Source organism: Thioalkalivibrio sp. ALE20, from assembly GCF_000381405.1.
GTDB lineage: Bacteria > Pseudomonadota > Gammaproteobacteria > Ectothiorhodospirales > Ectothiorhodospiraceae > Thioalkalivibrio.
The window spans coordinates 171253-228923 of the sequence record NZ_KB906474.1; the positions used below are offsets into that span (position 1 = coordinate 171253).

Below are 57671 nucleotides of genomic sequence, written 5' to 3' on the forward strand. Positions count from 1 at the left end.
TTCGCCTGCGACAGCACCGAGGTCCCCGCCTGCTGCAGCACCTGCGCCCGGGTCAGCTCCGCCGTCTCCGCGGCAAAGTCCGCATCCCGGATCCGCGAACGCGCATCCGACAGATTCTCCGAGCCGATCTCCAGGTTCGAAATCGTGCTCTCGAAACGCGTCTGCACCGCACCCAGCTCCGCACGCAGCGAATTCACCTCGGTCAGCGCACCATCCAGCGCACCCATCGCCTGGGTCGCCGTTTCGCGCGTCGTGACGTCGATGTCGTTCAGGGTCACATCCGCCGAGGTGGTATCGTCGAACATCGTGACGTCGTCCACCCCATCGGCGTCGACATCAATCACCCCACCATCGACCTGCAGATTCTCCGTGCCCAGCTGCGAGGTCACGGCAACCGTGGTATTGCCTTCGTTGTCCACCCGCAGGGCCGCCTGCAGGTTGGCATCCGCGACCGCCGCAGCATTGTCGTCACCCGCCGCAGCCTCGTCCGCGATCTCGGCATTGATCATCCGCACCGCGTCTTCCAGCGTTTCGGCATCGCCCAGATCCACACTGATGTCATCAAAGGCATCCGCGGAAATAGTCACGTCGCTGATACTGTTGAAACCAGCCTCAATATTTTCCTGGCTGACACCGTCTTCACCGACCACTTCCGTGGTCCCCAGCTCGGAGGTCCGGGCATCCACACCGTCCACGGCAATGGTCTGCCCCTGGTTCGCCCCCACCTGGAAGAACAGGTCCTCCACCGTGCCATCCAGTACCGAGCCACCGTTGAACTCGGCCGAGTTGGCCACACGACTGACCTCCTCCATCAGCTGCTGGACCTCGTCGTTGATCGCCTGACGGTCCGACGCCGAATTGGTGTCGTTCGCCGCCTGCACCGACAGCTCGCGCGCACGCTGCAGCGCATCCCCGATGGTGTCCAGCGCACCCTCGGCGGTCTGCGCAAACGAGATACCGTCGTTCGAGTTGCGCACCGCCTGGTCCAGACCATTGATCTGACTGGTGAAACGCTCCGAGATCGCCAGACCCGCCGCGTCGTCCTTGGCGCTGTTGATGCGAAGACCCGACGACAGACGCTCCAGCGACTGCGACAGCGAACCCTGAGACTCGTTGAGATTACGCTGCGCGTTCAGCGACAGCACGTTGGTGTTGATGACCTGGGACATGATGCCCTCCTTGTTTTGCTCGCTCTGCTGACCGGCCAGCCATTGCCGTTCCGGCAGCAATGACAGGTTCGGAATTGCCTCTCACCCCCCGTAACGACCACCCACCGGCAACCTTTAACCCCGATCGGCAAAAAATTTCCGCTCTCTTGCCGCAGGGGCAAAAACGCCACGCCCGAACCAGGCCATACCCTGTGGGAGCGCGCTCGCGCGCGAAAACGCACCCGCCCGGACCACCGGCCTCGACATCGCCCCCCGAAAACGCAAAAAGGCCCGCCCCGATCACTCGGGGCGGGCCCAGGGATGGCCCGCAGCGCGGGCCCGGAGGAAACCGAAGCCTTACTGCAGCAGACCCAGCACGTTCTGCGGAACCGCATTCGCCTGCGACAACACCGTGGTCCCCGCCTGCTGGAGCACCTGCGCCCGCGAAAGTTCGGCGGTCTCTGCCGCGAAGTCCGCATCCCGGATCCGCGAGCGCGCATCCGACAGGTTCTCCGAACCGATCTCCAGATTCGCGATGGTGCTCTCGAAACGCGTCTGCACCGCACCCAGCTCCGCGCGCAGCGAGTTGACCTTGGTCAGGGCGCCATCGAAGGCGCCGATGGCCTGAGTAGCGGTCTCCCGGGTCACCACATCCACATCATTCAGGGTGACGTCCTCCGCATCGGATGCGGCGAACAGATCGACAGCGTCACCGTCGACCGACACAGCTCCTCCATCGACATCCAGCCCTTCGGTACCCAGCCGGGAGGTGATTGCAATGGTCGTGCTCCCATCGTTCGTCACCCGCAGCGAGGCCCGCAGATCAGCGTCCGCAACGTTCTTCGCGTTCTCGTCCCCGGCGGAAGCCGCATCGGTAATCGCCGAATTGATCATGCGGACTGCATCTTCGAGCGTCGCCGCTGCTTCAATCTCCTCTCCGGCATCACCCGAAAGCTGCACGTCAATTGCGTCAAAACTGTCGCCGTCAATGGTCAAATCGTCGAAAGGCCCGTCAAACGCGTCCGTCAGTTCATCGATCATTCCGATCTCTTCCTGAGTCAGGCCATCGGTGCCCACCACCTCCGTGGTGCCCAGCTGCGAGGTCCGCGCATCCACTCCGTCCACGGCAATGGTCTGCCCCTGGTTCGCCCCCACCTGGAAGAACAGGTCTTCCACAGTGCCATCGAGGATCCGGCCACCATTGAACTCGGCCGAGTTGGCCACACGACTGATTTCCTGCATCAGCTGCTGGACCTCGTCGTTGATCGCCTGACGATCCGAGGCCGAATTGGTGTCGTTGGCTGACTGCACGGCCAGCTCCCTGGCCCGCTGCAGCGCATCACCGATGGTGTCCAGCGCGCCCTCGGCGGTCTGCGCGAACGAGATGCCGTCGTTCGAATTTCGCACCGCCTGGTTCAGACCGTTGATCTGCGTGGTGAACCGCTCCGAGATCGCCAGACCGGCCGCGTCGTCCTTGGCGCTGTTGATGCGCAGGCCGGACGACAGGCGTTCCAGCGACTGGGCGAGATCGCCCTGGGTCTGGTTCAGATTGCGCTGGGCATTCAGCGAAAGAACGTTGGTGTTGATGACCTGAGACATGTTTGCTTCCTCCGGAACTTGAGTGCCGGCCGGGCCGGCTGAGGCAATCCCTGGGCGGCGCCATGCCGCCTTCGATTCCCTTAACGACCATCCCGGGAAGACCTTTAGGGCAGCTCGGGAGACCGACCATCCCGAGAGCTCCTCGGGACATCCCGTGTGTGCAACAATGTCCACGTCGCTCATCCCGGCCGACCAGGATCGCTCGTGACCGCTCTGCCCCAATGGCTGCTCCAGCCAACCGCAAAGCAACTGACGCTGGGCGGCGATGCCCGACTTCTCGTGAACCCGGAGTCCGGACTGAACCGCTACGGCTGCTCGCCGGTGCCACGCGAAGATGCCTTCAGCTTCGCTTCTTCCACCGCCACGTCGATCTCTCGACACGGCTACGAAGCGGCATCACTCCTGCACAATCGCCTCATCAACGACGGAGCCGAGCGCAGGTCCGAACAGCGGCTTGCGGAAACGACCCATCACCTCGCAGACCTGCTGGTACACACGCTGCAGATCCACGACCGACAACCGGGGGTGTTGCTGTCCAGCTCGGGAACGGATTCCCAGCTCCACGCGACGGCCGTGGCTGCCTGCCCGGAAAGAATCCCGCTGATCAGCATTGTCTGCGGTAGCGACGAAACCGGTAGCGGCACACCCTATTCTGTAACAGGGCACCACTTCGACGGCGTCACTGCACTCGGTCGCAACGTGCACAAGGGGTCGCACATCGAGGGGTTTCCCCAGATCGATTACCGAGGCATCCCGTTCCGGGACGATCGCGGGTACAGCAAATCCACGGAGGACCTGGACGAAGAAGTCCGCAGGACCGTAACGGGGGCCATCCAGCGCGGATACTTCGTCCTCCTTCACCTGATGGACCAGTCCAAACTCGGGTCCATGGCCCCATCAAGCGGTGTCGTTGACGAACTCCAGCAACGGTTCGGCGAGACCATGCAGATCATCGTCGATGCATGTCAGCTGCGTCTGGATGCGGAAGATCTCGCGGCACACCTGGACCGGGATCACATCGTGCTCGTCACCGGCTCCAAGTTTTTTACCGGCCCTCCATTCAGTGGTGCCTCGCTCTTTCCTCGTTCCGTCATCGAGCGCTGGTCACGTAAGGCTCGTCGCCTGCCTCCGGGCCTCGCGGATTATCTGGATCGATGCATGCTGCCGGACTGGCTGGCCGCCACCGCCCCGCCGCTTCCGGCGCCCGCGGATATCGGAATGCGGCTACGCTGGATCGCCGCACTTGAAGAAATGAGCCGCTACTTCGCCATCCCGCGTTCCGAGCGACTCCGCCTGCTCGACGATTTCGGGCAGCGCATGGACCGTATCCTGGGGCAACACCCTGAACTTCAGCCCATAACCACGCCCCACCAACGTTCGGCCGACCGCAACCACGGGCGGGGCCCGGAGCTCTCCAGCCGCACAACCCTCCTTCCGTTCCGCGTCCTCGGTCCCAACGGGGACCCTCTGTCGACCGACCAGTCGAACGTTCTGTACCGACTACTGAACCAGGACCTGACTCGTCATGTGGCCGGGAAGGACCTGCCGGCCGATCTCGCCCGCCGCGCCTGTCACGTCGGCCAGCCCGTGCCCCTGGGAGCCGGCCTCGGTGCGGCCTTGCGTGTCAGCATTGGCGCGCGCATACTCACTTCCTGCAACAGTTCAGGTATCATGGAAACGCGGTTCCTCGATATAGAAGAAAAAAAACTTGCCCATGTGTGCGAGAAAGCGGTGTCTTTGTCCCGGCAAATTTAAAGATACTGCTAGACGAAAACCCTCCCCTTCACCCCCCTTCCACCAAGAAACAGAACCGCTGTCATTTACCTAGAGTTCGGTCAGCACACGCAGCAGGTCTTCATGATCCGCCTCATCTAAAGCTCCAATGTGCCCCACACGCAACAGGTCGTTAGCGCGGTACCCCCCGCTCGGATTGACCAGAAAACCTCGGCTACGAAGTTTTTCGAACACCGACTGCGCATCCCCTTCTGGACACAACAGCGGAGTTTGCGCATTCGACAGTGGATACGTTGGCAATTCAAAGCGAGTCATCGTCCGAACCCCACTCCGGAATCCCTCTGCAAGCCGAGCGCAGCGTGCAACGTAGGCCAAAACCCCATGCGCCTCAATCCGCTCAAGCTTCTCCTCCACCTGCAACGCGACGGAGATCGCCGGCGTGAAAGGAGACTGCCCTCTCTCTTGGTCCAAGATGTGGTTCTCAAGGTCGAGGTAAAAAATCGGGCCAACCCTCCCCGCCACACGTTCCCGGTACGTTTTTTCCTCGATCACCACGAACGCCATTCCTGGCGCCGCGGCGAGACCCTTATGCGAGCTAAAAAGGGCCACATCCACACCCCATCCCTCCATATCAAAGGGATCCGCAACCAGCGAACTAATGGCATCAACTATTAGAAGCAAACCATGACGCTGACAATGACGCGATAGCATCTCGATTGGATAATACTGCCCCGTTCCAGTCTCGTGCACATTGACTAGAAGGGCTGTGTGTCGTGTATCGGCTGCATCTTCCAAATGGCGTTCCGTCAGCTCCTCGCCAAAAGACAGTCTGATGGCCGAATAAGCGATGCCATGATGTTGGCAAAGAGCCTCGAACCGCGCCCCGAACGTGCCACCATTAATAATCAGTACCCGATCCTGCTCCCCAAGTATCCCGCTTACAGCTGCCTCCATCGCAGCCGTTCCGGAGCCCGTGAGCATTGCAATCCGCGACCCCTTCGGATTCGCGCCACAAAGAATTCGAAGCCGCTCGCCTAGACGGTACATTCGCTCCGAAAATTCCATGGTGCGGAAATAAGGGAGCGGCTCGGCGCCGACCGCAAGAGTCTGTGGATCCATTTCCACGGGACCAAGCGTGAACAGCTTCACGAGGAAGCTCCTTCATCGTCCCAATAGACCCCTGCGTAATGCGATTTGCGTTGATTGACTGCTGGCAACTTTTGGTAGTTGCCATAGAGATCCCGGAGCACACGGTCATAGTCCTGCGGAGCCGGCAGACTCAGACTCTCGAACGGGAGGTGTACCGCAGGGAATATAGCTGATTCAGGGTGTTTTCCGCCGACCAAGCGGTCGTTGACCACACGCCGCTTTGCGCCGGGAAAACCCCGACTAAGCCATGCCCCCAATTCCGCCCCTTTACCAATCCCCCTTAACGACATACACAACGGACCCGAACATTTTCTGCCGGCCGACAAACGCCGAGACTGATTGCGAACCGCCTTCATCACACCGTACCACGCTCTGCCCCAGCTCCCGATACGCGGCATCTCGAGTAGATCAATGTACAGCCCCATTCGCTCCCTGCTATTCGTCCCCTCCAAACGGGTACGCTGATCCACCACCCGAATATCCACATCCCAAGGCACACCGCACCGTCGCTGATGCATGACTCGAAATTCAGCAGGCAGGCGCTCCTCGAGAACCGTCAACGCCAGAACCATGTCTTCGGCAGCAACATGCAGATCTACATCATCATCCCATGGAATGAACCCTCCATGCCGGACCGCCCCAAGCAGCGTGCCGTGGCTTATCACATAGCCCACCCCGCCATACTCAAGTGCCTCGGCCACCCTCTCGAGCATAATCAGAAGTCGTGCGTGCTGCCGGGAGCGATCCAGTTTCACCATTCGCGGCCTCCCAAATCTACCGCCTCGGGGATGGTACAAACCCTTTGCAAACGCTCGTAATCCTCCGGTTCGTCAATCTCCGACCAGAACCGATCACCAATCTCACCAACATAAACCTCACCACCTTCGTCGGTCAGGCTGTAGAGAACCTGCTCCCACCACGCATCATGGTTCTGCTTCTCCACAAGCAACTGCAAACGTTGCCGAAATTGAGGCAAGCTTCCGACTTCCAGTTTAGCAAGACCGATGTATTCCGCGGTCCGTTGTGCCACTGGAAGACCCTTCCCATAGACGCGCAGGAGACGGCGCTCATCAACTCCCAAAAAAAAATCCCCCTTCTCGACCCGTCGCGGATCAGCGAACATAACTGGAGTACGCTTGTCAGCGAGCGCCATATCGAGAATCGAAGAATCCATGTACACATCACCATTAATCAGTAGCAGCGGAGATTCGTGTAGCACATGCCTGGCGAACCACAACGAGACAATACTGTTAGTTATATTATAAAAAGGGTTGTATACCACTTCTACCGGCAAGCCCGAGAGAGCCTGAGCCACTATTTCCCGGCGATAACCGAGAACGACCGTGACGGCCAACTTCCGTTCGAGTAGCTGCTTCACTGTGCGCCGGATCAACGGTTCACCACCAACTTCCAGAGCGCTTTTCGGATATTCTCCGATATGGGCTTGGATACGCGTTCCACACCCGGCAGCCATCAACACCGCACGCCCCCAGCGTGACCGCCTACGCTTCAACGAAGGCATTTCTAATCTCCTGAGAACTCAATCTCATTGCTCCTACACGCGACTAACAACCGTCGTCATTACCCCAAACGCGTTCACTCTGAAAGCACGGGCGTAACTTCTAGCCTCGCTCCTGCCGCGAGCAGGGCATTTGCCAATTCCATGAGCTCCTCGCGATTATCGACAAATGAACGTATGTCCGGGCTCACACCCACATCCTCTATCTGCCAATTCTGCTGGCTCACAGGCCGATCCAGCGTCTCGAGGCCAATAAGGACTGACGCCCAGGGCGCTCCCAGTAACGCGTGCCGAGCCCGGGAAGCGGCTTCGACCAGGCCCTCCGGAAACTTCGATCCCGGCACGGCCTCAGAGCAACCCTCGAGGGCTCTGACGGCAATCATTCGGGGCCCGGCCACCAGGCAATGAAGACGTATGGGGTGAATTAGCGCCTCGATAACCACGTCCTTCACCGAATGCTGCTCCATTCTCTGAAGCATGACTGGCAACCGATCACCCAGCCGGGCCCGGGGTATTCGCGCCTCAACACGCCCGGTTTTGCTTCGCAAACGTACCGCCGCGCCCAGATTTCTACAATGATGGAGGATTTCTGAAACATCGGACACGGAAAACGCCGGTCGCGGCGGCACAGGTAGGCCAGCCTCGCTCAGTAGCCGGTCGCGCAGAACAATGTCACCCGAAGCCCTCCTCGCCTCCTCGGTCACCTCATCGCTCATCGCCGAGAGGAAGCCTTTCCACCCGTCGGGTGTATCAATCCTCCACAACATGGAGGTTAGTTCATCCACCGCGAAGCCCGCTTCTCGGGCGGCCTCAATCAATGGCGTATGCGAGGAAGGGGCCATTTCTTCGGGAGCCGAAGTACTCGATGCAGGCCTGCACGATGGAACCTCTCCCTCCACCGGACCGGGTCTACCAGTCCGCGCAAGAAACCGAAACCCGAACTCGAAGAAATGCCCGCCCGCATCGAAAGATGGCCCCGAATAGGGAAAATGATGCATGGCGATCGCCGGATTCGCGTTGGTTTCCGTAATGACCAGATTATCCGGTGTGGCATCGCCACCGGGGTCGCGGACAAGCAGGTCCACTCCGCAGAAACGCGTAGGCGGAATTTCGGCGGCCGCCCGCTCCGCCACGTTCAGGATCGCCGGTGACACTTCGCTGGTAAGAGCCAGGTATTGTGCCCCATTCCCGATATTGTTGAATTCTCCGAGAATTACCCACTCTCCGTCTTTCGGAACATCATCCGGCGACCTCCCGGTACGCTCCAGTGCGGGCCAGTCGCGGATCGGATGTTTTGCGGTCAACGGGTTGCGCTGGCGCAGCCGGTTTTTCTGTTCGACAAGCTTGCGGATGGAATCCTGCCCGTTACCGACAACCGATGCGGGCAGGCGCATGATGGTCGCAACCGCCTTGCCACCGATGATCAGGATACGAAGTTCGTGTCCATCAAAGAAATCTTCGACCAGTACATCGCTGCATACTTCAGCGGCCCGGGACCATGCGCTGGAGAATTCGGTTTCCGTGCGAACGTTGACGGTAACGCCCCGTGATACGTTCGCCGACACGGGCTTAACGACAACCGGGCCCGACCGGGTCGCGAAATCAGCCAAAGCGGAGCCCAGGTCATTGAAGACACCACCACGAGCGACCGGAAGGCCCGCGCGTTCGAGCACTTTGCGTACAACGCTCTTGTCCCAGTCGGCGGCTTTCTTGAATGCTGACAGCTGCGGTGTCTGTACATTAATTTCCAGCGTCTTCCCGTCATCGGAGAGAACCTGCATCACGCGTGGGAGCAACTGACGGGTTTCCAGACCGAGCTCCCGCGCCCGTGCCTCGATGATCTCTTCATCGATATATCGCTGCGCCTGAAACAGAGCAGAGCCGGTAAAGTCATTCGGCTCTGCTTCAAGGCGGCGAATGTACCAGGGCAAGTGGTGCAGTGACGAAGGCGCAGCGTTGGTGGGCTTTGGTTTTTTCTCGGCACGCTCGGCGATCAGCTCGACGGAACGTTCGGCGTTGCCCTCACCGTGTGTTCGCTGGAAATCCATCCCTTCCCGAACATGGGGCGCGATCTGCATCGCCGCATTGGCCTCGAAGATAACGATGTTGCCCTCCGAGTCCGGAGCGCAATCGACACCACAGATATCCAGTCCGGTCTTTTTCAGAGCCTGGTGAAGCGCGTCCCATCCGTCGTTCGACAATTCCCCCTCGGGATTTCCGAGGAACGCCCGGGCCCTCTCGTAAAGGTCCGGCCGCTGACGGAGCATGTCCGCCGCCGAGTCACCATGCACGCTCCACTCCGGCGTGAAATAGGCATGCGCTGGATGCAGTTCATCACCGATCAGGAAGGCCCGAAATTTCCGGAAGAGGCCCGTGGCCGGATCACGAGTATCCAGCCATTCGATCAAATAGAGCTCGCGCACACGGTCCGTCACCTGCATGCGGCGCAGTTCCCGACGGTTTTCGATCCGATACATCCAGCGCCCGGTCTGCAGGCCGGCCGAACGGACGATGATGGGATACCGGATACCACTGGATTCCATGGCCTGTTCGACGGCACCCACGGGGTCGGAAACGCCCTGAACCGGGACGGCCACGGTCTTCGGAAAGCGGATTCCCGGCATGTCGGCAAACCGGCGGGCGTTCGAATCCCGACGGGTATCCAGGATAGTGCGCGGATGGTTAACTACCGGAAGGTCCAGGCGTTCCAGCAGCCGACACGCGGTTTCCAGTTCTTCGGGTGACTTGTCAGCGTCGGTGATGGAACACAGCACGACATCAGCGGCGGGCACCTCATCCATCAACTCGGGCCGACGCTGCAAGGTTTCCATGAAGATTTCGGTCGTCGAGAACCCGGCCTGGCCCAGGTGAGAGTTCAAGTCATTGCCCGTCTCGAACACCATCTGGCCCGTGCTGGGCCGAATGCGTGGCGGAGTGCCACTCATGGCTCTCAGCAACAGTACGTGAGGCTTGTCCGGTTCACGCTGGACGGTGGAGTACCCCCTTGCTTCGAGGGCCTCGAGGGCGGTTTCCAGGGCACCCTCGCGGTCCCCTTTCATGCCCTGCAGCGCTGCCTTTTGCAGTTTCAGCGTCGCGTTGTCCGGGTTCCGCTCGAGATTTTCCGTCACAACAGAATGCGCCCCGTCGATGTCCCGACCAAGCACGCGCGCAAGCATCCGTGCATTGCGCCACGCTTCCGCCTCGGGCTCTCTTTCCGACAACGCATCCGCGGCCAGAACCATCGACCGTGCGTCCTTGCGCGCGCGGGCAATACGAAACAGGCGCTTCAGATCATCGGTGGTACCTCCTCGCTCCACGGCCTTGCGGGCCGTATCCAGCGCCGAGTCCATGCCCAGGCGCTCGCGGGCCATTGTCAGGGCTCGCCATACCTCCCCCTGCCGATCCTGTCCGGTCAGGCCTGCGAGCTCGCGTTCGGCCCGCTCCGTCTCCCCCGCGTCCAGATGCCGGCATGCAGCCTGGACCGTAACCGGCGCTTTCTTATTGCGTTTTTTCCGAGCCACGCATCCACCCCCCGTGCTAGTCTTGCCGGGATCATATCGCAGGGTGGCCTTCGCCGGACACACGAACCGGTAACGCTCGCGACTCACGCGTCCAACAACCAGTGATCAAGGAATCGTCATGTACCGAAGCATCATGCCGCTATCCCGGGGCGGAGAGACCCTGGGTATTGAATGGGAGCCGGGTTTCGCTTTTGCCCGTGGTCACGAACGGGTGGAAATCGGGATGTCCGAATGCCTGGAAGCGGCGGCGGCCATGCCGCTGGCCCTGGTGCGTGATGGCGAACAGGGAGCTTTCCGGGTCGTAGCGGTCATGGGCGTGGAGGAGAATGACAACCTGCTGGTCGATGAAGAGGGCCGCTGGCATGCGGGTTACACGCCTTCCGCGCTGCGACTGTATCCTTTTACGCTAACGGGTCTGGGCAACGGCGCCGAACCGGAACTGGCCTATGATGCTTCCTGCGGAATGGTGCACCCCGGAGGCTCCAGGCCGCTGGTGGAAAACGGAGAGGCGACTGAATTGACGACCCGCCTCCTCAAAGCCCTGCGCTGGCTGGAAGAAGAGCGCATGGCGGCCCGCATTGCGGCCCAGTCCCTGGAAGTCGCCGGCGTCCTCGGCCCGTGGGCGCCGGACATCACGCTCCACGGGGAAACACTGCAGCCGCAGGGGCTGTATGGCGTCGACCAGAAGGCACTCGCCGGGCTGCGCGGCCCCATGCTTGAAGCCCTGAATGACGCCGGCGGCCTGCTGCTGGCCCACGCCCAGCTCGTCTCAATGAACAATTTCCCGTTCCTCGGCCGTCGCCTGCACGAAGCGGAAAAGCAGGCGCGACCCATGCTGTTCGACGCCTGAACGGAACGGAGCGCAGGATCGGCCAGGGGGCTGGCCTCCTACGGTTGAACCCGTGCCCCCCGGCAGGAGGCCGGCCCTCCGGCCGATCGGGCCCGGGGGATGGCCGCTGTAATCGGCCAGAGGCTGGCCGCCTGCGAGGCCCTACGCGGTGAGGGTCAGGGCCATCACCACCAGGGCCACGGCCTCGACGGTCTCGAGGGTGGCGCCGGCGGGGTCGCCGGTGAAGCCGCCGAGCCAGCGGCGGAAGAACGCGGCCAGGGCGACCACGGTGGCGCCGGTGAGGATCAGGGCGATGATGGCGCCGGGCAGGCCGCCGGCCACGCCGAGGATGACCACGGCGATGGCGGTGGCCACCAGCACTCCGGCGGCAGCCCGTTCGGGCAGGTTCGCCGCCATGTCGGCGCCCAGGCCGGCGGGATTGAGGTAATCGGCGAGGCGGAACAGCAGCACCAGCGCGGCGCGGCCGAGGACCACGGCGATCACCAGTGCCAGCCACTGCGCGGCGGCCACCAGCGGCACCAGCGCGGCGAACTTGACCAGCAGCACCAGCATCACGGTGGCCACCGCGATGGGGCCGGAGGTCGGGTCCTTCATGATGGTGCGGGCGCGTTCGGGGTCGCCGTGACTGCCCACGCGGGCATCCACCGTGTCGGCCAGCCCGTCCAGATGCAGCGCGCCGGTGATCGCCACCCAGCCGGCCAGTACCAGCGCGGCGAGCAACAGCGGTTCGGCGCCCGGCAGCAGGCCCAGCAGCAGGCCGCCGGCGGCCAGCAGCAGGCCCAGCACCAGCCCCACCAGCGGGTAGAACAGCAGCGAGCGACCGGCGTCCTCCGGGCGCGGGGCCTCCGGCAGCAGGCGCGCCGGCAGCGGCACCCGGGTGAGGAACACCAGCGCCAGCCACAGCGGGACGAGCGTGGCCGGCCGGCTCATGCCTGCACCCGCGCGGGATCGACCCAGTGCAGCACCGCCAGCGGGGCCTCGATGCTCAGCAGTTCGGCCAGCGGGATGCCCTCGAAGTGCGCGCGCAGTACGCGGATGACGCCGCCGTGGGTCACCACCAGCGTGCGCGCGGTGCCGGGCGTGGCCACGCTCTCGCGCCAGCCGGCCAGCACGCGCCCGCGGAACGCGCCCAGCGCCTCGCCCCCGGGCGGCGGGCAGCCTTCCGGGTCCTGCCAGAAGCGGCCCAGCGCGTCGGCATCGGTCTCCATCAGCGCGGCGGCGCTGCGGCCCTCCCAGGTGCCGAAGTGCAGCTCTTTCAGGCGCGGTTCCACCACCAGCGGCACGTCCCAGCGCTGGGCCCAGGCCGAGGCCGGCCCCTGACAGCGCCGCAGCGGCGAGGTCACGATGCGGTCCCAGGCCGGTTCCCCGGAGTCCAGACCGGGTGGGCGCCGGCGTGCCAGTTCACCCTCCATCGCCGCCTGGCCGCGCGCGGTCAGCGGCACGTCGCTGCCGGCGCCGCAGAAACCCTCGCCGGTGGTCTCGCCGTGGCGCAGCAGCCCGACCCGCGCCCCGTCGCTGGCGGACGCCCCCGTACTCACGCGCCCGCTCCGGACTCGTCGTCCGCCACCCCGGCCTCGTCGAAGGTTGCCATGCCGGCGTGCAGCTCGCAGGCCATGCGCAGCAGCGGCACCGCGGTCGCCGCGCCACTGCCCTCACCCAGGCGCATGCCCAGATCCAGCAGCGGCTGCGCACCCAGCGCCTCCAGCACACGGTCGTGGCCGGGCTCGGCGGAACGATGGGCGTAGAAGAACCAGTCCCCCGCCCCCGGGCACAGCCGCGTCGCCACCAGTGCCGCGGTGCTGGCGATGAAGCCGTCCACCAGCACCGGCTGGCCGATCTGCGCGCTGGCCAGGAACGCGCCGGTCAGCCCGGCGATCTCGAAGCCCCCGACCCGCCGCAGCCACTCCAGCGCCGAATCCCCGGCCTCGGCGTGCAGGGCCAGCGCGCGCTCGATCACCTCGGCCTTGTGCCGCACCCCGGCCGGGTCCAGCCCGGTACCCGGGCCCGCCAGCGCGTCCGGCGAGGCCCCCAGCACACCGCAGGCCACGGCCGCCGCGGCAGTAGTGTTGCCGATGCCCATCTCGCCGCCGATGAACAGCCCCGCCCCGCCCTGGCACGCCCGTTCGGCCGCCTGGCGTCCGGTGTTCAGCGCGCGCTCCAGCTGCGCCGGGGTCATCGCCGGCTCGCGCGCGAAGTTGGCGGTGCCCGGGCCCAGCCCGGCGCGGATCACGCCCTCGGGCTCGGGACCGCCGGGCAGCGTGCCCAGGTCGATGATCTCCAGCCCCGCGTCCAGGCTGCGCGCGAGCACGGCGATGGCCGCCCCGCCGGCGGCGAAGTTGGCGACCATCTGCCCGGTCACCGCCTGCGGAAAGCGCGAGATGCCTTCGGCGACCACGCCATGGTCGCCGGCGAACACGGTGATCCACGGGTGCGGCGGGTTCGGGCACTCGCGGCCCTGCAGCGCGGCCAGGCGCTCGGCCAGGGTCTCCAGACGGCCCAGCGAACCCGGCGGCTTGGTCAGGCGTTCCTGCCGGGCGCGGGCACGCGCGGCCGCCCCGGCATCCAGGGGCGCGGCGGGGACGTTCAGCCAGTCACAGTCTTCGGTCACGCGGGTTCCTCGCGGGTCGATGCGGTCATCAGGCGTTCACCACCGGGCCCTTGAGCACGTGCGGCAGCCCGGCCACGGTCAGCACCACGCGGTCGAGATCGGCGGCCAGGCGCTGGTGCAGCGCGCCGGCCTCGTCGGCGAAGCGCCGCGACAACGCATCCAGCGGCACGATCCCCAGCCCGGTCTCGTTGCTCACCGCGATGATGCTACCCGGCAGGGTCGGCAGCGTGGCGACCAGCGCCTCGCGCTCGCGCTCGATGTGCGCCTCGTCTTCGGTGCACAGCAGCTGGGTCAGCCACAGGGTCAGGCAGTCGATCAGCAGGCAGCGATCCGGCGCTGCGGCCTCCTGCAGCCGCACGGCCAGATCGTCCCCGGCCTCGATCAGGTCCCAGCCGGCCGGACGGCGGCGGCGGTGCTGTTCCACCCGCCGCAGCATCTCGTCGTCGTCGGCGCGCGCGGTGGCCACGTAGGTCACCGGCTGGCCGGAACCCAGCGCCAGCTGTTCCGCCATGCGGCTCTTGCCCGAACGGACGCCGCCCAGGATCAGGGTTCTCATGACCGGGTGCCCCCTTGTGGCACGTGCAACAGGTCCAGCAGTCGGTCGATGTCCATGTGTTCCTCCAGTGCGTCGGCCAGACGCTCCAGGCTCGCCTCGCGCAGCGCGTCCAGATCCACGGCGGCGCCGTCCGCGTCCAGCCCGGCCCAGGCCAGCAATGCCCCGGCGGCGGCCGGCTCGTCGAACACCCCGTGCACGTAGGTGCCGGCCACTGCGTCGTCCGTCGAACGCGCGCCGTCCGGCCCCGCGGCCAGTTGCAGCACCGGGCGCTCGCAGTCCGCCCCGGCGGTGTGCCCGGCGTGGATCTCGTAGCCGCGCACCGGCGCCGCCCGCTCCATCACGCCCTTGCCGGTCACCTGCCGCAGCTGCTTGGCCGGGCGCAGCGTGGTCTCCACGTCCAGCAGGCCCAGCCCGATCGAGGAGCCCGGGGTGCCCTCGACGCCTTCCGGGTCGTGTACCGCGCGCCCCAGCATCTGGTAGCCGCCGCAGATCCCCAGCACCCGGCCACCGTAGCGCAGGTGGCGCATCAGTTCGCGCTCGAAGCCCTGTTCGCGCAGCCAGGCGAGGTCGTCGCGCACCGCCTTGGACCCCGGCAGGAGCACCAGATCCGCCGGCTGCAGCCGCTCCCCCGGCCCGGCGAAGCGCAGCGACACCCCGGGGTGCAGGCGCAGCGGGTCGAAATCCGTGTGGTTGGAGATACGCGGCAGCGCCGGCACCACCACCCGCAGGGGCTCGTCCCCGCCGCTCGCCCACGCGTCACTCGCCGGGGCCGCCTCGCGCAGCAGCGCGTCCTCGGCATCCAGCTGCAGCCCGGACAGATACGGCAGCACGCCCAGCACCGGCTTGCCGGTCTCGGCCTCCAGCCAGCCCAGCCCGGACTGCAGCAGCGCCGGATCGCCACGAAAGCGGTTGATCACGAAGCCGGCCACCCGCGCCCGTTCGCTTTCCGCCAGCAGCGCGAGCGTGCCCACCAGATGCGCGAACACCCCGCCGCGATCGATGTCCGCGACCAGGATCACCGGGCAGTCCACCGCCTCGGCGAACCCCATGTTGGCGATGTCACCCGCGCGCAGGTTGATCTCCGCGGGCGAGCCGGCCCCTTCCACCAGCACCGAGTCATATTGGGCCGTCAGACGCCCGTGGGCCGCCAGCACCGCCTCGCGCGCCACCGGCTTGTAGTCATGGTAGGCGCGCGCGTCCAGCTCCTCCACCGCGCGGCCGTTGACGATCACCTGCGCACCGCGATCGCTGGAGGGCTTGAGCAGCACCGGGTTGAAGTCGGTATGTGGCTCCAGCCCGCAGGCCGCGGCCTGCAGGGCCTGGGCCCGCCCGATCTCGCCGCCCTGTGCGGTCACCGCGCTGTTGAGCGCCATGTTCTGCGGCTTGAACGGCGCCACCGCGATGCCGCGCCGGCGCAGCACGCGCCCCAGCCCGGCCACCAGCACGCTCTTGCCGGCATCCGAGGTGGTGCCCTGGACCATCAGCGTGCCGCCGGTATCAGTCATCACTCAGCTCCGTAAGCGCGGCCTCCAGGCGCCGCCAGCCCGCCTCGTCACCGGGCAGCCCGAAGCGCAGGCTGGCCGGCTCGTCGAAGCGCCGCACCAGGATCGCCGCGCGCGCCAGCCGGTCCTGGATCTCTTCGGCGCGTGCGCTGCGCACCCACTGGAACAGCGCGGTACCGCCACCCGGGGCGAGTCCGTGCGCGCGCAGCAGGGCCGCCAGGCGTTGGCCCTCGCCCGCCAGCTGCATGCGCCGCGCCGACTGCCAGCCATGATCCGCCAGCGCCCCGGCCGCAACCTGCCGCGACGGCCCCGGCACGCTCCACGGCCCCAGGCGCGCGCTCAGCGCCCGGCGCAGCGCTTCCGGCGCGAACACGAACCCGACCCGGGCCCCGGCCAGGCCGAAGAACTTACCCAGCGAGCGCAGCACCACCAGCCCGTCACGCGGGCCCTCCGGCACCAGGCTCAGCTGCGGCTCGCTGTCGACGAACGCCTCGTCCACCACCAGCCAGCCGCCGCGCCGCGCCAGCCGCGCGTGCCACTCGCGCAGCTGCGCGGGCTCGAAGCGCGTGCCGGTGGGGTTGTTGGGATGGATCAGCACCAGCACGTCGAGCGCGTCCAGCACGGCCTCGATGGCGCCGGCCTCGGGCTCCACCGGCTGCACGGCGTGGCCGCAGGCGCTCCAGGCGCGGGCGTGTTCGTTGTAACCGGGGTGCAGCACGCCGACGCAGGCCTGCTCGCGGCCGGTGCCCTCGCCCCACAGCGCCGGCAGGGCCTGGATCGCGGCCTGGGACCCGGGCAGCGGCAGCAGGGCATTGCTGCCGTAATACGCGGCGGCCGCCGCCTCCAGCCCGTCATCCGCTTCCGGCAGCCGGGTCCAGGCCTGAGGCGGCAGCGGCGGCACCGGCCAGCCCCGCGGGTTGATGCCGGTGGAGAGGTCCAGCCAGTCCTCGACCGCATGCCCCCAGCGCCGGGCCGCCGCGCGCACGCCCCCGCCATGGCGCGACTCCGGGGTCGCGCCGTCCCGGGATCCGGACCGGACGTCAGGCGAGGACAACGAACGACACCCCGATCACGATTACCGCCATCCACAGCGCCAGCGCGCGGTCCACCAGTGCCATCGCGCGGCGGATGCGCGCGGCCCCGGCTACGGCGCCATCTTCCGATGCTGTCTCCGGGGCCATCTCCGGGGCCATGTCCGGTACCGGCTCGGGCCCCAGCGACGGCCGCCATTCGCGCCGGCCGTGATAATACGCATAGCCGCCCAGCCGCACGCCCAGCGCGCCCGCGCCGGCGGCCATCACCGGCCCGGCGTTGGGGCTCTTCCACGCGGCGGCCTGTTCGCGCCAGCAGCGCAGCGCACTGCCCATGCGCCCGGCGGCGGCATAGGCCAGCGCGGTCAGGCGCGCGGGGATATAGTTGAGCACGTCGTCCAGCCGCGCGGCGGCCCAGCCGAAATCGCGGTGGCGCGGCGTGCGATAGCCCCACATCGCATCCAGGGTGTTCACCAGCCGATAGGCGACCACCCCCGGCGCGCCGGCCACCAGGAACCAGAACACCGTGGCGAACAGGGCGTCGTTGCCGTTCTCCAGCACCGATTCCACGGTCGCGCGGCTGACCCCGTCGGCATCCATCTCGTCGGTCGCGCGCGACACCAGCATGCCGGTTCCGGCGCGCGCGCCTTCAAGGTCGTCCTGCTCCAGCGCCACCGCCACCCGCTCGGCGTGTTCGTCCAGCGAGCGCCAGCCCAGTGCCAGCACCAGTACCAGCAGGCTGACGATCCAGCCCCAGGCGAGGCTGGCGGCCCAGGCCGCCAGCACCACCCAGGGCAGCACCAGCACCATCAGCAACAGGGCCCCGCGCAGCCGGCTGTCCGCGTGGAAGCGCCGTTCCAGCCCCTGCGCGAGGCGGCCGAAGCCGGCCAGCGGATGGAAGCGCCGGGGGTCGCCGAACAGCCGGTCCAGGGTCAGCGCGCCCAGCAGGACGAGAAAGGCGGTCATGAGACACTCCTGTTTCGGGAAACGTCCCGGGATGCGTCCTGCGGGGGGTCGTCCTGCGAATGGGACACGGGCGTCGAAGCCGATTGCCCCCAGCGGTCCTCGAACACCAGTTCTTCCAGCGGACGCCGGGTGTCCCAGCCCTCGGTCTCCAGCATCGGCTCGTCGTAGAACGCCTCTACCTCGCCCAGGCACAGGATCGCGATCGGGTGGGCCCCCTCCGGCATCTCCAGGGTGCGCGCCAGCCATTCCGGCTCGAACAGCGACACCCAGCCCATGCCCAGGCCCTCGGCGCGCGCCGCCAGCCACAGGTTCTGGATCGCGCAGGCGGCCGAACACAGGTCCATCTCCGGCAGGGTGCGCCGGCCCAGCACGTAGCGTTCGCGCCCGTCGGTCAGGGCGACCACCAGGATCTCCCCGGCGTCGCGGATGCCCTCCAGCTTCAGCCGCTGGACCTCGGCACCGCGCTCGCCGCAGGCTTCGGCGGTGCGCTCGTGTTCGGCGGCCACATGGCCGTGGATGCGTTCGCGCAGCGCCGGATCGGCCACCCTTACGAAGCGCCAGGGCTGCATGTAGCCGACGCTGGGGGCACGATGCGCCGCCTCCAGCAGGCGCCCCAGCACCTCCGGGTCCACCACGGTGCCGGCACGGAAATGCCGCATGTCGCGGCGCTCGTTGATCGCGCGGTAGACCGCGGCGGCTTCTTCCGGCGGAAAACCCGACTCCGGGGCGGCCGGGAAAGGGCTGGAAGGTTCGGCGGATAACGGGGTGTTGCGGGACATGCGAAGACGTCTCCCGGCAGCGGGCGAGATGGGTGCAAGGGTGTCGCGAGGATCCGGCGCATGGCCGGACGGGAAGGCAGGATGATACGCGTTCGCACCCGCCCTCTCCAGTGCACCCGGTCACACACGGCCCTGCCGCGGGCGGGCTCTCCCGCGGGGGCCGTGACACTCCTGTTATGATGTTGCGTCCTTGCAGGCGCGGCATACCGCCGGTTGCGGCTTGCTGCCGCAGAAGCACCGTCCGCGCCAGCCCCCGGAATCGGAAATCCAGGAACCACTGCGCATGTCATATCGTTCGAACCTGTTGCCGGCCCTGCTCGCGGCGAGTGCCCTGCTGCTGAGCCCGTCCGGCCACGCCGCCGACAACGACCCCATTTCCGTGATCGACGACACGGATCGGGAAGTCCGGCTGGACGCCCCGGCCGAGCGGATCGTGAGCCTGGCCCCGCACATCACCGAGGTGCTGTTCGCGATCGGCGCCGGCGACCGCGTGATCGGCGCGACCGACCACAGCGACTACCCCGAACCGGCCGCGGACATCCCCCGGGTCGGGGGCTACACCAGTCTCGACCTGGAACGCATCCTCGCCAAGGAACCCGACCTCGTGGTGGCCTGGGACAGCGGCAACTCGCGCTCGCACATCGAACGCCTGCGCGAACTGGGCCTGACCGTCTACACCTCCGAACCGCGCGGGTTCGACGGCGTGGCTTCCAGCATGGAGCGCATGGCCGAACTGGCCGGCACCGCGGAACAGGGCCGCGCCGAGGCCCAGCGCTTCCTGCAGGAGATCGAGGCCCTGCGCGCCGAATACGCGGATCGCGACCCGGTCCCGCTGTTCTATCAGGTCTGGGACCAGCCACTGATGACGGTGAACAACGAACACCTGATCGCGGAGGCCATCGAGGTCTGCGGCGGCGAGAACGTGTTCGGCCACCTCGACCGCCTGGTACCCCGCATGGACCGCGAAGCGGTGATCCACGCCGACCCCGAGGTCATCATCGGTGGCGGCATGGGCGAGGACAACCCCGCCTGGGTCGAGGCCTGGCGCGAGTGGGGCAACATGCTCGCGGTGCGCCGCGACAACCTGTTCTTCCTGCCGCCGTCGCTGCTGCAGCGCCACACCCCGCGCATCGCCGAGGGCACCGCCCTCATGTGCGAGGAGCTGCAGATCGCCCGCGACCGGCGTCCCGAATCGCCGTAAGCCCCCGTGACCCGATCCTTCCTGCTGGCGGCGGGCGTGCTGCTGCCCGCCTCGCTGCTGTCGCTGGTGGTGGCCCTGGCCTGGGGCAGCGTGGCCATCCCGCTCGGCGAGCTCCCGCGGGTGCTCACCGGCGAGGCCTCGGCGCTGCACGCCACGCTGATCACCGAACTGCGCCTGCCACGCGCGCTGGCCGCGTTCGCCGCGGGCGGGCTGCTGGGCGTGGCCGGCGCGCTGATGCAGGTGCTGCTGCGCAACCCGCTGGCCGATCCTTACGTACTGGGCCTCTCCGGCGGCGCCTCGGTGGGCGCACTGCTGGCCATGCTCGCCGGGCTGTCGATGTTCTCGGTATCCGCCGCGGCCTTTGCCGGGGCCATGCTCTCCACGCTCATCGTGTTCGGCCTGGCACATGGCACCGGATCCTGGACCGCCACCCGCCTGCTCCTGACCGGGGTGGTGGTCGCCGCCGGCTGGGGCGCGCTGATCAGCTTCCTGCTGGCCGTCAGCCCCACCGCGGAGCTGCCGGGCATGCTCTACTGGCTGATGGGCGACGTCTCGCATGCCCGCCATCCGGGCCCGGCCTGGGGCGTGCTGGTGTTCGTGGTGCTGGCGGCCATGCCGCTGGGCCGCACCCTGAACGTCCTCGCGCGCGGCCCGATGCAGGCCGCCTCGCTGGGCGTGTCGGTGCGCCCGGTCGAATGGTCGATCTACATCGCCGCGTCGCTGATCACCGCGACCGCGGTCACCCAGGTGGGCGCAGTGGGCTTCGTCGGCCTGATCGTGCCGCACATGCTGCGTCTGGTGTTCGGCAACGACCAGCGGGTGATCCTGCCCGCCTCGGCGCTGGCCGGCGGCATCCTGCTGACCCTGGCGGATACCCTCGCGCGCACCATCATCGCCCCGGAGCAACTGCCGGTCGGCGTGATCACCGCGATGCTGGGCGTGCCGGTGTTCCTGTTCCTGCTGTACCGGAGCCGCTGAGATGAGCCGCGCCGACACCCGCAGCGACGCCCACGCCGATGTCTCCGCCGCGGCCCTCAGCGTGCACGAGGCCCCCACGGCGGACACCCTGCTGGCCACCCGCGATCTGGTGATCGACATCCCCGAACGGGCCGACTCCTCGCCGCTGCACCTGACCGTGAATCCCGGCCAGTGCTGGGGCATCCTCGGGCCCAATGGCGCCGGCAAGAGCACGCTGCTGCACACCCTTGCCCGCCTGCGCCCGGCACGCGCCGGCGGGATCGAACTGACCGGGCAGCCCCTGGGCAGCCTGTCGCGGCCGGATCTGGCGCGACGCCTGGGCCTGGTGTTCCAGAACCACCACGACGGCTTCCCTGCCACCGTCCTCGAAACCGCGCTGATCGGCCGCCACCCGTACCTGCGCCCCTGGGACATCGAGACCCGCGAGGACGTCGACGCCGCCCGCGCCGCGCTGGCCACCGTGGATCTCGACGGCATGGAGGGCCGGCAGGTGGATACCCTGTCCGGCGGCGAACGCCAGCGTCTGGCCCTCGCCACCGTACTGACCCAGGACCCGCAGGTCCTGCTGCTGGACGAACCCACCAGCCAGCTCGACCTGCACCACCAGGTCAGCGTCCTGCAGCGCGTGCGCGAAATCGCCGGCGGTGAACGCCGCGCTGCGGTGATGGCCCTGCACGACGTCAATCTGGCCGCCCGCTTCTGCGACCACCTCCTGCTGATGTTCCCCGACGGCGGCGCCTGCTGGGGCCCCACCCGCACCATGCTGGTGCCCGCCGCCCTGGAACGGCTGTACAACCAGGCCCTCAGCGTCGGCGAGGTGGACGGCCACCCGGTATTCCTGCCCCGCGTGGAGTAGCCCATGGAGTTTCACCGCATCCTGACCGGTACCACCGACCCCGCCACCCTCCAGCAACGCCTGACGGTGCCCGCCCTGCCAACAGCCTGCGAACTGATCGACAACCTGGTCGAGGACCAGGGGGCCGACCAGGGCGTCATCTATTGCCTGTGGGGCGAGTTCCGCGTGAACCGCGAGCTCGTCCACGGCGGCGTGCGCTTCAGCCTGCCGGAGTGCCCCAACGGCGTGGCCTGGACCCTGACCACCGGCCACCCGCCCGACGAATCGGCCATCGTGCTGCACCTGACCATGCATCGGCGCGAACACGAGCCCGACTTCATCGAGAGCCTGGAGGCCTTCGCCGACGCGTGGCAGCTCCCCTGACCGGCAATATCGCGCCGGATCGGACCATGCAATTTTCTTTTCGTTTTGCGGTCGGTATGGTGCAGACTCGACGCGAAGGAGAACGCCATGAACCCCACGCCACCGGACAGCATCCGCCACTCGCACCCGACGCAGGACGGCGCGGGCGTGAAGATCCGCCGCATCCATGACTTCGGCGGCGGCCTCGACCCGTTCCTGATGCTGGACGAGCTGAAGACCGCCCCCGGCGACGAAGACGTGGGCGGCTTTCCCGACCATCCGCATCGCGGCTTCGAGACCCTCACCTATCTGGTGCGCGGCGGCGTCAGCCATCGCGATTCCATGGGCAACGAAGGACAGGTGCAGGCCGGCGGCGCGCAATGGATGAGCGCCGGCCGCGGCGTGATCCATTCCGAGACCCTGCATCCCGAGCCGGAAGGGCTGCACGGCTTCCAGCTGTGGGTGAACCTGCCGGCCGCGCGCAAGATGGAACCCCCGCGCTATCGCGACGTCGGCACCGACGCCATGCGCCACCTGCCGGAGGAAGACGCCCCGCTGGACTTCAAGGCCGTGGCCGGCTCCTGGCAGACCAGCGCCGGCGACACCGAGGGCCCGCTCGGCCAGATCGGCGAAGGCGCGGGCATGGCGGATCTGAGCCTGCCGGCCGGCTATCGCCTGTCACTGGCCGTGCAGCTGGACGAGCGCGTGCTGGGCTACGTCTTCGAGGGCGCGCTCACCGGCCTGAACGCCGGCGAACTGGGCGTCTGGCACGGCCACACCATGATCCACCTGATCGCCCGCCAGGACAGCCGCGTCCTGCTGTTCAAGGGCCGTCCGCTGGAAGAACCCATCGCCCACTACGGCCCGTTCGTGATGAACAGCGACGCCGAGATCCAGCAGGCCATCTCCGACTACCAGTCCGGCCGCCTCGCCGCCCGCCCCGCCAGCATCGACTGACACCGGGGCGCGGCGCCCGACCGCCTTCCCGGCTCCGTCGGGGTCACGCGTACATCAACCGCCCGCGAGGCTCCGGCACCGGACGGTACTACACCGGAATACTCCGCAACGCGGGCCTACCCCCGCGCGTCGCGTTCCCAGTTCATGCAGCGGCGCACGGCTTCCTTCCAGCCGTGGTACTGGCGGTCGCGGGTGGCGGCGTCCATCTGCGGCTCGAACACGCGTTCGATGCGGCTGAATGCGCGCAGGTCATCGCGGCTCCACAGGCCGGTGGCCAGTCCGGCGAAGACGAAGCCCTCGCCCCCGTCATTGCGAGGAGCCGCAGGCAACGCGGCAATCGTCCGAAACTGGCTGCACGCAGGAACAGGTGGCTGCGGATGCAGGTCGCCACGTCGCTGCGCGACTCGCGATGACGGGAGCGTACTCGCACGCGAACCGGCAGGGTCCGGGGCGAACGCCCCGAAACCGCCGCATGACCCGCTCTGCGACCACATCCGCTTGAATCTCAGCCCATCTACAGCTTCCAGCCGATCACCTGATCGAGTAAGGGCAGCGCCCGGACCCGGTAGTCTCCCAGCGGTGCCAGGGGATCGCGCGTTTCGGGGTCAGTCTCGAGTGTCACCAGCCCGAAGAAGCAAGCGAAACGTTCGATGGAACGCAGCGACCAGGCCTTTTTTGCCTGGCGCTCCGCATACGTCGCGGGATCCTGATCCCAGTATGGGGGTTGCTCGTTCACCTCGTCTTCGGCCATGGGGAAGGCGTTGAGGAATTGCTCTTCGTACCAGCTCACCGGTCGGGGTTCGTGGCCGTGCACATGGAGCAGGTAAAGCGTGAAGAGGAAGCTCATCTGCACGATCGCGAGTTCGGGATAGCCGTCGCGGTAGGCCCAGTTGAATTCCTGGCAGTAAACCCGCAGCAGTCGCGTAAACAGCCCGGCCCAGTCACCGGTGTCGAACTGCTTCTCCACCGCACGCACCAGCTTCAGGCGCCCCCGGTACTTGCGGGTGAAACGGCCGATGTCGGCGACGATCCGCAGGGTATGCAGCTCGTCCAGATCCTCCTCGTTACGGATCTTGCCGGGATAGAAGGAGCGTCGATAGGCGAAACCGCTCTCGTCCAGGGCCTCCCGGGCCTCGCTCACGATGGCGCGGGGCAGATTGCCCTTGGGTGTGAGCTTGATCCCGTTGCCCCGGCACGCCTCGGCAATCACCTCCAGTAGCCGGAAGGCGGGAGAATCGGGCCGTTCCCGGAGCCCGTCGCCGAAGGTGACCAGCTCCGGCGAGTCGAAGGGGTGGTAGAGCAATCGATGCATCTGATCGCTGTTGAGGCCATGGAAGTCATCAACGGCTTCGGCCTCGAACGCCGCCATTTCCTCGGTGAGGATCTGCTCCACTGCTTCCCGGCTGGGAGCCTGGCCCGTGTTCATCATCTGCTCCACCGCCCGGCGGATATCATCGATGGGCGGGGTCCCGGAGCCGTTACCATTGTGACCTGACTTTCCCATATCGCCCCTTTGTATCGCGTGCATTTCATGCCTGATGGATGCCAGTGCCTCATTGCGTGAGCGCGGGGGCAGATCAATCATCCGGCCCCGGCTCTCGTACAGCGGATGGCGGGGCGGAGGCCTCCGATACATACTCCTCCGCGCTGCCAATCTGCTCCGGGGACAGCCGGACCGTCTGGCCATCGCGCCAGACGACCGCGTAGTGACCCAGCCGACGTTTGCGCTCCAGGGCGTTGGCTACCGCCCGGCGCAGCGCCGCTAGAGCCAACTCATCGTCTTTGGATAACTTGTTCATTTCCGCACCATTCCAAGCAGCCCCGAGAGAACATCCTGCCGATAGACGTCGCGGCGTTCCTCTTCCTGAACGAAGACCATCTCGGGCAGTTCGCCTTCGTTCGAAAAACACCGGGTTCAGGCGTTGCAGTTATTCTGTGAATTCAGGGGGGATTGAGACTGCGCAGAAGCGAATCGACCACCAGCGCACGCTCCTCAACCGGGAGTGCCTCGGCTTCGTCAATCAGGTCCTTGATCCTCATAGGTCACCAGGTCACCTCTCGCGTAAATGGCGACGCGGGCCTACCCCCGCGCGTCACGTTCCCAGTTCATGCAGCGGCGCACGGCTTCCTTCCAGCCGTGGTACTGGCGGTCGCGGGTGGCGGCGTCCAGCTGCGGCTCGAACACGCGTTCGATGCGGCTGAATGCGCGCAGGTCGTCACGGCTCCACAGGCCGGTGGCCAGACCGGCCAGGCCGGCGGCACCCAGTGCGGTGCTCTCGGTGATGGCCGGGCGTTCCACGCGTACCCCGAGCTGGTCGGCCTGGAACTGGACCATCAGCTCGTTGGCCACCGCACCGCCGTCCACGCGCAGGGTCTTGAGCGCCAGACCGGAATCGGCCTGCATCGCCTCGATCACGTCGCGGGTCTGGTAGGCCAGGGCATCCAGCGTCGCACGCGTCACGTGCTCCTTGCGCGTGCCCCGGGTCAGACCGAAGATCGCCCCGCGCGCATGCGGATCCCAGTACGGCGCCCCCAGCCCGGCGAAGGCCGGCACCACGTAGACCCCGCCGGCATCCGCCACCTTGCCCGCGTAGTATTCCGAATCCTCGGCCGTATCGATCAGGTGCATCTCGTCGCGCAGCCACTGCACGGCGGCCCCGGCGATGAAGATGGAGCCCTCCAGTGCATATTCCACCTGGCCATCCAGGCCCCAGGCGATGGTGGTCAGCAGGCCGTGTTCCGAGGTCACCGGGCGGGTGCCGGTGTTCATCAGCAGGAAACAGCCGGTGCCGTAGGTGTTCTTGGCCATGCCCGGCTCGAAACAGGCCTGGCCGAACAGGGCCGCGTGCTGGTCCCCGGCCATTCCGGCCACCGGCACCCGCGCGCCGCCGAACATCTCCGCGCCCGTGTGGCCCAGGACCTCGCTGGAGGACACCACCTCGGGCAGCATGGCGCGCGGGATGTCCAGCGCTTCCAGCAGGGTGTCGTCCCACTGCAGGCAATGGATGTCGAACAGCATAGTGCGCGAGGCGTTGGTCACGTCGGTGACATGGCGCTCGCCGCGCGTCAGGTTCCACACCAGCCAGCTGTCCATGGTGCCGAACAGAAGGTCGCCGTTGCGGGCCTTCTCGCGCGCGCCGTCCACGTGATCGAGGATCCAGCGGATCTTGGTACCGGAGAAATAGGCGTCCGGCAGCAGCCCGGTGGTCGCGCGGATATGGCCTTCCAGACCCTCGTCGCGCAGGCGGTCGCAGAGATCCGCGGTGCGCCGGTCCTGCCACACGATGGCCGGATGGATCGGGCGGCCGCTGTGACGATCCCACACCAGCGTGGTCTCGCGCTGGTTGGTGATGCCGATGGCCGCCAGTTGCGCGGGCTTGATGCCATTGCGCTCCAGCGCCTCGCGCGCCACGCCGATCTGGGTGCCCCAGATCTCCATCGCGTCGTGCTCCACCCAGCCGGAGTGCGGGTAGGACTGGGCGAACTCCTTCTGCGCGACCCCGGCGATGCCGCCCTCCAGATCGAACAGGATCGCCCGGCAGCTGGTGGTGCCCTGGTCCAGGGCGAGGATGTATCCGTTGGCCATGATCTCCTCCCGCTTAATCCCCCTCACCCCGAGTTTCAGGCGAGCGCGTCCGCATCCGCAAACTGCAAAGCCGCCAGCCGCGCATACAGCCCGCCCTGCGCCATCAGTTCGGCGTGCGTGCCCTCGCCCACCACGAGTCCGCCGTCGAGCACCACGATCCGGTCCGCCGACTGCACGGTGGCCAGCCGGTGGGCGATGGTCAGCACCGTACAGCGACCACGCACCCCGGCCAGCGCCGCCTGCACCTCGCGTTCGCTTTCGGCGTCCAGCGCGCTGGTGGCCTCGTCCAGCAGCAGCACGGCCGGCTCGCGCAGCAGGGCGCGGGCCAGCGCCAGACGCGCCCGCTGACCGCCCGACAGGCGCACGCCGCGCTCGCCCAGCGCGGTGTCCCAGCCCTCCGGCAGCGCCTCGATGAACCCCCGCGCATGCGCCGCCTCCGCGGCCGCCTGCAGCGACGCGTCGGATGCATCCGGCACGCCGTAGGCCACGTTTTCGCGCACGGTGCCGGAGAACAGCACCGGTTCCTGCGGCACCACCGCGATGTGCCGGCGCAGTTCATCCGGCCGCAGGCGACGCAGGTCGTGCCCGTCGAACAGGACGCGTCCGGCGTCCGGGTCATGAAAGCGCAGCAGCAGCCGGAACAGGGTCGACTTGCCGGAACCCGACGGTCCCACCAGCGCCACCGACGCGCCCGGGCGCACCCGCAGAGAGACACCGTCCAGTGCCGGCGGCTGCGGGCGCGTCGGATAGGCGAAAACCACGTCCTCCAGCGCGATCTCGCCGCGCACCGGTTCCGCCAGGTCTTCGGGGTGCCGTGGCCAGGGCGGGCCGGAACGGACCTGCGCGAGCTCCAGCAGGCGCTCCGCGGCCCCGGCCGCCCGCAGCAGTTCGTTGGTCACCTCGCTGAGCGCGGCGATCGACCCCGCCACCAGGGCCGCATAGAACAGGAACGCGGCCAGCTCGCCCGGGGTCATCACCCCGTCCAGCACGCGGTGGCCACCGATCCAGAGGACACCGGCGATCAGGCCGAACATCAAGAGCATCACCGCGGCGGCCAGCAGAGCGCCGGTGGCGGCCCGGCGCGTGGCCATGCCGAAGGCGGCTTCCACCGCCGAGGCATGCCGACCGCGTTCGGCGTCTTCCTGGCCGTGGGCCTGCACCGTCTCGATCGCGTACAGGGTCTCGTCGGTGCGCGCGCCCACGTCCGCGACCCGGTCCTGGGTCCGGCGCGACAGCCGCCGCACCCGCCGGCCGAGCAGCCACACCGGCACGGCCACCGCCGGCAGGCCGGCCACCAGCAGGGCCGCCAGCGCCGGGCTGGACAGGAACATCAGGACCAGCCCGCCGACGATCAGCAGCAGGTTGCGCGCGGCAATGGTCAGGGTCGTGCCGACCACGGTCTGGATCAGCGTCGCGTCGGCCGTCAGGCGCGAGATCACCTCGCCGGTACGGGTCTGCTCGAAAAACGCCGGATCCAGCCGGATCACATTGGCGAAAACCGCGCGGCGCAGGTCCGCTACCACCCGCTCGCCCAGCCAGGTCACCAGATAGATGCGCGCACCGACGCCGATGGCCATCACCGTCACCACCAGCAGCAGCAGCACCAGCGCGCGGTTGAGCCCGGCGGGGTCCTCGGGACCCAGGCCGGCATCCACCAGCAGGCGCAGCACCCCGCCGAAGGCCAGGATCGCCCCCGAGCCCACCACCAGCGCCACCAGCCCGAACACGATGCGCCGCCGGTACGGCCGCAGGAATGCGAGCAGCGGCATCAGGACCCGCAGGTTACGGGCCGCGGGGCGCGGGGTGTCGGCGTCGTCCCAGTTCATGCCCGCTACCGGCGGTTAGGGAATGCGGGTGCGGACAGGGTCATTCGCCGGCTGCGACGAATTCGACGGTGTTCCCGTCCGGATCGCGCACGAAGGCCGCGGGACGCCCGGAACGGCTGCGCTGCGCGGGGAAGCCCGCCGCCTCCAGGCGGCCCAGCAGGGTCTCCAGACCGTCCACCACCAGGGCCAGATGGCGGTCGCGGCCACCGGCGACCCCGCGCTCCACCGGGTCCGGGTTGGGCACCCCCAGCAGATGCAGGGCGCGCCCGTCACCCAGATCGAACCAGCGCCCGGGGAACCCGAGATCGGGACGCGGCAACGGCGCCAGTCCGAGCAGATCGCCGTAGAACGTGGCCGCACGCTCCGGATCCGACACCACCACGCTCACGTGGTGCACCCCGCGCACCACGCCGTCGCTCATGCGACCTCCCCGTCTCCCGGGGTCTGCAGCAGCACCACGGTCTGCGCGGCGAGGCCCTCCTCGCGGCCGGTATAGCCCAGCCGCTCGGTGGTGGTGGCCTTCACGTTGACCGCGTCCGCCGGCAACCCGGTATCCGCGGCGATGTTGGCGCGCATGGTGTCCACGTGCGGGCCCATGCGCGGACGCTGGGCGATGATGGTGGCGTCGATGTTCACCGGCACCCAGCCCGCCGCGCGCACCCGGCGCAGGGTCTCTTCCAGCAGGTCGCGGCTGTCGGCACCGGAGAACGCCGGATCGCTGTCGGGAAAGTGGCGGCCGATGTCGCCCAGACCGGCCGCCCCCAGCAGGGCATCGCACAGCGCGTGCAGCAGCACGTCACCGTCGGAGTGGGCGCGCACGCCGTAATCGAACGGGATCCGCACCCCGCCGACCACCACGTGATCCCCCGCCTCATAGGCGTGTACATCGAAACCCTGGCCCACACGCAACGCCGTCATCCTCGGTACCCTCCGTCGAGTCGTCCCTGTTCCAGCAAGTATAGACGGGCCAGTTCGAGGTCTTCGGCACGGGTGATCTTGATGTTCATCAGCGAGCCCTCCACCAGGCGCGGCCGCAGTCCCGCCCATTCGATCGCGCTGGCCTCGTCGGTCACCGGGTGTCCGGCGGCACGCGCGCGGGCGTTGACGTCGCGCAGCGTACCCAGGCGGAACATCTGCGGGGTCAGGGCCCGCCACACCCGCTCGCGATCGAGCGTGGATTCCACCCGACCGTCGGCGTCCGCCCACTTGATGGTATCGGTGGACGGGGCCGCCAGCACTCCCCCCACGGGATCGTCGCGCAGCTCGTCCAGCATGCGGTCGAGATCGTCCGGCGGCAGGCACGGGCGCGCGGCATCGTGCACCAGCACCCAGTCCTCGGGACCGGCGCGTTCCTCGAGGAAATCCAGGCCGTTCTGCACGGAGTCGGCCCGCTCGTCGCCGCCGGCCACGCGGAACAGCCGCCCGCCGGCCAGCGGCAGGTCGAGCGCGTCCGGATCCACGTCCGGGCCCAGCACCAGGATCACGCCGCGAATCCGCGGATGCTCCAGAAAGATCGACAGGGTATGGGCCAGCACGCTGCGCGGCCCCAGGGTGAGGAACTGTTTGGGACGATCCGTCCCCATGCGACGACCAATCCCGGCTGCGGGGATCAGCGCCCAGAAGACTCCCGAACCTTCGGGGGAGTCGGCATCACTCATCGAACGGATCCTCCACGATCGTCGTGTCCTCCTCGAAACGCTCCGGCGCGGCCCCGGTGGACGCGTCCTCGGGCATCAGCCCCGGGACTTCGCCCGGGGCTTCGTCTTCTTCATCCACGATGAAGAAAAAGGTCTCGTCCTCGCGAATCATGCCCAGGTCGCGCCGGGCGCGTTCTTCCACCGCCGCGGAGCCCTCGCGCAGATCGCGGACCTCGGCCTCCAGCGCCCGGTTGCGTTCGCGCAGGCGCTGATTTTCCGCTTCCTGCATGGCGGTCTCGCTGCGCAGTTCGCGGACATCCGGCCAGCCGCCCTCGCCGAACCACAACGGCCACTGCAGCGCCAGCACGAGCAGCAACAGACCGCCCGGCAGCAGCCAGCGCATCGCTCAGGCCTCCGGCCGGGACACCCCGGTTCCCCGGGGTCAGGGCCGGACCCGGAAGGCGTCCATGCCCGGGTAGCGGGCCTGCCCGCCAAGATGCTCCTCGATCCGCATGAGCTGGTTGTACTTGGCCACGCGATCGGAGCGCGACAGCGAGCCGGTCTTGATCTGCCCGGCGCCGGTGGCCACCGCCAGATCGGCGATGGTCACGTCCTCGGTCTCGCCCGAACGGTGCGAGATCACCGAGGTGTAACCCGCCTCGCGCGCCATCTCGATCGCCTGCAGGGTCTCGGTCACGGTGCCGATCTGGTTCAGCTTGATCAGGATGGAGTTGGCCACGCCGCGGTCGATGCCCTCGCGCAGGATCTGCGTGTTGGTCACGAACAGGTCGTCGCCCACCAGCTGCACGCGCTCGCCCAGACGCTCGGTCAGGATCTTCCAGCCCTCCCAGTCGTCCTCGGCCAGCGCATCCTCGATGCTGAGGATGGGGTACTGATCGACCCAGTGCGCGAGGTAGTCGCAGAATTCCTCGGCATTGAACGACTTGCCCTCGGAATCCAGGTGGTAGCGGCCATCGCGGTAGAACTCGGAGGCAGCGCAGTCGAGGCCCAGCCAGATGTCGCGCCCGGCCTTGAACCCGGCCTGATGGATCGCTTCGAGGATGGTCTCCACCGCGGCCGAGTTGGACTCCAGGTTGGGCGCGAACCCGCCCTCGTCGCCCACGCCGGTGCCCAGGCCGCGCTGGTTGAGCACCTTCTTCAGTGCGTGAAAGACCTCGGCGCCGTAGCGCACCGCTTCGCGCACGCTGGGGGCACCCACCGGCAGGATCATGAACTCCTGCATGTCGACGCTGTTGTCGGCATGCTCACCGCCGTTGACGATGTTCATCATCGGCACCGGCAGCAGATGCGCATCCGGCCCGCCGACCGTCTCGAACAGCGGGCGCTCGGCATCGGCCGCGCGGGCATGGGCCACGGCCATGGACACCGCCAGCAGGGCGTTGGCGCCCAGGCGCGACTTGTTCTCGGTACCGTCCAGCTCCAGCATGCGCTGGTCGACCGCGGTCTGGTCGGCCTCCATGCCGCGCAGGGTGTCACGGATCTCGCCGTTCACGTGACCCACCGCCTTCTCCACGCCCTTGCCGCCGTAACGGGCCGCGGCGTCGCGCAGTTCCAGGGCCTCGCGCGCCCCGGTGGAAGCCCCCGACGGCACCGACGCCCGCCCGGTCGCACCGGAGGCCAGGACGACGTCGGCTTCCACCGTCGGGTTGCCGCGGGAATCGATGATCTCGCGCGCGTGGATCTCGGCAATCTGGGACATGCTCGTACTCTCTCCTTGACTCGTTCGATTCGGGGCCGGCCGCCCCCGGGGTCAGCCCGGGGTCAGCCCAGGCCGTATTCGGCTTCCGCCAGCGGACGCGACTTGGTCGCCTCGTCCAGCGCCTTCAGGGTTTCCAGCAGCTCGCGCATGCGCGGCAGCGGCCAGGCATTGGGACCATCCGACAGCGCGTTCGCCGGATCGGGGTGGGTCTCCATGAACAGCCCGGAGATACCGCTGGCCACGGCCGCACGGGCCAGCACCGGCACGTATTCGCGCTGCCCGCCGGAGCTGGCACCCTGCCCGCCCGGCTGCTGCACCGAGTGGGTGGCGTCGAACACCACCGGGGCGCCGGTGCGGCGCATGTCGGCCAGGCCGCGCATGTCGGAGATCAGGGTGTTGTAGCCGAAGGACACCCCGCGCTCGCAGACCATCACCGACTCGTTGCCGGCCTCGCGCGCCTTGTCCACCACGTTGCCCATGTCCCAGGGGGCCATGAACTGGCCCTTCTTGATGTTCACCGGGAGCCCCTGACGGGCCACGTTCTGGATGAAATTGGTCTGGCGGCACAAAAACGCCGGGGTCTGCAGCACGTCCACCACCGCGGCAACCTCCGCCAGCGGGGTGTCCTCGTGCACGTCGGTCAGCACCGGCACGCCCATGCGCTCGCGCACCGATTCGAGGATACGCAGCCCCTCCTCCATGCCCGGGCCGCGATAGCTGCGGGTGGAGGACCGGTTGGCCTTGTCGAAGGACGACTTGTAGATGAACGGAATCCCCAGCTCGCGCGTGAGCTCGGCGAGCTGCCCCGCGGTTTCCTCGGCCATGGCCTCCGATTCGATCACGCAGGGACCGGCGATCAGGAAGAACGGCCGGTCCAGGCCCACGGAGAAACCGCACAGTTCCATCAACCTGCCTCCCGTCAATCGGTCAGCGCCGCGCCCACATCCGGCGCGCGCTCGTTCTGGTAGTCCCGCGCCGCACGGACGAAGCCGGCGAACAGCGGGTGTCCGTCGCGCGGCGTAGAGGTGAACTCGGGGTGGAACTGACAGCCGACGAACCACGGATGTTCCGGAAGCTCCACCGCCTCCACCAGTTCCCCGGACTCGGACAGCCCGGAGATCACCAGCCCGGCCTGCTCCAGACGCGCGCGGTAGGCGTTGTTGAATTCGTAACGGTGGCGGTGGCGCTCCTCGATGCGACTGGTGCCGTAGGCCGCGGCGATGCGCGAGCCCTCGGTCAGGCAGGCGGTCTGCGCACCCAGACGCATGGTGCCGCCCAGATCGCTTTCGGCATCGCGATGTTCGATCCGCCCCTCGCGGTCCTGCCATTCGGTGATCAGCGCGATCACCGGATGCGGAGTATCGGGCGCGAACTCGGTGGAATGTGCCCCGTTGAGGCCGGCCACGTTGCGGGCGTATTCGATCACCGCCACCTGCATGCCGAGGCAGATGCCCAGATACGGGATGCCCTCCTCGCGCGCATGGCGTACCGCCTCGATCTTGCCCTCGACGCCGCGTTCGCCAAAGCCGCCCGGCACCAGGATCGCATCCAGCCCTTCAAGCTCCGCGCGTGCCTCGGGGGTGTCGCCCTCCAGCTTTTCCGAATCCAGGTAGCGGATGCGCACCCGGGTGCCGACCTCGATGCCCGCATGGGTCAGGGCCTCGTTGACCGACTTGTACGACTCGGTCAGCTCGACGTACTTGCCGACCATGCCGACCGTAACCTCCGACTCGGGGAACTCCATGGCGTTGACCACGTGCTTCCAGTCGGACAGGTCGGCGACCGGCAGATCCTCGATGTGCAGCTTGCGCAGCACGATCTCGTCGAGCTTCTGCGAATGCAGCCACAGCGGGATCTTGTAAATGTTGTCGACGTCCACCGCAGAGATGACCGCCTTTTCCTCGACGTTGGTGAACAGCGCCATCTTGCGCCGTTCCCCTTCGGGGATCGCCTGACTCGAGCGGCACAGCAGGATGTCCGGCTGGATGCCGATGGAACGCAGTTCCTTGACCGAATGCTGGGTCGGCTTGGTCTTGATCTCGCCGGCGGCGTCGATATAGGGGACCAGGGTCAGGTGCATGAACAGCGCGTTGTCGCGCCCCAGCTCCACGCCCATCTGGCGGATCGCCTCGAGGAACGGCAGGGACTCGATGTCGCCCACCGTGCCGCCGATCTCGATCAGTGCGATGTCGGCGTCATCCGCCCCTTCGCGGATCGAGCGCTTGATCTCGTCGGTGATGTGCGGAATGACCTGCACCGTGCCGCCCAGATAGTCGCCGCGGCGCTCCTTGCGGATCACGTTCTCGTAGATCTGGCCGGTGGTGAAATTGTTGTGCCGCGAGGTGCGGATGCGCACGAAGCGCTCGTAGTGCCCGAGATCCAGGTCGGTCTCGGCCCCGTCATGGGTGACGAACACCTCGCCATGCTGGAACGGACTCATGGTCCCCGGATCGACGTTGATGTAGGGGTCCAGCTTCATCAGCGTGACCTTCAGGCCACGCGCCTCGAGGATCGCCCCCAGAGAGGCGGATGCAATACCTTTGCCCAGAGACGAAACCACGCCTCCGGTGATAAACACGAATCGCGTCATGCGGGAAACCTGGCCGGGACCGACGGGGGTCAAAATGCCCGCAAAGGGTACCAGACCCCCCGTTTTCGCTCAATCGCGAACGCGCCCCGCGGGGCGCCTGCGGGCCCGTCATGGCGGGGCTGCGGCGCCTCGGCCCGAACCTGCGACGCAGCTCACGGGGGGCCGCCGTCATCCGGTCCGCGCGGCCACAGCACGGCACGCACCTCGCCCCCCGGCGGGCGCAGCAGCGGGATGCGCGCACGCCGCCATGGCGGAATCCCGCGCTCCTGCATCAGCGACTTCAGCCGCCGGTGCCGGCCGCCCGCCGGCACCCGTTCACCACCCTGCCGGAACACCACCTCCACCGCCCCGGCCAGCAGCGGATCGGCGAACGCCGGATGCTCGCGGGTCAGCACCCGGCCATCGGGCAGACGCAGCCGCTGCTGGCCGGCCGGCCACGGGATGGGCGACGCGGGCTCCGTCTCCGGCGGATCCAGATACAGCGCATCGCGGTAGCGCCGCAGGCAGCCCTCGTCCCAGTCCAGCCGCGGCTGGCGATCCTCGCCGGCCGCCTGCGCCTGACGCAGGAATTCCGCCAGCCGCCTGTGGCCCGGCGGGCGCAGGCCGTGTTCCCGGATCCAGTGACGCAGGAGGGCGCTCCGGCGTCCCGGTTCCAGCGGCCGCAGGACGGACAGCGGCAGGCACTCACCGGCCCCGGCGCCCGCCAGGTGGCGCGCGAGATCGGCGTCCTCCCCGTCGGCCACCCCGGCCTGCCAGCGCGCGGCCCGCGCCAGCCCGGCCGAGGCCGCAAACCGTTCATTGAGCCGGGGCAGGATCTCGCGGCGCAGGAAGTTGCGGTCGAACCCCGGATCGGCGTTGGTGGGGTCCTCCATCCAGGTCAGCCCCTCGCGCCGCGCCCGCGTCGCCACGGCTGCATCCGCCACGTCCAGCAGCGGGCGCGCCAGCCAGCCCTCGCCTTCGCGGCGCCACGGGGGCATGCCACGCAGGCCCAGCGGACCGCTGCCGCGCAGGGCCGCGAGCAGGAAGGTCTCGGCCTGATCCCCGGCATGATGCGCGGTGACCACCACCCCGGTCGGCCCCAGGCCCTCGCGCAGCAGCGCATAGCGGGCGTGCCGGGCCGCGGCCTCCACCCCGTCCGCGCGGGTCTCGAGGGGACCGACCGCGCGGTGCTCGAAATGCAGACCCAGCGAATGCGCCACCGCACGGCAGTGTTCCGCCTGGGCCGCGGACTGCGCGTGCAACCCGTGGTCCACGTGCCAGGCTTCGGGATCGGGATGCCCGACAGCTCGACAGGTCGCGGTCAGGGCATGCAGCAGGACGCTGGAATCGCGACCGCCGCTGAAGGCGACGCGCAGCGGGCCGCCCGCGGGACACTCCTCGAGGAACCGCCGCAGCGCGACGTCAACGGGATCAGGCGCCGGCTTCCTGGAAGGCACCGTAGTCCATCAGCCGGCGGTAACGCCGCTCCAGGCGCTTGCCCGGGTCCAGCCGCTCCAGCCCGCCCAGGGTCTCGGCCAGCGCCGCACGCAGATGCTCCGCCATGGTCTCCGGATCACGGTGGGCGCCGCCCAGGGGTTCATCGATCACCCGGTCGATCAGCCCCAGGTCCTTCAGCCGCCCGGAGGTGATCCCCAGCGCCTCGGCGGCCTCGGCGGCCTTCTCCGAGCTCTTCCACAGGATGGAGGCGCAGCCTTCCGGCGAGATCACCGAATATGTCGAGTACTGCAGCATGAGCGTCGCGTCGCCCACGCCGATCGCCAGCGCACCGCCGGAGCCACCCTCGCCGATCACCGTGGCGATGATCGGGGTGTCCAGCCGCGCCATCACCCGCAGGTTGCGCGCGATCGCCTCGCTCTGCCCCCGCTCCTCGGCCCCCACGCCGGGGTAGGCGCCCGGGGTGTCGATGAAGGTGAACACCGGCATGCGGAAGCGCTCGGCCATCTCCATCAGGCGCAGGGCCTTGCGATAGCCCTCCGGACGCGGCATGCCGAAATTGCGCTGCACCTTGTCGCGGGTCTGGCGGCCCTTCTGGTGGCCGATGATCATCACCGGCCGCCCGTCGAAGCGGGCCATGCCGCCGACGATCGCGGGATCATCGGCATAGGCGCGGTCGCCGTGCAGTTCCTCGAATTCCTCGAACAGCGCCGGGATGTAGTCGAGCAGATACGGACGGCGGGGATGACGTGACAGCTGGGCGATCTGCCAGGGCGTGAGCTTGGCGAAGATGCTTTCGGTCAGCGACTGGCACTTGTCCTGCAGCCGCTGGACCTCTTCCTGGATATTGACCTCGGTGTCGTCGCTCACGTACTGCAGGTCGCGGATGCGGGCCTCCAGTTCGGCGATCGGCTGTTCGAAGTCGAGAAATTCCGGGTTCATGCAAGGATTCCAGTCAGTCACGTTCGGGGTGGCGAGTGTAACGAATCGGCGCGATCTACGCTGGCCGGCAGCGGGCCCCGCCGGCCGGGCCTAGCCCCGCTGGTAGAGCAGGCGCGCCTCGCAGGAAGGGCCCAGGGTCTGCTGGATGCCGCGCAGCAGGGCCTCGTTCGGCAGGATGCGCCAGTCCGGCGGCACCTTCAGTTCCGCCTCCATGCCGTCGCGGCGATAGCGCAGGCGCAGCGGGCAGCCGGGCGGGGCACCCTCTTCGTCCGCCTCCGGCGTCCCGCCACTGCCATTGCCGTTGCCGCGCCCGGCCGGCCGGTGCTCCTGCAGCAGGCCGTGCAGCCCGGCGATCTGCTCCGGCCGGACCTCGCGCAGGTCCAGACACAGCGCCTGGGCCCATTGCGCGCGCGCCTCGTCCAGGGTCAGGACCCGGCGCGCACGCATGCGCACCCCGCCGGCGTAGTCGTCCAGGGTCACCGTGCCTTCGGCCACCAGCAGGCTGTCCGGCTCGAGCCGGTCGCGGTACTGGTTGAAATCGTCGTTGAACAGCACCAGCTCGGCGCGCCCGCTGCGGTCGTCCAGGGTCGCCACGCCCATGCGCCCGCTGTTGGTGTTGCGCACCCTCACGCCCACCACCAGCCCGGCGATGCGCACGGTCTCCTGGCGCCCGCGCCCGCGGTTCTCGCCCTCGTCGGGGCGCTCTTCCAGCTTCGCCTCCAGTTCAGCCAGACTGGTCCGGGTCAGTTCGCGCAGCTCCTCGCGATAACGCTCCACCGGATGCCCGGTGAGATACAGCCCGAGGGTCTCTTTCTCCCCGCGCAGCCGGTCATCGTCCTCCATCTCCGGCTGCGTCTCGCTCTCCGGCACCACCGCGGCCGCCGGGTCGCCGAACAGATCCACCACGCCGAGGCTGGCATTGCGTTCGGTCTGTTCCGCCGCGGCTACCGCGGTGGGGATGTCGGCCAGCAGGGTCGCACGGTTGGCGCCGAGGGAATCCAGCGCACCGGCCCGCACCAGGGTCTCCAGCACCCGCTTGTTGAGCTTGCCCAGATCCACCCGCTGGCACAGGTCCACCAGCCCGTGGAACGGTCCGCCCTCGTTGCGCGCCTTCAGCAGGGTCTCGATCGCCGACTCGCCGACGCCCTTGATCGCCCCCAGCCCGTACACCACCGTGTGCGCGTCCTGCACGGTGAAGCGGTAGTCCGACTGGTTCACGTCCGGCGGCAGCACCGCCAGCTCCATGCTGCGGCATTCCTCGATCAGGCCGACCACCTTGTCGGTGTTGTCCATGTCCGCGGACAGCACCGCCGCCATGAACGGCGCCGGATAATGCGCCTTGAGCCAGGCGGTCTGATAGGCCACCAGGGCATAGGCCGCGGAGTGCGACTTGTTGAAGCCGTAGCCGGCGAACTTCTCCACCAGGTCGAAGATATAGGTCGCGGTGTGCTCCTCCACCCCGCGTTCCACCGCGCCATTGACGAAGATCTCGCGCTGCTTGGCCATCTCCTCGGGCTTCTTCTTGCCCATCGCGCGGCGCAGCAGGTCCGCACCGCCCAGGGTGTAGCCGGCCAGCACCTGGGCGATCTGCATCACCTGCTCCTGGTACAGGATCACGCCATAGGTCGGCTTGAGCACCGGCTCCAGATCCGGGTGCGGGTATTCCACCTCGGAGCGTCCGTGCTTGCGGTCGATGAAGTCGTCCACCATCCCCGACTGCAGCGGCCCCGGGCGGTACAGCGCCACCAGCGCGATGATGTCCTCGAAGCTGTCCGGCTGCAGACGCCGGATCAGGTCCTTCATGCCACCGGATTCCAGCTGGAACACCGCGGTGGTCTGATAGCCTTTCAGAAGACGGAAGGTCTCCGGGTCGTCCAGCGGCACGCCCTCCAGATCGATCTCGATCTCCGGATCCATGCGCTTCAGGTTCTGCACCGCCCAGTCGATGATGGTCAGCGTGCGCAGCCCGAGAAAGTCGAACTTGACCAGGCCCACCGCCTCGACATCGTCCTTGTCGAAATGGGTCACCAGCGAGCCGCCGTCATCTTCGCAGTACAGCGGAGAGAAATCGGTCAGCGCCGACGGCGCGATCACCACCCCGCCGGCGTGCTTGCCGGCGTTGCGGGTCAGTCCTTCCAGTTTCATCGCCAGATCGATGATCGCGCGGACCTCCTCGTCCTCGTCGTACTGCGCCTTGAGGTCCTCGCTCTCGGTCAGGGCCTTCTCCAGGGTCATGCCCAGCTCGAACGGGATCAGCTTGGCGATGCGGTCGACGAAGCCGTAGCCGTGCCCCAGCACGCGCCCGACGTCGCGTACCACCGCCTTGGCCGCCATGGTGCCGTGGGTGATGATCTGCGAGACCTTGTCACGGCCGTAGCGCTCGGCGACGTATTCGATCACGTCGTCGCGCTTCTCCATGCAGAAGTCGACGTCGAAGTCGGGCATGGAGACCCGTTCGGGATTGAGAAACCGCTCGAACAGGAGCTCGTAACGCAATGGATCCAGGTCGGTAATTCCCAGCACGTAGGCCACCAGCGAGCCAGCACCGGAACCGCGCCCCGGCCCCACCGGGATCCCGTTGTCCTTCGCCCACTGGATGAAGTCGGCCACGATCAGGAAGTAGCCGGGGAAACCCATCTGGCAGATCACGTCCAGCTCGCGCGTCAGCCGTGCCTCGTAGTCCGCGGTTTCGGCGAACTGGAAGCGCTCCAGGCGTGCGCGCAGCCCCTGATCGGAGATCTCGCGCAGATGCTGCTCCACCGTGCGCCCTTCCGGCACCGGGAAATCCGGCAGCACCGATTCCCCGAGCGTCAGGCGCACGCTGCAGCGCCGGGCGATGGCCACGCTGTTGGCCAGGGCCTCGGGGATGTCCTCGAACAGCGCGGCCATCTCCTCCGGCGTGCGCAGGTACTGCTGCTCGGAGTAGCGCCGCGGCCGGCGCGCGTCGTCCAGGGTGTGGCCGTCGTGGATGCACACCCGCGCCTCGTGGGCCTCGAAGTCCTCGCCGCTGAGAAAACGCACGTCGTTGGTGGCGACCACCGGCAGTCCGTGGCTCTCGGCCGCGCCGATCGCGGCCTCGATCCAGGCCTCCTCGCCCGGCCGCCCGGTGCGCGTGAGCTCCAGATAGAAGCGCCCGGGGAAACGCTCCAGCCACGGCTGCAGCACGGGCTCGGCAAGGGCCTGCGCGACCCCGCTGCCGCTGACGAACAGCCCGTCGATGGTCCCGGACAACGCGATCAGCCCCTCCGCCGCGCCGCCGTCGAGCCACGCGCAGTCGATCCGCGGCACGCCCTTCTCCTGGCCTTCCTGCCAGGCGCGCGAGATCAGCCGGGTCAGGTTGCGATAGCCGGCATCGTTCTGCGCCAGCAGGGTCATGCGCGCCGGGGTGCCGTCGGCGCGCGCGTCGCGCACCAGCACGTCGGCCCCCACGATCGGCTGCACGCCGGCGCCGATCGCCGCCTTGTAGAACTTCACCAGGCCGAACAGGTTGCAGTGGTCGGTGACCGCAACCGCCGGCATGCCGGCCGCGCCCACCGCCTGCACCAGCGGCTTCAGACGCACCAGGCCATCGATCAGGGAATACTCCGAGTGCACCCGCAGGTGCACGAACCCCGGGTCCTGCAGGTTGAGATCGTCAGTGGTTTGGGTATTCATCATCATGCCTCGCTGGCGGCCGCCAGCGCCCGCGCCACCGGACCATAGCTGCGCCGATGCTCGGGGCACGGCCCGTGCTGTTCCAGCGCCGCCCGATGCGCGGCGGTGGGATAACCCGCATGGCGGTCGAAGCCGTATTCCGGCCACTGCTCGTGCAGCGCGCGCAGTTCACCGTCGCGTGCCACCTTGGCGATCACCGAGGCGGCACTGATGGCCGCGACGCTGCCATCACCGCCGACCCGGGCCTCGGCGGTCCACGGGCCCTCGGGGGTGAAGCGCCCGTCCACCAGCAGGTGCGCCGGGGCCGGATCCAGGGCCTGCACCGCCCGCTGCATCGCCAGCAGGGTCGCGCAATGGATGTTCAGACGATCGATCTCCGCCGCCTCGGCGCGCCCCAGGGCCCACGCCAGGGCACCGTCGCGGATCCGCTCGTCCAGGGCCTCGCGCCGGCGCGCCGTCAGTTTCTTGGAATCGGTCAGACCGGGGGCGTCGAAGCCTTCCGGCAGGATCACCGCCGCGGCCACCACCGGCCCGGCCAGCGGCCCGCGACCCACCTCGTCGACGCCCGCGACCCCGTCTGCCCCGCCTGTCTTGCCGCTCATGAAGCCGCTCCCGATGTCCGCACGCAGTGTTCCCGGACGATGCCCCGCACGCCATCCGGGGGATCCGTTACAATGGCGCCGAAATCCTAGCACAGCCCCCTCCGGACCGAGCATCCCGACCATGTCCCAGAATCCCCTGCGCTGCGCCGCCGTCGGTGTTGGCCATCTCGGCCGCTGGCATGCGGCCAAATACGCGGCACTGCCCGACACCGAACTGGTGGCGGTGGCCGATGCCGACCCCGAAACCGCCCGCCGTGTCGCCGCCGAGCACGGCTGTGCGGCCGAGACCGACCACCGCGCCCTGATCGGCCGGGTGGACGCGGTCTCCATCGCCGCGCCCACCACCCTGCACTACGCGATCGCCCGCGACTTCATCGAGGCCGGCTGCCACGTGCTGGTCGAGAAGCCCGTGACCGCGACACTGGACGAGGCCGAGGCCCTCAACCGGCTGGCCGAAGAACGCGGCGTGGTACTGCAGGTCGGGCATCTGGAACGCTTCAACGCGGCCCTGCGCCAGCTGACCGAGAATCCGCTGCACCCGCGCTTCATCGAGTCGCACCGACTGGCGCCGTACAAGCCGCGCGCCACCGACGTCTCGGTGGTGCTGGACCTGATGATCCACGACATCGACATCATCCTGGCCCTGGTCGACTCGCCGCTGGCCGAGATCCGCGCTTCCGGCGCCCGGGTCCTGACCGGCGACATCGACATCGCCAATGCGCGCCTGGAGTTCGAGGACGGCTGCGTGGCCAACGTCATCTCCAGCCGTATCAGCACCAAATCCGAGCGGCGCATGCGCATCTTCCAGTCGCATGCCTACGCCTCGGTGGACTTCCAGAACCGCATCCTGTCGTTCAACCACCTGGGTGACGTCGATCCCGAGACCGGGGCGCCCGAGATCCACCGCGACGAGCGCGTGTTCGACGAGGCCGATGCCCTGCTCGCCGAAATCCGCGCGTTCGTGGCCGCCGCGCGCGGCGACGCCCCGGTCCTGGTCAGCGGCCGCGACGGACAGCGCGCGCTGGAGACCGCCAGCCGCATCACCGAACTGGTGCAGGCCAATCTCAACGTGATGGGCCGCGCCGACGGCCCGCACTCCGCAATCGAATCCGCAACAGGAGCCCGCCCGTGATCCCCATGGTCGACCTGCAGCGTCAGTACCAGACGCTGCGCACCGAGATCGATGCCGCCCTGCAGGAAGTCCTCACCGGCGCCCGTTTCATCCTCGGACCCAACGTCCAGGCGCTGGAAGAGGAGCTGGCCGACTACCTCGGCGTGGAACACGCCATCACCTGCGCCTCCGGCACCGACGCCCTGCAACTGGCGCTGCATGCCGCGGGCGTCGGGCCCGGTGACGAGATCATCACCACGCCGTTCACCTTCATCGCGACCGCCGAGGCCATCCGCTACCTGGGCGCCGAGCCGGTGTTCATCGACATCGACCCGCGGACCTTCAATCTGGACCCGGAGCAGATCGAGGCGGCGATCAGCCCGCGGACCCGGGCCGTGCTGCCGGTGCATCTGTTCGGCCAGCCGGCCGACCTGCCGCGCATCCGCGAGATCGCCGAGCGCCACCAGCTGCTGGTCATCGAGGACTGCGCGCAGTCCTTCGGCGCCAGCATCGACGGCGCGCAGACCGGCTCCACCACCGCGTTCGGGGCGTTCAGCTTCTTCCCCAGCAAGAACCTCGGCGCCTTCGGCGACGGCGGGCTGGTGACCACCTCCTGTCCGTCCTCGGCCGAGGCCCTGCGCCGCCTGCGCAACCACGGCTCCAGCGTCCGCTATTACCACGACGAGATCGGCTACAACTCGCGCCTGGACGAGATGCAGGCGGCGATCCTGCGCTGCAAGCTGCCGCACATCGACCACTACAACGCCGAGCGCCGGCGCGTGGCTGCGCGCTACAGCGAGGGGCTGAAGGACCTGCCGCTGGAGACCCCGCACGAGGACGGGATCGGCGTCCACGTATACCACCAGTACACCCTGCTGACCGATCACCGCGAGGCGCTGATGAGCGCACTCACCGAGGACGGCATCGCCAACGCGATCTACTACCCGGTGCCGCTGCACCAGCAGAAGGCGTTCGCAGAACCCGACGGCGAGCCTGAATCCCTGCCGGTAACCGAATCGGTGGCCGCGCGCTGCCTGTCCCTGCCGATCTTCCCCGAGCTGGAAGACGCCCAGGTCGATCGCATCGTCGAGCGGATCCGCCGCACACTGGCATGACCCGCGAGGTCGTCGTCTGCGCCGGGGAGACCTCCGGCGACGCCCTGGGGGCGGGACTGGTGCGGGAACTTGCCGGCCACGCCGACGACCTGCGTTTCTCCGGGATGGGCGGTGAACGCATGCGCGCCGCCGGCGTCGATACCCGCATCGACGTGGAAGAACTGGCGGTGGTCGGGCTGGTCGACGTGCTGGTCAACTACCCCCGCCTGCGACGGCTGTTCCGCCGCATGTGCGACCACCTCGAGACCACCCGCCCCGCGCTGCTGGTGCTGGTCGACTACGTCGAGTTCAACCTGCGCCTGGCCGCGCATGCCAAACGCCTGGGCATCCCGGTGCTGTTCTACGTCAGCCCGCAGCTGTGGGCCTGGCGCAGCGGCCGCATCCGCCGCATCCGGCGCCATGTCGACGCCATGGCCGTGCTGTTCCCGTTCGAGACCGCGATCTATGAACGCGCCGGCGTCCCGGTACGCTATGTCGGCAACCCGCTGGTGGACCGCGTGCAGGCGCCGGAACCGCCCCTGCGCGAACGCCTGGGCGTCGGACCGGATACCCGGATCGTCGGCCTGCTGCCGGGCAGCCGCGGCGGCGAGCTCAAGCGCCACTGGCCCCTGCTGCTGGAAACCGCCCGCCGCCTGCACCATCGACATCCGGATCTGCGCTTCGCGGTGGGTCTCGCCCCCGGGGTCACCGCCGAGCGCCTGGCCGGGCTGGCCCCGCCGCCCGCCGGGCACGACGCGAGCGCCGGCGAGCCACCACTGGACTACGTCGAGGGCGAGGACGGGACCCACGCGGTGATGGCCGGCGCCGATCTGCTGCTGACCGCCTCCGGCACCGCCACCCTGGAGGCCGGCCTGCTGCGCGCCCCGATGCTGGTGTTCTACCGCATGGGCGCACTGTCGCATTTCGTGTTCCGCCGCCTGGTGCACCTGGAGCACATCGCGCTGGTCAACATCGTCGCCGAGGAAGGGGTCGTCCCCGAATACCTGCAGCACGACGCGAACCCGCAACGCCTCACCGACGACGCCGACGCCCTGCTGCGGGAACCGCAACGCCTGGAGGCGATGCGCGAGCGCCTGTCACGGGTACGGGAAAGACTGGGCGACGGCGGCGCGGATCGCCGCGTGGCCGCGGCGGCCGCCGAGATGCTGGAGCACGGACACCTGCTGCCCGCCGACTGACGCACCGTGCGGGCTCACCGCGTTTGCCCCTGGATGCTGCCGGGATGCCGGGATGCCGGGGCCCGACCCATACCCCGTGTGCCCCGTGCGGTACCCCCGCAGGAGCGCGCTTGCGCGCGAAAACTGCGGTCAGTGCTGGCGACCACCCCGCAGGATGCCGCGCCGCGACCCCTGGACGAAGTGGATCAGATCGCGCACCTCGGGGATATCGGTCTCCGCCAGCATCTCGTCGAGATGCGATTCGCGCCCGGCGCGCCCGCGCATGCCGCGGATGAACACCCGATGCAGCCCCTGGATCGCCTCGTCGCTGAACCCGTTGCGGCGCAGCCCGATCTTGTTGATCCCGATCAGCCGCGCGTAGTTGCCGCTGGCCAGACAGTACGGCGGCAGATCGCGGTTCAGGGCCGAGCCCATGCTGGTGAAGGCAAAAGTCCCCACGCGACAGAACTGGTGCACCAGGGTAAAGCCGCCCAGAGTGGCCTTGTCGTGGATCTCCACGTGGCCGGCCAGCGAGGTGGCATTGGAGAAGATGATCTCGCTGCCGATGGTGCAGTCATGGGCGATGTGCACGTAGGCCATGATCAGGTTGTCATGGCCGATCACCGTCTCGCCCAGTCCCTTGGCGGTTCCGCGGCTGAGGGTCACCGACTCACGGATCACGTTGCGGTCGCCGATCACCAGACGGGTCGGCTCGCCACGATAGCTGGTGTCCTGCGGCTCCTCGCCGATCGACGAGAACTGGAAGATGCGGTTGTCGCGGCCGATCTCGGTCGGCCCGTTGATCACCACGTGCGGCCCCACGCGGGTCCCCGCGCCGATGCGCACGTTCGGGCCGATCACCGAGAACGGCCCCACTTCCACCGAACTGTCCAGCTCGGCACTCGGATGGATGTCCGCCCGCGAGTCGATCACGCCTCGATTTCCTTGCCCGCACACATCAGTTCGGCGGTGGCGCAGATCTCGTCTTCCACCTTCGCCTCGGCGTCAAAGCGCCAGATCCCGCGCACCGTTCGGGTCAGCTCCACCCGCAGGTCCAGCTGGTCACCGGGCACCACCTGGCGGCGGAAACGCGCCTGATCGATGCCCACGAACAGATAGAGCTGCTGCTTGTCCTGATTCTCGCCGCGCGCCTCCTCGGTCTTGAACGCCAGCAGCCCGGTCGCCTGCGCCAGGGCCTCGAGGATCAGCACCCCCGGCATCACCGGCTTGACCGGAAAATGCCCCTGAAAGTACGGCTCGTTGATGCTGACGTTCTTCAGCCCGACCAGATGCTCGCCGGGTTCGCATTCCACCACCCGGTCCACCAGCAGGAACGGGTAACGGTGAGGGAGGTACTGCATGATCTGCTGAACGTCGAGGGCATCCACGGGGCGTATCCTGTTTTCTTGTCCTGGTGATGTTGTTTCGGGCCGCCGGATGCCCTGCTGCTCATGTGTCGCGCGCGCGTCGGCCCAGGCGCCGCAGGCGGGCCAGGGTCCGGTTCCACAGTCGGGCCTCCTGATGCGGAACGCCCGAGGCGTAATGCCCGGCCTGCTCGATGCTGCGGGTGACCAGGGTCATCGCGTGGATCGTCACGTGGTCGGCGATGCTCAGATGGCCGAGGATCCCCGCCCCGCCGCCGATGGCACAATGCCGGCCGATGCGGGCACTGCCCGCGATACCGACACAGCCGGCAATCGCCGTATGGTCTCCAATCTCGACGTTATGGGCAACATGAACCAGGTTGTCGATCTTCACGCCGTGACCAATCCGGGTGTCTTCCACGGCCCCGCGATCGATCGTGCAGTTGGCCCCGATCTCCGCATCATCACCCACGCGGACCCCGCCCAGCTGCTCGATCTTGAGCCAGGTGCCGTCTTCCGGCGCGAAGCCGAAACCGTCGGCCCCGATGACCGTGCCGGCGTGCACCAGACAGCGCTCGCCCAGCACCACGCCGTCGAGTACGCGCACGCCGGGATGCAGGAAGCTGCCCGCGCCGATCACCGCGTCGCGGCCGACATGCGCCTGCGCCTCCACCACGGCACCGGATTCCAGGCGGGCACCCGCGCCAATCACCGCGCCGGCAGCGACCGTCGCGGCGGGATCGACCCGTGCCGACGGATCGACAACCGCCGAAGGCGCAATGCCCGGCTCACGCGCGCGGCGCGATGCTGCCAGCATCTGGCTCACACGCGCATAGGCCGGATAAACCGCCGCTACGCGGATGCGCGCCGCCCCCGCCGGCAGAACCGCGGCAGGCAGATCGGCGGGAATCAGCAGGGCCCCGGCGCGCGAGTCCGCCAGCCCGTCCGGCAATGCATCGGCGCGCACCACGAATGCCAGCTGATCCGGTGCCGCACGCGCCGGGGAGGCCAGTCCGCGGATACGCCGCGCACCGTCGCCCTCCAGCTCGCCCCCGACCCGACGCGCCAGGGCCGCGGTCTCGATGCCGTCCGGATCACTCACGCTGCATCGCGGCCAGCACGTCGTCGGTGATGTCCACGCGATCCGAGGCGTAGAGCACGTTGCGCTCGGTCAGGATCACGTCGATGTCGCGCTCGCGCGCCAGCTCGGCGATCGCGTCGTTGATGCGCCGCTGCAGGCGCGACAGTTCCTCGTTGCGGCGCACGTTGAGGTCTTCGGAAAAGCTCTCCTGGGCGCGCCGGAACTCGCGCGAACGCGCCGAAAACTCGCGCTCCAGCGCGGCCCGTTCGGACGGATCCATCATGTCGCCCTCGCGCTCCAGGCGATCGCGCAGCCGCTGCAGTTCCTCGCGTTCGGCCACCAGTTCGGAATCGCGCGGGGAAAACTCCTCCTCCAGCTCGCGCATCGCCTGTTCGGCCTGCGGTGAATCCTCCAGGATCCGGTTCATGGTCACGTAACCCACGGTCTGCGCGCCGGCCATCGCGGGCACTGCCGTCCAGCCCGCCACCACCAGTGCGAAACCGATCCCGGCCGTTATCCAGGCCTTCATGCCGCCTCCCGGGGCATTGCCGCCCCCGTGCTTGTCACTGCGGTTGTGCTCGTTCAGAAGCCCGCGCCCAGCTGGAACTGGAAGCTCTGGGTATCGTCACCCGGCTCGTCGTTCAGCGGCTCGGCCACGCTGAAGCTCAGCGGTCCCACCGGCGAGAACCAGGTCAGCGCCAGTCCCGCCGCCGCGCGCAGCTCGCCCACGTCGAAATCGCCCGGCTCGTTGAACACGTTGCCGGCGTCCACGAAGGTACTCATGCGGATCGCATCATTATCCGCGGCGAACGGGGCCGGGAAGAACAGCTCGCCGGACACCGTGGTCCGCAGGCGCCCGCCATAGGGATCATCGTTGCTGTCGCGCGTGGCCGGCTGCCCGTTGCGCAGCGGCCGCAGGTCGCCCAGACGGTTGGCCTCGTAGCCGCGCACCGACTGGATCCCGCCGGCAAAGAACCGTTCGAAGAACGGCAGTTCGTCGCTGCCGAACCCGTCGCCGTAACCGATGCCTCCGGAAACGGAGAAGCTGAAACGCTCGCTCAGGCGGAACAGCTCCTCGCCGGAATAGGTCAGCTTGTAGAACTCGCGATCACTGCCGGGAATCGCCAGCTCCATCCCGATCCGGTGCCGCCGGCCCTCGCTGGCAAAGGTCGTCGAATCCCGCGTGTCGTGGATGAAGCTGGTTTCCAGCTTGACCAGGTTGGCCGTGTCACCGAACTCGTCCAGTTCGTCGCGGATCTCCACCGGCGTGCCCGTGCGTCCGCCGGTGTGGTCCACGGTATTGACCGCAATGTGCTCGAATCCCGGCCGGATGCGCACCCGATCCACCTCCGACAGCGGGATCCCGTAGCTCACGTTGAACCCGTAGCGGTCGGTGGAATAGCGCGAGATGTTCGCCGCTTCGGCGTCCACTTCGCGGTAGAACACCGAGAAGCCACGGCTGGCCCCGGCCGGCGTGTAATGCGGATTGGTCAGGTTCATGCGGAACACCCGGTTCACGTCGGAGGTACTGATCTCCGTGGAAAACCGGTTGCCGGTGCCGAGGAAGTTGTCCTGCGAGATCGAGCCGGACAGCAACAGCCCCTGGTTCTGCGAATACCCGGCGCCGATCGACAGCGCGCCGGACTGGCGTTCGGTCACGCTGATGTCGAGATCGACCTCGTCGTCCGAGCCCGGCACCCGCCGCGTCTCCACGTTCGCGCTGGCAACGAACGGCAGCCGCTGCAGCCGGATCCGCGAGCGCTCGATCAGCGCCCCGTTGTACCAGGAGGACTCCATCTGCCGCAGCTCGCGGCGGTAGACGCTCTCCTGGGTGTTCTCGTTGCCGGAGATGTTGATCCGCCGTACGTACACCCGGGGGCCGGGGTCCACGAAGAACGTCACCGTGACTTCACGGCTGTCCTCGTCGACATCCGGCACCGGATTGACGTTGGCAAAGGCATAACCCTCGCGCTCCAGGCGTTCCGCCATGCGCTCCGCCGACTCGGTGACCTGGCTGCGCGAGAACGGCGCGCCCAGATCCACCTCGATCAGACCCTCGAGTTCCTCCTCCGGGATGACGAAATCACCGGCCAGCGAAGTGCCGGTCAGGGTATAGGGTTCGCCCTCGTCGACATTGATGGTGATGTACAGGTCTTCGCGATTGGGCGACAGCGTGACCTGGGTGGAATCCACGTCGAACTCGAGAAAGCCGGAATCCAGGTAGCGCGAGCGCAGGGTCTCGAGGTCGCCGGAGAGCTTCTCGCGGGAATAGTCATCACGGCTGGAGAAAAACTGCCACCAGCGCGGGATCCCCGATTCGAAATCACCCTTGAGATCGCCGTCGTCGAACGCCTGGTTGCCGACCAGGTTCACGCCCCGGATCTTCGCCTGCGGCCCTTCGGTGATGTCGATGTCGACATCCACCCGGTTGCGCGCGAGGTCGACGATGTCGACGTCGATGCGCACGTTGTAGCGTCCGCGGGCGAAATACTGTTCGCGGATCTCGTTCTCGATGCGCTCCAGCAGCGTCCGGTTGAACACCCGCCCGCTGCGCAGGCCCACCGATTCCAGTGCCTCCTCCAGCGCCTCGTCGGGGATGTCGTTGTTCCCGGAGAAGCGGATCTCGTTGATCGCCGGCCGTTCGGAAACGATCACCACCAGGACGTCACCGCGCCGCGCCAGCTCCACGTCGTCGAAAAAGCCGGTGCGGAAGAGCTCGCGGATCACCTCCGGCGTCTGGCTGTCATCGAAGGTGTCACCCACCTCCACCGGGAGATAGCTCAGAGCCGTCCCCGCGGTAATGCGTTCCAGCCCTTCAATCTCGATGTCCTCGATCTGATAGGCCTGCCCCCAGGCCGGCCCCGCGAGGGTCACCAGGCCGAGCAGGGCCCATCCTTTCAAGCTTTGTCGCGCCATGCTGTCCGCCAAGTGGAGGGCGTCCGGTCCCGTTTCCGGTCAGCCGAACAACCGTGTCAAGTCGTTGTAGAAGGCGAGGATCATCAATGCCGCGATCATCAGCAACCCGATCTGCTGGCCCACGATCTGGGTCTTTTCCGACACCGGGCTCCCCTTCACGGCTTCCGCCGCGTAGTACAGCAGGTGCCCGCCGTCGAGCATCGGGATGGGCAGCAGATTGATAATCCCCAGCGACACGCTGACGATCCCGAGAAAACCGAGGAAGGCGGAGATCCCGATGACCGCGGACGTGCCGGCAAACTCGGCTATGGTAACCGGTCCGCTGATATTTTTGACCGAGGCCTCGCCGGTCACCATGCGCCAGAGGATCCCGAGGGTCAGGGTCGTGACCTCCCAGGTCCGCACCGCGCCGGAACCGACAGCCTCCACCGGCCCCTGGCGCACGATCACGCTCAGCTCGCGCATCGCCGGCTGATCCGGATCCACGCCGGCCCCGATCCGCCCGATGGTACCCTGTTCGGCCTCTACCGGCTCGGGGGTCAGCGTCACCTGTTGCCGCACCCCGTCGCGTTCCAGCGTGACGGACAGCTCGCTCCCGGCGCTGGCCCGGATACGCTCGACCCAGGCATTCCAGTCCGCGACGCCGTCGCCGTTCATCGCGACCACCCGGTCCCCGGGCTGCAGCCCGGCGCGATCGGCCGGCGAACCGGATTCGACCTGGCCGATCACGGGCTCCAGCTGCGGCCGGTACGGCGCCACGCCCAGGCGGTCGAGGAACTGTCCCTCGCCCAGCAGTTCGGCGCGGGCCGACAGATCCAGGCTGCGTTCGATCTCGCGACCGTCGGCATCGCGGACGATCAGCGGCACCGTATCACCCCGCACCGCGTGGTCAAGCAGCCGCAGGTTGGCCTGTTCCCAGTCCCCGACCTCGCGCCCGGCGATGCGCACGATCTCCTCGCCCCGCTCCAGGCCCGCTTCCGCGGCCGGCGATCCCGGGGTGATCTCGCCCACCACCGGGCGCACGCCGCCCACGCCGATCATGAACATCACCGCGAACACCGCGATCGCCAGCAGGAAGTTCGCCGCGGGGCCGGCGGACACCACGAACGTCCGCGCCCCCAGTCCCTGGCGATCGAACGCGCGGTGTTCCTCGTCCGCCGGCACCTCGCCCTCGCGACCGTCGAGCATCTTCACATAGCCGCCCAGAGGGATGGAGGCGATCGCGAATTCGGTCCGATCACGCCCGAAACGCCGCGACCACAACGGCCGGCCGAAGCCCACGGAAAAACGCAGGACCTTCACCCCCATCAGGCGGGCCGCCAGAAAATGGCCGTACTCGTGCACCGTGACGAGCACCCCGATCGCCACGACAAAGGCCAGCAGACTGGTCAGAAATCCCGTCACACCGCTTCACGCCTCCGCATGTCCAGCCAGTCCCGCGCGTGCGCTCTCGCCCGCGCGTCGGCACCCAGTACGACTTCCAGCGTCTCCGCGGGTTCCGGCTCCATCCCCTCCAGGGTCGCCTCGATCAGGGCCGGGATCGCATCAAAGGCCAGCTCGCCCGCGAGGAAGGCCTCAACCGCGATCTCGTTGGCGGCGTTCAGCACCGCGGTGGCCGTGCCCCCCTTCTCCAGCGCGCGCTGCGCCAGGCGCAGGGCCGGATAACGGGTCTCGCAGGGCTCGGAGAATTCCAGCGCCCCCATGCTGAGAAGGTCCAGTGCCTGTACACCGGAGGACATGCGTTCCGGCCACGCCAGCGCATGGGCGATCGGCGTGCGCATGTCGGGGTTGCCCATCTGCGCCAGCACCGAGCCGTCTTCATACGCCACCATGGAGTGCACGATGCTCTGCGGATGCAGCACCACCTGGATGCTCGTCGGCGGCACCGCGAACAGCCAGCAGGCCTCGATCAGCTCGAGCCCCTTGTTCATCATCGTCGCCGAGTCGACCGAGATCTTGCGACCCATGTCCCAGTTGGGGTGGGCGCAGGCCTCGTCCGGGGTGATCTCGCCGAAGGTCTCCAGCGAGCGCTCGCGAAACGGCCCGCCGGAGGCCGTCAGCCAGATCCGGCTGGCCCCGTGCGGGCTCACCGGATCGGCGCAGGTGTAGCCGTTGGGCAGGCACTGGAAGATCGCATTGTGTTCGGAATCGATCGGCAACAGCCGCGCGCCCGAGCGCCCGACGGCATCCATCAGCAACGCCCCCGACATCACCAGCGCTTCCTTGTTGGCCAGCAGCACCCGCTTGCCGTGCTCCGCCGCCGCCAGGGTCGGCAGCAGGCCCGCGGCGCCGACAATCGCCGCCATCACCGCATCCACCTCGGGTGCGCGACAGACCTCGACCAGCGCCTCCGCACCGCCGCGCACCTCGGTCTCGCAGCCGGCGGCGGTCAGTCGGTCGCGCAGGCTCTCCGCCGCCTCCGGCTCCACCATCACCGCCACCCGCGGGCGAAACTCCAGGCATTGCGCCTCCATCCGCTCGACATTGCGGTGCGCGGTCAGCGCGTACAGCGAAAAGCGTTCCGGCTGGCGCGCCACCACGTCCAGGGTGCTGAGTCCGATGGAGCCGGTGGAGCCGAGGATGGTGATCTGTTGCTTGTTCATGGAATGCTCCCGGAGGTCGGGGCGTGATGCCCCGGAAACCATCAGGCTGCGGGTACCGGCCACAGCTGCAGCCAGTACAGCCCGCCCGCCAGCACTGGTGCCGCCGCAAGATGGCTGTCCACACGATCCAGAATACCGCCGTGCCCCGGCAGCAAGGAACCGCTGTCCTTGGCCCCGGCACGGCGCTTGAGAATGCTTTCGAACAGATCGCCCACCACCGAGATCAGCCCCGTCACCATGGACAGCAGCACGAACGGGAGGGCATCCATCGGATCCAGATCGGCGGCCCCGGCCACGATCACCGCGAACACGAACACCAGGCCCATGCCCCCCATCAGGCCCTCGCGGGTCTTCCCGGGACTGATCTCGGGCGCCAGCGCGGTGCGGCCGAAGCGCCGACCCGCAAAATACGCCCCGGTATCCGCCAGCCCGATCAGTACGATCAGATAGACCACCAGCAGCGGCTCGATGCGATGCAGCGCCAGGATGGACACACCCGCGGCGACGACCATCAACCACCCGCTGGCTCGCAGCAAGGGGCGCCAGACCGCCTCCGACGCCGTATCCGCATGATAGAACGGCAGCGCAAAGGCCGCCGCCGCCCACAGCGCCACGCCCAGGATCACCCCCGTCAGCTCCAGGTGCTCACTGCCCGCCAGGGTCGGCAGCGCAATCCCGGCCACCGCCAGCACGGTCCAGGGCACCAGCATTGCGGCACCCCGAAGCCGCGCCAGAACGCCCCACTCCCAGGCCGCCAGCCCCAGGGTCGCGGCGACCAGGATCAGCACCGCCCACGCCGGGCCCCAGGCAATCAGCGCCAGCGCCGGAAGCCCCAGCGCACTGGCCGTGATCACGCGCTGCTTAAGCATCCACCGCCTCGCCCTGCGTCCCCGGAACGCCCCCGAAACGGCGCTGCCGGCCGGCATACCATTCCAGCGCGGCGGCGAAATTCTCGCGGGTCATGTCCGGCCACAGGGTATCGATGAACAGCAGTTCCGCGTAGGCCGCCTGCCACAGCAGAAAATTGCTGATCCGCTGCTCGCCGCCGGTGCGGATCAGGAGATCCACGTCGGGCAGGCCCGCGGTACTGAGATAGCGTTCCAGACCGATCTCGTCGTCGCTGCGTGCGGCATCACCCTGCTCGCGCGCCCAGCGAAGCGCCGCCTGCTGCACGTCCCAGCGTCCGCCATAGCCCAGCGCAATCACCAGTTCCAGACCCCGGTTATCACCGGTCCGGCGCTCGGCCTCCTGCATGCGCTGCTGCAGTTCCTCGGGGAAACGTGCGCGCTCGCCGATGAAACGCAGACGCACGCCGCGCTCCAGCAGTTCCGGGAGTTCGCCCTCGATGGCGGAGACAAAAAGCTCGAACAGCGCCTCCACCTCTTCCCGCGGACGGCGCCAGTTCTCGCTGCTGAAGGCAAACAGGGTCAGCGCGGTGACCCCGCGCTCGCCGAAATAGCGGACCGCCTCCCGGGTCGCGCCGAGGCCTTCACGGTGCCCGGCGGCCCGGGGCTGGCCACGCGCCTCGGCCCAGCGGCCGTTGCCGTCCATGATCACCGCCACATGGGCGGGCAGCACGGCTTCGGCACTCATGTTCGGGTGCGGATCCGGCATGATCGGAGGCCGTCAGACCTCCATCAGCTCGTTTTCCTTGTCGGCGAGCATCTTGTCGATGCGCGCGATGTGATCATCCGTCAGCTTCTGGATCTCGTCCTGAGCGCGCTTTTCGTCGTCCTCGGAGATCGCCTTGTCCTTCACCTGCTGCTTGAAGGTATTGTTGGCGTCACGCCGGATGTTGCGCACGGCCACGCGCGCCCCTTCGGCCTCCGACTTGACCACCTTGACCAGTTCGCGCCGCCGTTCCTCGGTCAGCGCCGGCAGCGGCACGCGGATGACCATGCCCTGGGACGACGGGTTGAGCCCCAGATCGGAGGTCATGATCGCCTTTTCGATCTTGCCGATCATGTCCTTTTCGTACGGCTGCACCGCCAGCGTGCGGGCATCCTCCGCGTTCACATTGGCCACCTGGTTGATCGGCACTTCGGTACCGTAGTACTCCACGTGCACGTGATCCAGAAGGCTGGGGTGAGCGCGCCCGGTGCGAATCTTGCCCAGTTCCGTGCGCAGCGATTCCAGCGTCTTGTCCATGCGCTCGCGCGCATCCTTGATCGTCGCATCTGTCATTGCCTGGACCCCTCGACCAGGGTTCCCACCGCCTCGCCCATCACCAGGCGCTGCAGGTCCCCCTTCGCAAACATGTTCATGACTCGTATCGGCAGCTCGTTGTCGCGGCACATCACCAGTGCGGTGGTGTCCATCACGCCCAGACGGCGCTCCAGCGCGTCGTCGTAGGTGAGCTTGTCGAAACGCCGTGCGTCCGTCTGTGTGAACGGATCCGCGTCGTACACCCCGTCCACCTTGGTGGCCTTGATCATCAGATCGGCGTTGATCTCGATCGCCCGCAGACTGGCGGCGGAATCGGTGGTGAAGAACGGGTTACCGGTGCCGGCGGCAAACACCACCACCCGGCCCTTTTCAAGGTGCCGCACCGCGCGCCGGCGGATGTAATCCTCGCAGACCTGGTTGATGCGGATGGCCGACATCACCCGGCAGAAGCGCCCGGCCCGCTCGATCGCGTCCTGCAGCGCCAGGGCATTGATCACCGTGGCCAGCATGCCCATGTGGTCGCCGGTCACGCGGTCCACGCCGCCTTCGGCCAGCCCGGCGCCACGAAAGATATTGCCGCCCCCGATGACGATACCCACCTCGACCCCGCGCCGCGAGAGTTCGCAGACCTCTTCGGCCACCTGCGACAGCACCGCCGGATCGACACCGTAATGATGTTCCCCCAGCAGGGCCTCCCCGCTCAGCTTCAGCAGGATGCGTCGGTAGGCGGGCTGCGTGTCCTGGCTCATCGGGTTCCTTTTCTCGGGCTGGCTGACGGGATCGGAGTGGTATTAATCCTGAAATGCTGCTTGTTACGGGCAGGCCGGACCCCGCAGGATCCGGCCCGGCCGGCTCAGGCCCCGCGGGCCTGCGCCATCACTTCCTCGGCGAAGTTCTCGCTCTTCTTCTCGATACCCTCGCCCACTTCGTAACGCACGAAGCCGGTGACCTTCGCGCCCTTCTCCTTGAGCAGGTCGCCCACGGTCTGGTCCGGGTTCATCACGAACGCCTGACCCACCAGGGTGATCTCGCCCAGATACTTGCGGATGCGGCCTTCGATCATCTTCTCGACGATGTTCTCCGGCTTGCCGGATTCCTCGGCCTGGGCCTTGAACATCGCGCGTTCCTTGTCGAGCATCTCGGTCGGGACTTCGTCCTCGTCCACGCACACCGGCTGCTGGGCCGCGATGTGCATGGCGATGTGCTTCGCCAGCTCGTCATCGGCCTGATCCAGGGCCACCAGCACGCCGATGCGCGCGCCATGCTGGTAGGCGCCCAGCGAACCCTCGGCGTTGAGGCGCTCGAAACGGCGAACCTGCACGTTCTCGCCGACCTTGGCCACCAGCTGGGTGCGATGCTCTTCCAGCTTCTCGCCCTCGACCTCTTCGTTCATCAGGCCATCCACGTCGGAGGCCGTGGTGTTGAGCGCGGTCTGCGCGCAGCGCGTGGCGAACGCACGGAAGTTGTCGTCGTTGCCGACGAAGTCGGTCTCGCAGTTGACCTCCACGATCACCGCGCGGTTGCCCTCGCTGACGATCTCCACGCGACCTTCGGCGGCCACGCGGTCGGCCTTCTTGTCGGCCTTGGCCATGCCGGACTTGCGCATGGCCTCCACGGCGGCCTCGAGGTCACCGTCGGTTTCGGTGAGGGCCTTCTTGCATTCCATCATGCCTGCGCCGGTGCGTTCGCGCAGTTCCTTAACCTGGGCAGCACTGATTGCCATCGGAATCAACTCCTGAAGAATTCTTGCGGGGCCGGCCGCGCGGATCGCGGCCGACCGGTTTCATCAAGCCTGGTCGGCGGCCGAAGCCTCGGCAGCTTCGGCCGTTTCGGCCTGGCCGAACGCCTCTTCGCCGGCGGCGGTAGTCATCGTGCCCTTGGCCTCGATGATGGTGTCCGCGACTGCGGCGACGTACAGCTGGATCGCGCGCATCGCGTCATCGTTGCCCGGGATCACGTAGTCCACGCCGTCCGGCGGATTGTTGGAGTCGACCACGGCGACCACCGGGATACCGCGCTTCTTCGCCTCGTTGACCGCGATGCGCTCGTAACCGACGTCGATCACGAACATGGCATCCGGCATGCGGTTCATGTCCTTGATGCCGCCCAGGCTGCGATCGAGCTTGTCCTTCTCGCGACGGCGGGACAGCGCCTCGCGCTTGTTCAGCACGTCGAAGGAGCCGTCGGTGTCCATGGTCTCGAGATCCTTGAGACGCTTGATCGACTGCTTCACGGTGCTGAAGTTGGTCAGCATGCCGCCCAGCCAGCGGTGGGTCACGTGCGGCATGCCGGCGCGGCGGGCTTCCTCGGCGACCACGTCGCGCGCGGAGCGCTTGGTGCCGACGAACAGGATCTGGCCACCGTCGGCCGCGACCTTGCCGAGGAAGTTCAACGCGTCGTTGAACATCGGCAGGGTCTTTTCCAGGTTGATGATATGGATCTTGTTACGCTCGCCGAAGATGTACGGCGCCATCTTGGGATGCCAGTAACGGGTCTGGTGGCCGAAATGGACGCCGGCCTCCAGCATCTGACGCATGGTCACGAGGGACATGAGTGTTCTCCTGTTGTACGGGTTGGGCCTCCACGCATCCCGGCCTGAAACCGGCCCGCTCGCGCGAACCAGCACCCGACAGACCGTGTCGATACGTGTGTGGATTAAGGTTGCAAGTCTCCGCTCAATTGCCAGCGAAGCGCGCGCTTTATAGCATAGAACGCTTATTCGAACCAAGCACGCGCGGCCCGTCATGCCGCGTCCGGAGACCCCATGTCCGTCACCATCAAGACCCCGGAAGAAATCGAGTACATGCGCGTGGCGGGCCGTCTGGCCGCCGAAGTGCTGGAGATGATCGAGCCCCATGTCGTTCCCGGCGT

Annotated in this window: 53 protein-coding genes and 1 pseudogene (1 of these 54 running past the window's edge); 11 read left to right on the forward strand and 43 right to left on the reverse strand. The window is 67.9% G+C overall.

The features are described 5' to 3' along the window. A partial coding sequence (locus F790_RS13770) for a flagellin (RefSeq protein WP_038036633.1) occupies positions 1-1169 on the reverse strand: 1169 nt, incomplete at its 3' end. Positions 1170-1505: 336 nt separating this feature from the next. Further along, the gene (locus F790_RS0107975) at positions 1506-2747 is read right to left on the reverse strand and encodes a flagellin (RefSeq protein ID WP_019591313.1); all 1242 of its coding nucleotides are present in this window, start codon (positions 2745-2747) and stop codon (positions 1506-1508) included. 204 nt (positions 2748-2951) lie between these two features. Between F790_RS0107975 and F790_RS13775 the strand changes: the two genes are divergently transcribed. Next, positions 2952-4502 carry a hypothetical protein gene (locus F790_RS13775; RefSeq protein ID WP_019591314.1) on the forward strand — a complete coding sequence of 517 codons (1551 nt, stop codon included), beginning with the start codon at positions 2952-2954 and terminating at the stop codon, positions 4500-4502. A gap of 69 nt (positions 4503-4571) precedes the next feature. On the opposite strand, the gene F790_RS0107985 is transcribed toward F790_RS13775, so the two are convergent. The 4 genes from F790_RS0107985 to F790_RS0108000 form a co-directional block, all read right to left on the reverse strand. Further along, positions 4572-5630: an alanine--glyoxylate aminotransferase family protein gene (locus tag F790_RS0107985; protein ID WP_019591315.1), complete on the reverse strand. Its 1059-nt coding sequence runs from the start codon at positions 5628-5630 to the stop codon at positions 4572-4574. Continuing rightward, positions 5627-6388, reverse strand: a complete 762-nt coding sequence (locus F790_RS14190; protein ID WP_081647405.1) for a LicD family protein — start codon at positions 6386-6388, stop codon at positions 5627-5629. Before F790_RS14190 ends, F790_RS0107985 begins: the two co-directional genes overlap by 4 nt. Next, positions 6382-7152: an NTP transferase domain-containing protein gene (locus F790_RS14195; protein WP_081647406.1), complete on the reverse strand. Its 771-nt coding sequence runs from the start codon at positions 7150-7152 to the stop codon at positions 6382-6384. Before F790_RS14195 ends, F790_RS14190 begins: the two co-directional genes overlap by 7 nt. A 74-nt stretch (positions 7153-7226) precedes the next feature. Continuing rightward, positions 7227-10520, reverse strand: a complete 3294-nt coding sequence (locus F790_RS0108000) for a hypothetical protein (protein ID WP_019591318.1) — start codon at positions 10518-10520, stop codon at positions 7227-7229. A gap of 268 nt (positions 10521-10788) precedes the next feature. Between F790_RS0108000 and F790_RS0108005 the strand changes: the two genes are divergently transcribed. Then, complete coding sequence (locus F790_RS0108005) at positions 10789-11520, forward strand: SapC family protein (protein WP_019591319.1); 732 nt, start codon at positions 10789-10791, stop codon at positions 11518-11520. 141 nt (positions 11521-11661) lie between these two features. On the opposite strand, the gene cobS is transcribed toward F790_RS0108005, so the two are convergent. From cobS to bluB, 8 genes are read right to left on the reverse strand one after another with little or no spacing between them, the layout of a single operon-like run. Next, positions 11662-12450 carry an adenosylcobinamide-GDP ribazoletransferase gene (gene cobS / locus F790_RS0108015; protein WP_019591320.1) on the reverse strand — a complete coding sequence of 263 codons (789 nt, stop codon included), beginning with the start codon at positions 12448-12450 and terminating at the stop codon, positions 11662-11664. Continuing rightward, positions 12447-13058 (reverse strand): histidine phosphatase family protein, encoded by a 612-nt coding sequence (locus F790_RS0108020; protein ID WP_019591321.1) that lies wholly within the window; start codon positions 13056-13058, stop codon positions 12447-12449. The genes cobS and F790_RS0108020 overlap by 4 nt, the downstream gene beginning before the upstream one ends. Further along, positions 13055-14128 carry a nicotinate-nucleotide--dimethylbenzimidazole phosphoribosyltransferase gene (gene cobT / locus F790_RS0108025; protein WP_019591322.1) on the reverse strand — a complete coding sequence of 358 codons (1074 nt, stop codon included), beginning with the start codon at positions 14126-14128 and terminating at the stop codon, positions 13055-13057. The genes F790_RS0108020 and cobT overlap by 4 nt, the downstream gene beginning before the upstream one ends. A gap of 28 nt (positions 14129-14156) precedes the next feature. After that, positions 14157-14684, reverse strand: coding sequence for a bifunctional adenosylcobinamide kinase/adenosylcobinamide-phosphate guanylyltransferase (gene cobU, locus F790_RS0108030; RefSeq protein WP_019591323.1), 528 nt, complete (start codon positions 14682-14684; stop codon positions 14157-14159). Next, a complete protein-coding gene (locus F790_RS0108035) occupies positions 14681-16189 on the reverse strand; it encodes a cobyric acid synthase (RefSeq protein WP_019591324.1) in 1509 nt (502 codons plus the stop codon). The genes cobU and F790_RS0108035 overlap by 4 nt, the downstream gene beginning before the upstream one ends. Next, a complete protein-coding gene (gene cobD, locus F790_RS0108040; protein ID WP_019591325.1) occupies positions 16182-17171 on the reverse strand; it encodes a threonine-phosphate decarboxylase CobD in 990 nt (329 codons plus the stop codon). The genes F790_RS0108035 and cobD overlap by 8 nt, the downstream gene beginning before the upstream one ends. Positions 17172-17226: 55 nt before the next feature. Then, positions 17227-18183, reverse strand: a complete 957-nt coding sequence (gene cbiB, locus F790_RS0108045) for an adenosylcobinamide-phosphate synthase CbiB (protein WP_019591326.1) — start codon at positions 18181-18183, stop codon at positions 17227-17229. Beyond that, on the reverse strand, positions 18180-18962 hold the full coding sequence (gene bluB / locus F790_RS0108050; RefSeq protein WP_019591327.1) for a 5,6-dimethylbenzimidazole synthase: 783 nt from the start codon (positions 18960-18962) through the stop codon (positions 18180-18182). Before bluB ends, cbiB begins: the two co-directional genes overlap by 4 nt. Positions 18963-19245: 283 nt before the next feature. Here bluB and F790_RS0108055 point away from each other — a divergent pair, with 283 nt between their 5' ends. The 5 genes from F790_RS0108055 to F790_RS0108075 all read left to right on the forward strand — a co-directional run bounded on the left by F790_RS0108055 (position 19246) and on the right by F790_RS0108075 (position 23296). After that, positions 19246-20163, forward strand: coding sequence for a cobalamin-binding protein (locus F790_RS0108055; protein ID WP_019591328.1), 918 nt, complete (start codon positions 19246-19248; stop codon positions 20161-20163). Between the two features lie 6 nt (positions 20164-20169). After that, positions 20170-21141 carry an iron ABC transporter permease gene (locus tag F790_RS0108060; protein ID WP_019022768.1) on the forward strand — a complete coding sequence of 324 codons (972 nt, stop codon included), beginning with the start codon at positions 20170-20172 and terminating at the stop codon, positions 21139-21141. 1 nt (position 21142) lies between these two features. Next, entirely contained in the window at positions 21143-21997 is an 855-nt protein-coding gene (locus F790_RS0108065; RefSeq protein WP_019591329.1) for an ABC transporter ATP-binding protein, read from the forward strand. 3 nt (positions 21998-22000) lie between these two features. Next, positions 22001-22360: a hypothetical protein gene (locus F790_RS0108070; RefSeq protein WP_019591330.1), complete on the forward strand. Its 360-nt coding sequence runs from the start codon at positions 22001-22003 to the stop codon at positions 22358-22360. A gap of 87 nt (positions 22361-22447) precedes the next feature. Further along, positions 22448-23296, forward strand: a complete 849-nt coding sequence (locus F790_RS0108075; RefSeq protein WP_019022771.1) for a pirin family protein — start codon at positions 22448-22450, stop codon at positions 23294-23296. 116 nt (positions 23297-23412) lie between these two features. On the opposite strand, the gene F790_RS0108080 is transcribed toward F790_RS0108075, so the two are convergent. From F790_RS0108080 to rnhB, 16 genes and pseudogenes are all read right to left on the reverse strand, one after another. Continuing rightward, positions 23413-23625, reverse strand: coding sequence for a hypothetical protein (locus F790_RS0108080; RefSeq protein WP_019591331.1), 213 nt, complete (start codon positions 23623-23625; stop codon positions 23413-23415). A gap of 185 nt (positions 23626-23810) precedes the next feature. Beyond that, entirely contained in the window at positions 23811-24725 is a 915-nt protein-coding gene (locus tag F790_RS0108085; RefSeq protein ID WP_231384417.1) for a hypothetical protein, read from the reverse strand. Between the two features lie 515 nt (positions 24726-25240). After that, positions 25241-25336 (reverse strand): annotated as a pseudogene (locus F790_RS14660) (addiction module protein); the annotation flags it as partial. 40 nt (positions 25337-25376) lie between these two features. Continuing rightward, positions 25377-26882: a glycerol kinase GlpK gene (glpK, locus tag F790_RS0108100; RefSeq protein WP_019591333.1), complete on the reverse strand. Its 1506-nt coding sequence runs from the start codon at positions 26880-26882 to the stop codon at positions 25377-25379. A gap of 35 nt (positions 26883-26917) precedes the next feature. After that, on the reverse strand, positions 26918-28708 hold the full coding sequence (locus tag F790_RS0108105) for an ABC transporter transmembrane domain-containing protein (RefSeq protein ID WP_019591334.1): 1791 nt from the start codon (positions 28706-28708) through the stop codon (positions 26918-26920). A gap of 40 nt (positions 28709-28748) precedes the next feature. Then, positions 28749-29129: a VOC family protein gene (locus F790_RS0108110; protein ID WP_018870707.1), complete on the reverse strand. Its 381-nt coding sequence runs from the start codon at positions 29127-29129 to the stop codon at positions 28749-28751. Next, positions 29126-29626 (reverse strand): 2-C-methyl-D-erythritol 2,4-cyclodiphosphate synthase, encoded by a 501-nt coding sequence (gene ispF, locus F790_RS0108115; RefSeq protein ID WP_019591335.1) that lies wholly within the window; start codon positions 29624-29626, stop codon positions 29126-29128. Before ispF ends, F790_RS0108110 begins: the two co-directional genes overlap by 4 nt. Continuing rightward, complete coding sequence (ispD, locus tag F790_RS0108120; protein ID WP_026332900.1) at positions 29623-30366, reverse strand: 2-C-methyl-D-erythritol 4-phosphate cytidylyltransferase; 744 nt, start codon at positions 30364-30366, stop codon at positions 29623-29625. The genes ispF and ispD overlap by 4 nt, the downstream gene beginning before the upstream one ends. Continuing rightward, positions 30359-30748 carry a cell division protein FtsB gene (gene ftsB / locus F790_RS0108125; RefSeq protein ID WP_019590313.1) on the reverse strand — a complete coding sequence of 130 codons (390 nt, stop codon included), beginning with the start codon at positions 30746-30748 and terminating at the stop codon, positions 30359-30361. The genes ispD and ftsB overlap by 8 nt, the downstream gene beginning before the upstream one ends. A gap of 39 nt (positions 30749-30787) precedes the next feature. After that, entirely contained in the window at positions 30788-32065 is a 1278-nt protein-coding gene (eno, locus tag F790_RS0108130) for a phosphopyruvate hydratase (RefSeq protein WP_019591337.1), read from the reverse strand. A gap of 62 nt (positions 32066-32127) precedes the next feature. Continuing rightward, positions 32128-32970, reverse strand: a complete 843-nt coding sequence (gene kdsA, locus F790_RS0108135) for a 3-deoxy-8-phosphooctulonate synthase (RefSeq protein WP_018870712.1) — start codon at positions 32968-32970, stop codon at positions 32128-32130. Between the two features lie 14 nt (positions 32971-32984). Next, the gene (locus F790_RS0108140; RefSeq protein WP_019022781.1) at positions 32985-34655 is read right to left on the reverse strand and encodes a CTP synthase; all 1671 of its coding nucleotides are present in this window, start codon (positions 34653-34655) and stop codon (positions 32985-32987) included. A gap of 152 nt (positions 34656-34807) precedes the next feature. Further along, entirely contained in the window at positions 34808-36091 is a 1284-nt protein-coding gene (tilS, locus tag F790_RS0108145) for a tRNA lysidine(34) synthetase TilS (RefSeq protein WP_019590315.1), read from the reverse strand. Then, positions 36066-37031 carry an acetyl-CoA carboxylase carboxyltransferase subunit alpha gene (locus F790_RS0108150; protein WP_018870715.1) on the reverse strand — a complete coding sequence of 322 codons (966 nt, stop codon included), beginning with the start codon at positions 37029-37031 and terminating at the stop codon, positions 36066-36068. The genes tilS and F790_RS0108150 overlap by 26 nt, the downstream gene beginning before the upstream one ends. A 90-nt stretch (positions 37032-37121) precedes the next feature. Continuing rightward, positions 37122-40688, reverse strand: coding sequence for a DNA polymerase III subunit alpha (gene dnaE / locus F790_RS0108155; RefSeq protein ID WP_019591338.1), 3567 nt, complete (start codon positions 40686-40688; stop codon positions 37122-37124). Next, positions 40688-41287, reverse strand: a complete 600-nt coding sequence (gene rnhB / locus F790_RS0108160; RefSeq protein WP_019591339.1) for a ribonuclease HII — start codon at positions 41285-41287, stop codon at positions 40688-40690. Before rnhB ends, dnaE begins: the two co-directional genes overlap by 1 nt. A 121-nt stretch (positions 41288-41408) precedes the next feature. Here rnhB and F790_RS0108165 point away from each other — a divergent pair, with 121 nt between their 5' ends. Genes F790_RS0108165 through lpxB form a run of 3 tightly spaced genes read left to right on the forward strand, consistent with a single transcriptional unit; the run spans position 41409 to position 44691 of the window. After that, positions 41409-42419: a Gfo/Idh/MocA family protein gene (locus F790_RS0108165; protein WP_019591340.1), complete on the forward strand. Its 1011-nt coding sequence runs from the start codon at positions 41409-41411 to the stop codon at positions 42417-42419. Beyond that, the gene (locus F790_RS0108170; RefSeq protein ID WP_019591341.1) at positions 42416-43513 is read left to right on the forward strand and encodes a DegT/DnrJ/EryC1/StrS aminotransferase family protein; all 1098 of its coding nucleotides are present in this window, start codon (positions 42416-42418) and stop codon (positions 43511-43513) included. Before F790_RS0108165 ends, F790_RS0108170 begins: the two co-directional genes overlap by 4 nt. Further along, on the forward strand, positions 43510-44691 hold the full coding sequence (lpxB, locus tag F790_RS0108175) for a lipid-A-disaccharide synthase (RefSeq protein ID WP_019591342.1): 1182 nt from the start codon (positions 43510-43512) through the stop codon (positions 44689-44691). The genes F790_RS0108170 and lpxB overlap by 4 nt, the downstream gene beginning before the upstream one ends. A 129-nt stretch (positions 44692-44820) precedes the next feature. Here the strand turns inward: lpxB and lpxA are convergent, their stop codons facing one another. From lpxA to rpsB, 13 genes are all read right to left on the reverse strand, one after another. Then, entirely contained in the window at positions 44821-45603 is a 783-nt protein-coding gene (lpxA, locus tag F790_RS0108180; RefSeq protein WP_018870721.1) for an acyl-ACP--UDP-N-acetylglucosamine O-acyltransferase, read from the reverse strand. Further along, positions 45600-46058: a 3-hydroxyacyl-ACP dehydratase FabZ gene (fabZ, locus tag F790_RS0108185; RefSeq protein ID WP_019591343.1), complete on the reverse strand. Its 459-nt coding sequence runs from the start codon at positions 46056-46058 to the stop codon at positions 45600-45602. The genes lpxA and fabZ overlap by 4 nt, the downstream gene beginning before the upstream one ends. Positions 46059-46119: 61 nt before the next feature. After that, positions 46120-47136: a UDP-3-O-(3-hydroxymyristoyl)glucosamine N-acyltransferase gene (lpxD, locus tag F790_RS0108190; RefSeq protein ID WP_019591344.1), complete on the reverse strand. Its 1017-nt coding sequence runs from the start codon at positions 47134-47136 to the stop codon at positions 46120-46122. Next, entirely contained in the window at positions 47129-47644 is a 516-nt protein-coding gene (locus F790_RS0108195) for an OmpH family outer membrane protein (protein WP_019022791.1), read from the reverse strand. The genes lpxD and F790_RS0108195 overlap by 8 nt, the downstream gene beginning before the upstream one ends. Before the next feature lie 53 nt (positions 47645-47697). Then, positions 47698-50031: an outer membrane protein assembly factor BamA gene (gene bamA / locus F790_RS0108200; RefSeq protein WP_019591345.1), complete on the reverse strand. Its 2334-nt coding sequence runs from the start codon at positions 50029-50031 to the stop codon at positions 47698-47700. A 39-nt stretch (positions 50032-50070) separates the two neighbouring features. Then, positions 50071-51435, reverse strand: a complete 1365-nt coding sequence (gene rseP / locus F790_RS0108205) for an RIP metalloprotease RseP (protein ID WP_018870726.1) — start codon at positions 51433-51435, stop codon at positions 50071-50073. After that, positions 51432-52634: a 1-deoxy-D-xylulose-5-phosphate reductoisomerase gene (ispC, locus tag F790_RS0108210; protein ID WP_018870727.1), complete on the reverse strand. Its 1203-nt coding sequence runs from the start codon at positions 52632-52634 to the stop codon at positions 51432-51434. Before ispC ends, rseP begins: the two co-directional genes overlap by 4 nt. A gap of 41 nt (positions 52635-52675) precedes the next feature. Next, positions 52676-53503, reverse strand: a complete 828-nt coding sequence (locus tag F790_RS0108215) for a phosphatidate cytidylyltransferase (protein ID WP_019591346.1) — start codon at positions 53501-53503, stop codon at positions 52676-52678. Further along, the gene (uppS, locus tag F790_RS0108220) at positions 53496-54248 is read right to left on the reverse strand and encodes a polyprenyl diphosphate synthase (protein WP_019591347.1); all 753 of its coding nucleotides are present in this window, start codon (positions 54246-54248) and stop codon (positions 53496-53498) included. The genes F790_RS0108215 and uppS overlap by 8 nt, the downstream gene beginning before the upstream one ends. A gap of 12 nt (positions 54249-54260) precedes the next feature. After that, the gene (gene frr / locus F790_RS0108225; protein WP_018870730.1) at positions 54261-54818 is read right to left on the reverse strand and encodes a ribosome recycling factor; all 558 of its coding nucleotides are present in this window, start codon (positions 54816-54818) and stop codon (positions 54261-54263) included. Then, positions 54815-55549, reverse strand: coding sequence for a UMP kinase (pyrH, locus tag F790_RS0108230; RefSeq protein WP_018870731.1), 735 nt, complete (start codon positions 55547-55549; stop codon positions 54815-54817). The genes frr and pyrH overlap by 4 nt, the downstream gene beginning before the upstream one ends. Positions 55550-55653: 104 nt before the next feature. After that, the gene (gene tsf / locus F790_RS0108235; RefSeq protein ID WP_019591348.1) at positions 55654-56523 is read right to left on the reverse strand and encodes a translation elongation factor Ts; all 870 of its coding nucleotides are present in this window, start codon (positions 56521-56523) and stop codon (positions 55654-55656) included. A gap of 63 nt (positions 56524-56586) precedes the next feature. Next, positions 56587-57351 (reverse strand): 30S ribosomal protein S2, encoded by a 765-nt coding sequence (gene rpsB / locus F790_RS0108240; protein ID WP_019591349.1) that lies wholly within the window; start codon positions 57349-57351, stop codon positions 56587-56589. Positions 57352-57564: 213 nt separating this feature from the next. Here rpsB and map point away from each other — a divergent pair, with 213 nt between their 5' ends. After that, a protein-coding gene (gene map / locus F790_RS0108245; protein ID WP_018870734.1) for a type I methionyl aminopeptidase crosses the window boundary here: on the forward strand, positions 57565-57671 show its beginning. It continues 679 nt past the right edge of the window; 107 of the gene's 786 nt are visible here — the first part of the coding sequence; it begins with the start codon at positions 57565-57567; the stop codon falls past the right edge of the window.

Bases quoted from the DNA above. Each gene is read 5' to 3' on its own strand.
- rpsB (WP_019591349.1), bottom strand. From the start codon at position 57,351: ATGTCCCTCGTGACCATGCGTCAGATGCTGGAGGCCGGCGTCCATTTC.
- lpxB (WP_019591342.1), top strand. From the start codon at position 43,510: ATGACCCGCGAGGTCGTCGTCTGCGCCGGGGAGACCTCCGGCGACGCC.
- cbiB (WP_019591326.1), bottom strand. From the start codon at position 18,183: ATGACCGCCTTTCTCGTCCTGCTGGGCGCGCTGACCCTGGACCGGCTG.
- F790_RS14190 (WP_081647405.1), bottom strand. From the start codon at position 6,388: ATGGTGAAACTGGATCGCTCCCGGCAGCACGCACGACTTCTGATTATG.
- kdsA (WP_018870712.1), bottom strand. From the start codon at position 32,970: ATGGAACTGTGCGGTTTCTCCGTGGGCCTGGACCGGCCGTTCTTCCTG.
- F790_RS0108215 (WP_019591346.1), bottom strand. From the start codon at position 53,503: ATGCTTAAGCAGCGCGTGATCACGGCCAGTGCGCTGGGGCTTCCGGCG.
- F790_RS14195 (WP_081647406.1), bottom strand. From the start codon at position 7,152: ATGCCTTCGTTGAAGCGTAGGCGGTCACGCTGGGGGCGTGCGGTGTTG.
- F790_RS0108195 (WP_019022791.1), bottom strand. From the start codon at position 47,644: ATGAAGGCCTGGATAACGGCCGGGATCGGTTTCGCACTGGTGGTGGCG.
- ispC (WP_018870727.1), bottom strand. From the start codon at position 52,634: ATGAACAAGCAACAGATCACCATCCTCGGCTCCACCGGCTCCATCGGA.
- dnaE (WP_019591338.1), bottom strand. From the start codon at position 40,688: ATGATGAATACCCAAACCACTGACGATCTCAACCTGCAGGACCCGGGG.
- frr (WP_018870730.1), bottom strand. From the start codon at position 54,818: ATGACAGATGCGACGATCAAGGATGCGCGCGAGCGCATGGACAAGACG.
- F790_RS0108065 (WP_019591329.1), top strand. From the start codon at position 21,143: ATGAGCCGCGCCGACACCCGCAGCGACGCCCACGCCGATGTCTCCGCC.
- uppS (WP_019591347.1), bottom strand. From the start codon at position 54,248: ATGCCGGATCCGCACCCGAACATGAGTGCCGAAGCCGTGCTGCCCGCC.
- tsf (WP_019591348.1), bottom strand. From the start codon at position 56,523: ATGGCAATCAGTGCTGCCCAGGTTAAGGAACTGCGCGAACGCACCGGC.
- bamA (WP_019591345.1), bottom strand. From the start codon at position 50,031: ATGGCGCGACAAAGCTTGAAAGGATGGGCCCTGCTCGGCCTGGTGACC.
- rnhB (WP_019591339.1), bottom strand. From the start codon at position 41,287: ATGAGCGGCAAGACAGGCGGGGCAGACGGGGTCGCGGGCGTCGACGAG.
- bluB (WP_019591327.1), bottom strand. From the start codon at position 18,962: ATGTCCCGCAACACCCCGTTATCCGCCGAACCTTCCAGCCCTTTCCCG.
- F790_RS0108075 (WP_019022771.1), top strand. From the start codon at position 22,448: ATGAACCCCACGCCACCGGACAGCATCCGCCACTCGCACCCGACGCAG.
- F790_RS0108110 (WP_018870707.1), bottom strand. From the start codon at position 29,129: ATGAGCGACGGCGTGGTGCGCGGGGTGCACCACGTGAGCGTGGTGGTG.
- pyrH (WP_018870731.1), bottom strand. From the start codon at position 55,549: ATGAGCCAGGACACGCAGCCCGCCTACCGACGCATCCTGCTGAAGCTG.
- glpK (WP_019591333.1), bottom strand. From the start codon at position 26,882: ATGGCCAACGGATACATCCTCGCCCTGGACCAGGGCACCACCAGCTGC.
- ispF (WP_019591335.1), bottom strand. From the start codon at position 29,626: ATGACGGCGTTGCGTGTGGGCCAGGGTTTCGATGTACACGCCTATGAG.
- F790_RS0108035 (WP_019591324.1), bottom strand. From the start codon at position 16,189: ATGACTGATACCGGCGGCACGCTGATGGTCCAGGGCACCACCTCGGAT.
- F790_RS0108005 (WP_019591319.1), top strand. From the start codon at position 10,789: ATGTACCGAAGCATCATGCCGCTATCCCGGGGCGGAGAGACCCTGGGT.
- eno (WP_019591337.1), bottom strand. From the start codon at position 32,065: ATGTCCCAGATTGCCGAGATCCACGCGCGCGAGATCATCGATTCCCGC.
- F790_RS0108165 (WP_019591340.1), top strand. From the start codon at position 41,409: ATGTCCCAGAATCCCCTGCGCTGCGCCGCCGTCGGTGTTGGCCATCTC.
- F790_RS0108055 (WP_019591328.1), top strand. From the start codon at position 19,246: ATGTCATATCGTTCGAACCTGTTGCCGGCCCTGCTCGCGGCGAGTGCC.
- cobU (WP_019591323.1), bottom strand. From the start codon at position 14,684: ATGAGAACCCTGATCCTGGGCGGCGTCCGTTCGGGCAAGAGCCGCATG.
- F790_RS0107975 (WP_019591313.1), bottom strand. From the start codon at position 2,747: ATGTCTCAGGTCATCAACACCAACGTTCTTTCGCTGAATGCCCAGCGC.
- F790_RS0108105 (WP_019591334.1), bottom strand. From the start codon at position 28,708: ATGAACTGGGACGACGCCGACACCCCGCGCCCCGCGGCCCGTAACCTG.
- F790_RS0108085 (WP_231384417.1), bottom strand. From the start codon at position 24,725: ATGATGAACACGGGCCAGGCTCCCAGCCGGGAAGCAGTGGAGCAGATC.
- ispD (WP_026332900.1), bottom strand. From the start codon at position 30,366: ATGAGTGATGCCGACTCCCCCGAAGGTTCGGGAGTCTTCTGGGCGCTG.
- F790_RS0108140 (WP_019022781.1), bottom strand. From the start codon at position 34,655: ATGACGCGATTCGTGTTTATCACCGGAGGCGTGGTTTCGTCTCTGGGC.
- ftsB (WP_019590313.1), bottom strand. From the start codon at position 30,748: ATGCGCTGGCTGCTGCCGGGCGGTCTGTTGCTGCTCGTGCTGGCGCTG.
- F790_RS0108000 (WP_019591318.1), bottom strand. From the start codon at position 10,520: ATGGCCCGCGAGCGCCTGGGCATGGACTCGGCGCTGGATACGGCCCGC.
- F790_RS0108150 (WP_018870715.1), bottom strand. From the start codon at position 37,031: ATGAACCCGGAATTTCTCGACTTCGAACAGCCGATCGCCGAACTGGAG.
- F790_RS0108070 (WP_019591330.1), top strand. From the start codon at position 22,001: ATGGAGTTTCACCGCATCCTGACCGGTACCACCGACCCCGCCACCCTC.
- cobS (WP_019591320.1), bottom strand. From the start codon at position 12,450: ATGAGCCGGCCGGCCACGCTCGTCCCGCTGTGGCTGGCGCTGGTGTTC.